General features: G+C 60.3%; 54 protein-coding genes and 1 pseudogene (2 of these 55 cut by a window edge). 28 read left to right on the forward strand and 27 right to left on the reverse strand.

The window, feature by feature from the left end; genetic code table 11:
- On the reverse strand, positions 1–523 hold the beginning of the coding sequence (locus LOY52_RS06105) for a penicillin acylase family protein (RefSeq protein ID WP_258678686.1). 1,925 nt of this gene lie to the left of the window's left edge; only the first 523 of its 2,448 coding nucleotides appear in the window; its start codon is at positions 521–523; the stop codon falls past the left edge of the window.
- Between the two features lie 234 nt (positions 524–757).
- Between LOY52_RS06105 and LOY52_RS06110 the strand changes: the two genes are divergently transcribed.
- The 3 genes from LOY52_RS06110 (at position 758) to LOY52_RS06120 (ending at position 2,607) form a co-directional block, all read left to right on the forward strand.
- Positions 758–1,054, forward strand: a complete 297-nt coding sequence (locus LOY52_RS06110; RefSeq protein ID WP_258675765.1) for a transposase — start codon at positions 758–760, stop codon at positions 1,052–1,054.
- 20 nt (positions 1,055–1,074) lie between these two features.
- Positions 1,075–1,884: an IS3 family transposase gene (locus LOY52_RS06115; RefSeq protein WP_256588498.1), complete on the forward strand. Its 810-nt coding sequence runs from the start codon at positions 1,075–1,077 to the stop codon at positions 1,882–1,884.
- 165 nt (positions 1,885–2,049) lie between these two features.
- A complete protein-coding gene (locus LOY52_RS06120) occupies positions 2,050–2,607 on the forward strand; it encodes a cysteine hydrolase family protein (RefSeq protein WP_258678688.1) in 558 nt (185 codons plus the stop codon).
- Positions 2,608–2,799: 192 nt separating this feature from the next.
- Here the strand turns inward: LOY52_RS06120 and LOY52_RS06125 are convergent, their stop codons facing one another.
- The 4 genes from LOY52_RS06125 to LOY52_RS06140 form a co-directional block, all read right to left on the reverse strand.
- Positions 2,800–3,003 (reverse strand): SEC-C metal-binding domain-containing protein, encoded by a 204-nt coding sequence (locus tag LOY52_RS06125; RefSeq protein ID WP_003198420.1) that lies wholly within the window; start codon positions 3,001–3,003, stop codon positions 2,800–2,802.
- Complete coding sequence (locus LOY52_RS06130; RefSeq protein WP_258678689.1) at positions 3,000–3,494, reverse strand: LEA type 2 family protein; 495 nt, start codon at positions 3,492–3,494, stop codon at positions 3,000–3,002. The genes LOY52_RS06125 and LOY52_RS06130 overlap by 4 nt, the downstream gene beginning before the upstream one ends.
- 111 nt (positions 3,495–3,605) lie before the next feature.
- Positions 3,606–4,082: a YchJ family protein gene (locus tag LOY52_RS06135; protein ID WP_258678691.1), complete on the reverse strand. Its 477-nt coding sequence runs from the start codon at positions 4,080–4,082 to the stop codon at positions 3,606–3,608.
- Positions 4,083–4,086: 4 nt separating this feature from the next.
- The gene (locus tag LOY52_RS06140) at positions 4,087–4,584 is read right to left on the reverse strand and encodes a DUF6231 family protein (protein ID WP_258678693.1); all 498 of its coding nucleotides are present in this window, start codon (positions 4,582–4,584) and stop codon (positions 4,087–4,089) included.
- Positions 4,585–4,781: 197 nt separating this feature from the next.
- On the opposite strand from LOY52_RS06140, the gene LOY52_RS06145 reads away from it, so the two are divergent.
- From LOY52_RS06145 to LOY52_RS06160, 4 genes are all read left to right on the forward strand, one after another.
- A complete protein-coding gene (locus tag LOY52_RS06145; protein ID WP_041070618.1) occupies positions 4,782–5,477 on the forward strand; it encodes an OmpA family protein in 696 nt (231 codons plus the stop codon).
- A 90-nt stretch (positions 5,478–5,567) separates the two neighbouring features.
- Positions 5,568–6,290, forward strand: coding sequence for an OmpA family protein (locus LOY52_RS06150; RefSeq protein ID WP_108590261.1), 723 nt, complete (start codon positions 5,568–5,570; stop codon positions 6,288–6,290).
- 162 nt (positions 6,291–6,452) lie between these two features.
- Positions 6,453–6,728 carry a DUF1145 domain-containing protein gene (locus LOY52_RS06155; protein ID WP_258678695.1) on the forward strand — a complete coding sequence of 92 codons (276 nt, stop codon included), beginning with the start codon at positions 6,453–6,455 and terminating at the stop codon, positions 6,726–6,728.
- On the forward strand, positions 6,721–7,479 hold the full coding sequence (locus LOY52_RS06160) for a collagen-like protein (RefSeq protein ID WP_258678697.1): 759 nt from the start codon (positions 6,721–6,723) through the stop codon (positions 7,477–7,479). Before LOY52_RS06155 ends, LOY52_RS06160 begins: the two co-directional genes overlap by 8 nt.
- Before the next feature lie 80 nt (positions 7,480–7,559).
- On the opposite strand, the gene LOY52_RS06165 is transcribed toward LOY52_RS06160, so the two are convergent.
- Positions 7,560–8,024, reverse strand: a complete 465-nt coding sequence (locus tag LOY52_RS06165) for a CopD family protein (RefSeq protein ID WP_258678699.1) — start codon at positions 8,022–8,024, stop codon at positions 7,560–7,562.
- 98 nt (positions 8,025–8,122) lie between these two features.
- Here LOY52_RS06165 and dinG point away from each other — a divergent pair, with 98 nt between their 5' ends.
- From dinG to pdxH, 5 genes are all read left to right on the forward strand, one after another.
- Positions 8,123–10,267 carry an ATP-dependent DNA helicase DinG gene (gene dinG / locus LOY52_RS06170; RefSeq protein ID WP_007968875.1) on the forward strand — a complete coding sequence of 715 codons (2,145 nt, stop codon included), beginning with the start codon at positions 8,123–8,125 and terminating at the stop codon, positions 10,265–10,267.
- A gap of 94 nt (positions 10,268–10,361) precedes the next feature.
- Positions 10,362–12,698: a beta-galactosidase gene (locus LOY52_RS06175; RefSeq protein ID WP_258678701.1), complete on the forward strand. Its 2,337-nt coding sequence runs from the start codon at positions 10,362–10,364 to the stop codon at positions 12,696–12,698.
- A gap of 190 nt (positions 12,699–12,888) precedes the next feature.
- A complete protein-coding gene (locus tag LOY52_RS06180; RefSeq protein ID WP_258678702.1) occupies positions 12,889–14,034 on the forward strand; it encodes a serine hydrolase domain-containing protein in 1,146 nt (381 codons plus the stop codon).
- Positions 14,035–14,147: 113 nt separating this feature from the next.
- Positions 14,148–15,284, forward strand: coding sequence for an OmpA family protein (locus LOY52_RS06185; RefSeq protein WP_258678705.1), 1,137 nt, complete (start codon positions 14,148–14,150; stop codon positions 15,282–15,284).
- Positions 15,285–15,308: 24 nt separating this feature from the next.
- Entirely contained in the window at positions 15,309–15,956 is a 648-nt protein-coding gene (gene pdxH / locus LOY52_RS06190; RefSeq protein ID WP_258678707.1) for a pyridoxamine 5'-phosphate oxidase, read from the forward strand.
- 5 nt (positions 15,957–15,961) lie between these two features.
- Here pdxH and LOY52_RS06195 read toward each other — a convergent pair whose 3' ends face one another.
- Complete coding sequence (locus LOY52_RS06195) at positions 15,962–16,198, reverse strand: hypothetical protein (protein WP_258678709.1); 237 nt, start codon at positions 16,196–16,198, stop codon at positions 15,962–15,964.
- Positions 16,199–16,365: 167 nt separating this feature from the next.
- Here LOY52_RS06195 and LOY52_RS06200 point away from each other — a divergent pair, with 167 nt between their 5' ends.
- The gene (locus LOY52_RS06200) at positions 16,366–16,830 is read left to right on the forward strand and encodes a glycine zipper 2TM domain-containing protein (RefSeq protein ID WP_007969461.1); all 465 of its coding nucleotides are present in this window, start codon (positions 16,366–16,368) and stop codon (positions 16,828–16,830) included.
- Positions 16,831–16,909: 79 nt separating this feature from the next.
- Here LOY52_RS06200 and LOY52_RS06205 read toward each other — a convergent pair whose 3' ends face one another.
- Complete coding sequence (locus tag LOY52_RS06205; protein WP_258678712.1) at positions 16,910–17,149, reverse strand: pyocin S6 family toxin immunity protein; 240 nt, start codon at positions 17,147–17,149, stop codon at positions 16,910–16,912.
- A 13-nt stretch (positions 17,150–17,162) separates the two neighbouring features.
- Positions 17,163–17,797 (reverse strand): annotated as a pseudogene (locus LOY52_RS06210) (colicin E3/pyocin S6 family cytotoxin).
- A gap of 335 nt (positions 17,798–18,132) precedes the next feature.
- Between LOY52_RS06210 and LOY52_RS06215 the strand changes: the two are divergent.
- Positions 18,133–19,227 (forward strand): PLP-dependent cysteine synthase family protein, encoded by a 1,095-nt coding sequence (locus LOY52_RS06215; protein ID WP_408980422.1) that lies wholly within the window; start codon positions 18,133–18,135, stop codon positions 19,225–19,227.
- Between the two features lie 138 nt (positions 19,228–19,365).
- Here the strand turns inward: LOY52_RS06215 and LOY52_RS06220 are convergent, their stop codons facing one another.
- The 3 genes from LOY52_RS06220 to LOY52_RS06230 form a co-directional block, all read right to left on the reverse strand.
- The gene (locus LOY52_RS06220) at positions 19,366–20,979 is read right to left on the reverse strand and encodes an NAD(P)/FAD-dependent oxidoreductase (RefSeq protein ID WP_258678715.1); all 1,614 of its coding nucleotides are present in this window, start codon (positions 20,977–20,979) and stop codon (positions 19,366–19,368) included.
- A 97-nt stretch (positions 20,980–21,076) separates the two neighbouring features.
- Positions 21,077–21,730: a COG3650 family protein gene (locus LOY52_RS06225; RefSeq protein ID WP_258678717.1), complete on the reverse strand. Its 654-nt coding sequence runs from the start codon at positions 21,728–21,730 to the stop codon at positions 21,077–21,079.
- Positions 21,731–21,866: 136 nt separating this feature from the next.
- The gene (locus LOY52_RS06230) at positions 21,867–22,466 is read right to left on the reverse strand and encodes a short chain dehydrogenase (protein ID WP_258678718.1); all 600 of its coding nucleotides are present in this window, start codon (positions 22,464–22,466) and stop codon (positions 21,867–21,869) included.
- Positions 22,467–22,570: 104 nt separating this feature from the next.
- Between LOY52_RS06230 and LOY52_RS06235 the strand changes: the two genes are divergently transcribed.
- The gene (locus LOY52_RS06235) at positions 22,571–23,485 is read left to right on the forward strand and encodes a LysR family transcriptional regulator (protein ID WP_258678719.1); all 915 of its coding nucleotides are present in this window, start codon (positions 22,571–22,573) and stop codon (positions 23,483–23,485) included.
- Positions 23,486–23,729: 244 nt separating this feature from the next.
- On the opposite strand, the gene LOY52_RS06240 is transcribed toward LOY52_RS06235, so the two are convergent.
- Genes LOY52_RS06240 through LOY52_RS06255 form a run of 4 tightly spaced genes read right to left on the reverse strand, consistent with a single transcriptional unit; the run spans position 23,730 to position 26,182 of the window.
- Complete coding sequence (locus tag LOY52_RS06240) at positions 23,730–24,206, reverse strand: DoxX family protein (RefSeq protein WP_258678721.1); 477 nt, start codon at positions 24,204–24,206, stop codon at positions 23,730–23,732.
- On the reverse strand, positions 24,203–24,964 hold the full coding sequence (locus LOY52_RS06245) for a DUF2063 domain-containing protein (protein WP_258678723.1): 762 nt from the start codon (positions 24,962–24,964) through the stop codon (positions 24,203–24,205). Before LOY52_RS06245 ends, LOY52_RS06240 begins: the two co-directional genes overlap by 4 nt.
- Positions 24,961–25,848: a DUF692 domain-containing protein gene (locus tag LOY52_RS06250; RefSeq protein ID WP_258678724.1), complete on the reverse strand. Its 888-nt coding sequence runs from the start codon at positions 25,846–25,848 to the stop codon at positions 24,961–24,963. Before LOY52_RS06250 ends, LOY52_RS06245 begins: the two co-directional genes overlap by 4 nt.
- Before the next feature lie 25 nt (positions 25,849–25,873).
- Positions 25,874–26,182 carry a DUF2282 domain-containing protein gene (locus LOY52_RS06255; protein WP_258678729.1) on the reverse strand — a complete coding sequence of 103 codons (309 nt, stop codon included), beginning with the start codon at positions 26,180–26,182 and terminating at the stop codon, positions 25,874–25,876.
- Between the two features lie 289 nt (positions 26,183–26,471).
- On the opposite strand from LOY52_RS06255, the gene LOY52_RS06260 reads away from it, so the two are divergent.
- Entirely contained in the window at positions 26,472–27,845 is a 1,374-nt protein-coding gene (locus tag LOY52_RS06260; RefSeq protein ID WP_258678731.1) for a DUF2599 domain-containing protein, read from the forward strand.
- A 34-nt stretch (positions 27,846–27,879) separates the two neighbouring features.
- Positions 27,880–29,118, forward strand: a complete 1,239-nt coding sequence (locus LOY52_RS06265; RefSeq protein ID WP_258678733.1) for a DUF2599 domain-containing protein — start codon at positions 27,880–27,882, stop codon at positions 29,116–29,118.
- A gap of 158 nt (positions 29,119–29,276) precedes the next feature.
- On the opposite strand, the gene LOY52_RS06270 is transcribed toward LOY52_RS06265, so the two are convergent.
- The 5 genes from LOY52_RS06270 to LOY52_RS06290 all read right to left on the reverse strand — a co-directional run bounded on the left by LOY52_RS06270 (position 29,277) and on the right by LOY52_RS06290 (position 34,277).
- On the reverse strand, positions 29,277–29,978 hold the full coding sequence (locus tag LOY52_RS06270) for an ABC transporter ATP-binding protein (protein ID WP_003222380.1): 702 nt from the start codon (positions 29,976–29,978) through the stop codon (positions 29,277–29,279).
- Positions 29,979–30,746: a high-affinity branched-chain amino acid ABC transporter ATP-binding protein LivG gene (livG, locus tag LOY52_RS06275; protein WP_258678736.1), complete on the reverse strand. Its 768-nt coding sequence runs from the start codon at positions 30,744–30,746 to the stop codon at positions 29,979–29,981.
- Positions 30,743–31,999 (reverse strand): high-affinity branched-chain amino acid ABC transporter permease LivM, encoded by a 1,257-nt coding sequence (locus LOY52_RS06280; protein ID WP_096797533.1) that lies wholly within the window; start codon positions 31,997–31,999, stop codon positions 30,743–30,745. The genes livG and LOY52_RS06280 overlap by 4 nt, the downstream gene beginning before the upstream one ends.
- Positions 31,996–32,919 carry a high-affinity branched-chain amino acid ABC transporter permease LivH gene (livH, locus tag LOY52_RS06285; RefSeq protein ID WP_027614381.1) on the reverse strand — a complete coding sequence of 308 codons (924 nt, stop codon included), beginning with the start codon at positions 32,917–32,919 and terminating at the stop codon, positions 31,996–31,998. The genes LOY52_RS06280 and livH overlap by 4 nt, the downstream gene beginning before the upstream one ends.
- A gap of 230 nt (positions 32,920–33,149) precedes the next feature.
- Positions 33,150–34,277 (reverse strand): branched-chain amino acid ABC transporter substrate-binding protein, encoded by a 1,128-nt coding sequence (locus LOY52_RS06290; RefSeq protein ID WP_047292128.1) that lies wholly within the window; start codon positions 34,275–34,277, stop codon positions 33,150–33,152.
- Between the two features lie 351 nt (positions 34,278–34,628).
- Here LOY52_RS06290 and LOY52_RS06295 point away from each other — a divergent pair, with 351 nt between their 5' ends.
- Positions 34,629–34,934 (forward strand): DUF2288 domain-containing protein, encoded by a 306-nt coding sequence (locus LOY52_RS06295; RefSeq protein ID WP_258678741.1) that lies wholly within the window; start codon positions 34,629–34,631, stop codon positions 34,932–34,934.
- Between the two features lie 295 nt (positions 34,935–35,229).
- On the opposite strand, the gene LOY52_RS06300 is transcribed toward LOY52_RS06295, so the two are convergent.
- Positions 35,230–37,428, reverse strand: a complete 2,199-nt coding sequence (locus LOY52_RS06300) for a hypothetical protein (RefSeq protein WP_258678742.1) — start codon at positions 37,426–37,428, stop codon at positions 35,230–35,232.
- Positions 37,429–37,624: 196 nt separating this feature from the next.
- Here LOY52_RS06300 and LOY52_RS06305 point away from each other — a divergent pair, with 196 nt between their 5' ends.
- On the forward strand, positions 37,625–38,521 hold the full coding sequence (locus LOY52_RS06305; protein ID WP_258678743.1) for an NAD(P)-dependent oxidoreductase: 897 nt from the start codon (positions 37,625–37,627) through the stop codon (positions 38,519–38,521).
- On the opposite strand, the gene LOY52_RS06310 is transcribed toward LOY52_RS06305, so the two are convergent.
- Together LOY52_RS06310 and LOY52_RS06315 are read right to left on the reverse strand one after the other, a co-directional pair.
- Positions 38,412–40,694 (reverse strand): bifunctional diguanylate cyclase/phosphodiesterase, encoded by a 2,283-nt coding sequence (locus LOY52_RS06310; protein ID WP_258678744.1) that lies wholly within the window; start codon positions 40,692–40,694, stop codon positions 38,412–38,414. The genes LOY52_RS06305 and LOY52_RS06310 overlap by 110 nt on opposite strands.
- Positions 40,695–40,841: 147 nt before the next feature.
- Entirely contained in the window at positions 40,842–41,210 is a 369-nt protein-coding gene (locus tag LOY52_RS06315; RefSeq protein WP_258678746.1) for a YkgJ family cysteine cluster protein, read from the reverse strand.
- A 301-nt stretch (positions 41,211–41,511) separates the two neighbouring features.
- On the opposite strand from LOY52_RS06315, the gene LOY52_RS06320 reads away from it, so the two are divergent.
- The gene (locus LOY52_RS06320) at positions 41,512–42,861 is read left to right on the forward strand and encodes an MFS transporter (RefSeq protein ID WP_258678749.1); all 1,350 of its coding nucleotides are present in this window, start codon (positions 41,512–41,514) and stop codon (positions 42,859–42,861) included.
- A gap of 151 nt (positions 42,862–43,012) precedes the next feature.
- On the opposite strand, the gene rapA is transcribed toward LOY52_RS06320, so the two are convergent.
- A complete protein-coding gene (gene rapA, locus LOY52_RS06325) occupies positions 43,013–45,859 on the reverse strand; it encodes an RNA polymerase-associated protein RapA (RefSeq protein ID WP_258678752.1) in 2,847 nt (948 codons plus the stop codon).
- 252 nt (positions 45,860–46,111) lie between these two features.
- On the opposite strand from rapA, the gene LOY52_RS06330 reads away from it, so the two are divergent.
- The 3 genes from LOY52_RS06330 to ccoM all read left to right on the forward strand — a co-directional run bounded on the left by LOY52_RS06330 (position 46,112) and on the right by ccoM (position 46,989).
- Positions 46,112–46,453, forward strand: a complete 342-nt coding sequence (locus LOY52_RS06330; protein WP_003222394.1) for a hypothetical protein — start codon at positions 46,112–46,114, stop codon at positions 46,451–46,453.
- Positions 46,454–46,565: 112 nt separating this feature from the next.
- The gene (locus LOY52_RS06335; protein WP_258678753.1) at positions 46,566–46,727 is read left to right on the forward strand and encodes a hypothetical protein; all 162 of its coding nucleotides are present in this window, start codon (positions 46,566–46,568) and stop codon (positions 46,725–46,727) included.
- Positions 46,728–46,875: 148 nt separating this feature from the next.
- The gene (gene ccoM, locus LOY52_RS27295) at positions 46,876–46,989 is read left to right on the forward strand and encodes a cytochrome c oxidase subunit CcoM (RefSeq protein ID WP_003222396.1); all 114 of its coding nucleotides are present in this window, start codon (positions 46,876–46,878) and stop codon (positions 46,987–46,989) included.
- A 1,034-nt stretch (positions 46,990–48,023) separates the two neighbouring features.
- On the opposite strand, the gene LOY52_RS06340 is transcribed toward ccoM, so the two are convergent.
- Together LOY52_RS06340 and LOY52_RS06345 are read right to left on the reverse strand one after the other, a co-directional pair.
- Positions 48,024–49,499, reverse strand: a complete 1,476-nt coding sequence (locus LOY52_RS06340) for an inorganic phosphate transporter (RefSeq protein ID WP_003222397.1) — start codon at positions 49,497–49,499, stop codon at positions 48,024–48,026.
- Positions 49,500–49,875: 376 nt separating this feature from the next.
- Positions 49,876–50,076: a hypothetical protein gene (locus LOY52_RS06345; protein ID WP_003222398.1), complete on the reverse strand. Its 201-nt coding sequence runs from the start codon at positions 50,074–50,076 to the stop codon at positions 49,876–49,878.
- A 654-nt stretch (positions 50,077–50,730) separates the two neighbouring features.
- Here LOY52_RS06345 and pcaR point away from each other — a divergent pair.
- From pcaR to pcaF, 5 genes are all read left to right on the forward strand, one after another.
- Entirely contained in the window at positions 50,731–51,573 is an 843-nt protein-coding gene (pcaR, locus tag LOY52_RS06350; RefSeq protein WP_007963153.1) for a pca regulon transcriptional regulator PcaR, read from the forward strand.
- Between the two features lie 294 nt (positions 51,574–51,867).
- Positions 51,868–53,214, forward strand: a complete 1,347-nt coding sequence (locus LOY52_RS06355; RefSeq protein WP_258678755.1) for an MFS transporter — start codon at positions 51,868–51,870, stop codon at positions 53,212–53,214.
- A 262-nt stretch (positions 53,215–53,476) separates the two neighbouring features.
- Positions 53,477–54,334 (forward strand): CoA transferase subunit A, encoded by an 858-nt coding sequence (locus LOY52_RS06360; protein WP_003222404.1) that lies wholly within the window; start codon positions 53,477–53,479, stop codon positions 54,332–54,334.
- Entirely contained in the window at positions 54,334–55,113 is a 780-nt protein-coding gene (locus tag LOY52_RS06365) for a CoA-transferase subunit beta (protein ID WP_258678756.1), read from the forward strand. Before LOY52_RS06360 ends, LOY52_RS06365 begins: the two co-directional genes overlap by 1 nt.
- On the forward strand, positions 55,110–55,177 hold the 5' end (the start) of the coding sequence (gene pcaF / locus LOY52_RS06370; RefSeq protein ID WP_258678757.1) for a 3-oxoadipyl-CoA thiolase. The gene runs 1,138 nt beyond the window's last position; the window shows 68 of its 1,206 coding nt (coding positions 1–68); it begins with the start codon at positions 55,110–55,112; its stop codon lies off the right edge, out of view. Before LOY52_RS06365 ends, pcaF begins: the two co-directional genes overlap by 4 nt.

Consider the following 55,177-nt stretch of genomic DNA (forward strand, 5'->3'; position numbering starts at 1 on the left):
CTTCCGGTTTCCAGTATTCCGGCTTGTAGCCGCTGGACGCGAGGTCACCCGGCAGTTTGTCGGCGTAGCGGAACAGGTAGGCGTTGACGCCCCGTGCATAGACTTCGAAGAAGCGCTTGAGGCGTGGCGACGAGGCCTTGTACAGCTCGTCGGCGCTTTTCTTCAGGTTGACCGCGCGCATGTAGCGGTCGGCGTCGAGCATCGAGGCACCGGACATTTCCGCCAGACGGCCCTGGGCCAACAGGCGCAGGGTGACCATCTGGTTGATGCGGTCGCTGGCGTGCACGTAACCGAGGGTGAACAGGGCGTCGTGGAAGCTGTTGCTTTCGATCAACGGCATGCCCATGGCATTGCGCCGTACCGATACGTTCTGCGCCAGGCCCTTGAGCGGTTGCACGCCGGAGGTCGGCGGAAGAGTGTCCTGCGCGTCCCAGGTCTGGCAACCGGACAGGCTCAAGACACCGGTCACTGCTGCGGCAACGCCGAACCGGGGAAGAAAATGTGTAAGGGCTGGCGAGGCCATGGCAAAGCTCCTGCGGGGGTGTAGAGGCTGGGGGCGCAATAAAGCCGCTACGTTAGTGAGCAGGAGGTGGCCGCGCAAGCGGGCGTGGGGGTTATTTGTGTATTTCTGTCGAATGGAAAAGATCGCAGCCTGCGGCAGCTCCTACATTGAATTGAGTACACCCTGTAGGAGCTGCTGTGTTGTGGTCGAATTTTTTTAGACCATGATGTAGGAGCGTCGATTTAAGGAAGCATCATGGGATATCGGGTTGTCACGTCAGAGGAAAAAGCAGAAGCCATTCGCTTGGTCGTGGAGATGAATTACTCCATCCCTAAAGCCTGTGAAGCTACTAATGTGGGCCCTACGGCCCTGCGTCGCTGGGTTTCGCGCTGGCGTCGAGAGCAGGAAGGCATGTCGCAGCCACCGCGATTGCAGGATCAGGAACTGATCGAATCGCTCCAGGCAAAGCTGGCACTGCTTGAAGCCGAGAACCAAGTGCTAAAAAAGCAATTGCCCTCTCATCTAAAGGTTCTGTTCGGTCGAACCAAGTGATTGATGGCGTTCGAGGTGCAATGTCGATTCGGCGCATGTGCTCAGTGCTTGGTGTTGCCCGAAGCAGCTATTACACCAAGCGTAAACCCAAGCGCCTGAAGCCTGAACTGCGCTTGCTGAGGCGTAAACTTCGTGCGATGCATAAAGAACATCGTGAGGCGTTAGGTACTCGTGGGTTTTCCAGAGAGCTAAGAAAAGAGGGGATTTTTATTGGGCGCTGTCGAATGCGCACGCTGATCAACACCTTTGGCCTACACCGACGCAGACCGTGTTATGCCCACTATCGACGCGCTACGAAACCAGCGATTGTTGCACCGAACATACTTGATCGGCGTTTTAATCCGACCCAGCCAGACACCCTTTGGGCCGGCGACATTACCTACATCCGAGTCGGAAATAGCTGGCTTTATCTGGCGGTGGTGATGGATCTGTTTTCACGCAGAATTGTGGGGTGGGCCTGTTCCCGAACTGCCGATGCTGAGCTGTCTGCAAGGGCGCTAAGGTTAGCAGTGTCACTACGCCGTCCGATGCCTGCGTTGCTATTTCACTCAGACCAAGGCTGCCAGTACACCGCTGATCGATTTGTTGGCTGCTTGGCAGAAAACCGGATCGTTCAGAGCATGAGTCGTCGAGGGAACTGCTGGGATAACGCAGTTGTTGAGCGCTATTTCAGGACGTTGAAACACGATTGGATGCCGGAAAACGGCTACCAAAACCATTTCGAAGCGGAGAAGGATGTGATGGATTTTGTTCATCACTACAACCATCGTCGTTGCCACTCTGCCTCGAACCAATTGCCGCCTGCGCTATTTGAGCAGCAGGCGGCCTAATACTCCTACGGAGTGGTTTAATAAAACTGAACCACTACACTGAAGGCTGCGATCTTTTGATCTTCAATCAGGCTTTCGGCGGGTTGATCTTATGCACTTGCCTGATACGTGGAGGTGATGCTGAAGTGCGGGAAATTCACTGACCCCGCATGAGAAAAAAACGCCATGGAGCTCAAGGCCAACGCGGCACTGATCATCATCGACCAGCAACAAGGCATTCTGCAGCCACGCCTTGGCAGGCGGAATAATCCACAGGCCGAAGAACGCATGCTCGATTTACTGAGGGAGTGGCGCAGCAGCGGGCGGCCGGTGATTCATGTGCAGCATCTGTCGCGTGAAGTGGATTCGGTGTTCTGGCCCGGGCAGTCAGGGGTGGAATTTCAGCAGCGATTCATGCCGCAGGACGGTGAATGGCTGATCCAGAAACAGGTACCGGATGCGTTTTGTGCCACAGGGCTGGAAGCGCAGTTGCGGGAGGCCGGGATCGGGCAATTGATCATTGTTGGTGTAGCGACCAACAACTCGGTGGAATCCACGGCGCGCACGGCCGGCAATCTGGGATTTGACGCCTGGGTGGTGGAGGATGCGTGTTTTACCTTCGACAAGGCCGATTACTTCGGCACACCGCGTTCAGCCGAAGACGTGCACGGGATGTCGCTGGGGAATTTACACGGGGAGTATGCAACGGTGGTCAGTGCTGCGCAGATTCTGGCAGTCGCCTGAGAAACCTGTGGGAGCTGGCTTGCCAGCGATAGCGGAGTGTCAGGCTACATCAATACGGATATGCCGACCCTTTCGCGAGCAAGCTCGCTCCCACAGTCGACTGCGTTCAGGCAGCAGGAATGCGGTCAACTGTGGGAGCGAGCTTGCTCGCGAAGGCAATGTGTCAGGCGAAGAGTATCTTCACCCGAAACATCAAGCGCCGTGGCACTTCTTGAATTTCTTGCCGTTGCCGCATGGGCAAGGGTCGTTGCGGCCGACGTCTTTCAGGGCGTTGCGCACCGGTTCCTGGTGGGCGTGGCCGCAGTTCGGGCCGTGGACATGACCATGGTCGTGATCGTGATGATGGTCATGATCGTGGTTGCAGTCAGGGCCATGGACATGAGGTTGCTGAGTCATCGGTTGTGCTCCGGAATTAAATCGGCGGGGATTATCACGCCATTGCGCTCCAGGTGCACGTAGTGGGCGATGAATAAACCGGTTTCCATCTCGCCCTGCAATCGATAGGGGATCTGCTGGTTGGGATTTTTCAGCATTTTCACCACGTCTTTTACCCGCGGCCACAGGTTGGTGCGGATCGGTATCCGGTAGAACCCGCTGCTTTTCGGCGCCACGGTAATCCAGTGTTCATGCTCGCCTTCGGCCAGCAGCATATCCGCCAGATGAATGCGATATTCCATGCCGCGCACGGTCAGGTCGCTGCCGTTGGGGTTGTCGATGCGAAAGTGCAGGATGAATTTCTGCTCTAGCAGCTTGGCCCGCACCACCTCGACTTTCACCAGGTGCACGGCGGGGTCGACGCTGTCGTCGCTGGACCATGAGGCGCAACCGCCGAGGTTCAGTAACAGCAGCAGGGGAAGAATGTTGAATGTGCGCCATAGTCCGAGCATGAGTTAACTCCCTTTGCTGGCAGTCTAGACGCTAAAAGATCGCAGCCTGCGGCAGCTCCTACATGCGTTGCGTCCCCTGTAGGAACTGCCGCAGGCTACGATCTTTTGATCCTAAGCGCCGAAATACCCCGCACAGCACTTCTTGAACTTCTGCCCGCTGGCACACGGACACGCATCGTTGCGCCCCAGCTTCAACTGCACGGTCGGGTCGATGAAGTACCAGCGGCCGCTGTTCTGCACGAACGAGGAGCGCTCGCGGTGGCTGTGTTCGCCCTGGCTGTCGTGCCAGCGCGCGGTGAAGGTGACGAAGGCGTGCTCGGGTTGGCCGCCGAACACTTCCGAGCTTTCGACCTCAAGGCCGAGCCAGGTGCTCTGCGCGCTCCAGTCACTGATCGCCTGGCGATCCAGACCCGCCTGCTGGGCGGGCAGGGTGGTGGCCACCAGATAATCGATCAGCCCCAGCACGTAGGCGCTGTAGCGCGAGCGCATCAGCGCTTCGGCGCACGGCGCCGGGTGGCCTTCGTGATAGTGGCCGCAGCAGGCCTCCAGCAGGTTGCCGCTGCCGCACGGGCAAATGGCTGTACTCATTGCATTACCACCAGTATTTGCCGAAGTTTTCCGGATTGGCCCAGAACCGCGAGTTGAGCCAGTCGGGGACTTGTTTGTAGTCAAGCAGATCGTAGGTGAACAGGGTCAGTACCTGCTCGTCACGCTGAAAGCGTTCACTGGCCTGCAGCGCCAGCGAGTAGAAGTCGGTTTCCTGCCAGCCGCTGGCCGGCAGATCCGCCAGCACTGCAATGCGACTGGCGTTGAGGTTGCGAATCCCGCCCAGCAGATTCAGGCCGTCGCGCTTGGGCAAATGCTCCAGGCAATCGACCACCAGCGCCAGGTCGAAGCGCCGCGCCGCGAGTTCGGCGGGCAGCGCACCGGGTGCGGCGTGGGCCACGCAGGTGTCCGGATGTGCCTGCTTGAAAGCGGCGAGCGCCGGAAATTCGCTGGCGCCGATCAGCAGCAGACGCGCCGGGGCATAGCGATCCAGTAATGCGGCCAGCGCCTGTTGCGGCGTGCGCGGAGAAATGGCGACGTTCATCGAAGCTCCTCAATCAGATCGCCAAGACTAGCGCGCCAGACGGATCCGGCCTAGAGCCCGATTTGTCGCGCCTGGTAAAAGTGCCAAATCCCTGTGAACACGCTCCCAAATGCCAGTGGCCTATTGCTGGCGGAGATTAAAACTCCGGTCTTTACTCCGTGAATCGGTTCTAAGCCGATCCCTCAGGAGAAAACCAGATGAGCATAGTTCGGACAGCATTACCTTTGATTCTGCTAACCAGTGTGTTGACTGGTTGCGCAGGTTTGCAGAAAACCGATTGGCCGACCTGTGCGGCGGTCGGCGGTGTGGTCGGTGCGGGCCTCGGTGCGACGGAGAGTTCGGCGTGGGCCGGCTACGGCGCCCTGTTGGTCGGCGGTACGGCAGCAGCCTATTGCTGGGTGCACGGCGATGGCGACGAAGACGGCGATGGTGTGCCGGACAGTCGCGACAAGTGCCCGCACACCCCTAAAGGCGTGCAGGTCGATGCTGACGGCTGCCCACCACCTGCCCCTGCGCCAGTGGTAGAGGAGGCGGTTGTGGTCAAGGAAGAAACCATCGTCATTCGCGATGTGCACTTCCAGTTCGACAAAGCCACCCTGACCGGCTCCGACAAACAGGTGCTGGATAAAGTCGCCACGCGCCTGAAACAAGAGTCGTCCACGGCGCAACTGACCGTGACCGGCCACACCGACAGCGTCGGCAGCGATGCCTACAACAAGAAACTGTCGGATCGCCGTGCGCACTCGGTGGTGGAATATCTGATCCAGCAGGGTGTGCCGCGTGCCAGCTTCGTGTCGGTCTCGGGCATGGGTGAAAGCCAGCCAGTGGCGGATAACAAAACCGCTGACGGTCGCGCACAGAACCGTCGTACCGAAATCAAAATCGTCCGCTAGCCCCTCTCGCATCTGCGGCTTGTGCAGTCGCGGATGCGGGTCTTTACTCCTGTGTAACCGGTATGGGCCGGTGACACAGGAGCTTTCACAATGACTGTTTTCTCAAGGTCCGTCTTGCCGGTGCTGCTGCTGGGCAGCCTGCTTACCGGTTGCGCCACTCATAGCGATGGCGATGCACCCCTCAATCAACGTACGTGGCCGATCTGCAGCCTGATCGGCGGGCTGGTCGGTGGCGGTCTTGGCGCCATTGAAAGTGGCGGCTGGGCCGGCGGTGGTGCGGCGCTGGGGATTCTGACTGGCGGGCTGATCTGTTATGCCCAGGATGGCGATGAAGACGGCGATGGCGTGTTCGACCGCCGCGACCGTTGCCCTGACACCCCGGCCAATACCCCGGTCGATCATCGTGGCTGTCCGCTGCCGCAATACCCGGTCACTGCAAAAGCCCCCGAGCCTGCGCCGCAAACGGAAGTCATCACCCTCAGCGATGCCGGCAATGTGCTGTTCGATTTTGACAAGTCGGACCTGACCCCGGCCGCCAAGGCCCAGCTCGATACGCTGATGGACAAATTGCGCAATGCCGACGTGGTCAGCATCAAGGTCATTGGCCATACCGACAGCAAAGGTTCGGACGCCTATAACCAGGCACTGTCGGAACGACGCGCCAGCAGCGTGGCGGCGTACCTGCTGAGTCAGGGCCTGGCGCCGGACAAACTGACCAGTGAAGGGCGTGGCGAGAGCGAGCCGGTGGCCGATAACGCAACGGACGAGGGACGGGCGAAAAACCGTCGGGTGGAGTTGCATATCAATCGCTAGGACTTGTCTGTAGTCCGCAGGCTAGAGCTGCCGGTCGACGATCGTCGTCGAACCGGCAGCGATCCGACGACTGACAAATGTTTTTTCTTTTGCCCCTCTGGCTTATCCCCCGCGTAAGCCGTTACTGTGCGCCCAAAGAATAATTCCGACACGGGGGAGCGTATGAAGGTTTTCTGGGGGCTGGGGCGTTTGCTGACCCTGCTGTTCTGGTGCGTGGTGGTGGTCAATCTGCTGATGCCGTTTGTGCATCCGCTGCATCTGCTGGTCAATCTGGCCGGCGGCTTGTTGCTGGCACTGCATGTACTCGAATTGCTGTTCTCTCGCCTCAAGGGGCGTACCAACCCGTGGCGCGATCGTCTGCGCATCCTGCTGTTCGGCGTTTTTCACCTGCAAACCATCCCGGCCCCGGCCGCTCCGGAGGCTTCTTCCCATGCGTAAACTTTGCCTGCTCGCTGCATTCATCAGTCCTCTGGCCAGCGCCCAGGTGGTCAGCGTCGAAACCAACTCCCTGATGCGTTTGCCCAACACCGCCAGCACCCTGCAGCTGGAACGCCTGGACGTGGCGGACTACGGCACCTTGCTGATTCCTGCCAATGTGACCGAGCTGACCGTCGGCGAATTGCGCCTGGGCCATGAAGCACGCATCGCGATTGTTCCGAGCGAACAAGCGCTGGACATGAAGGTCATTCGTGCCGAACTGGGCGAAGGCAGCCTGATTACCGCACGTGGTGCGCCGGGCACTTATGAAAAAGCTGCCCGTGCCGGGCGTAATCTGAATTTGCAGTTCAAGGCACTGAACGCGCCAAAACTGTTTGTCGATGCCCGTGGCGGTACCGGCGCACCGGGTTTCGTCGGCCTGGATGGCGGCAACGGTGAAGATCCGGGCTGCACCTGGGGCGCAGCTGGTCATGGTTTTGATGGCAGCAATGGCAGCGACGGCCAGCCGGGCGCACCGGGGGCGTTGGTGCGTCTTGAAGTACCACGCGAGTTCCCGGCCGAGCTGATCAAGGTCAACGTTGCTGGCGGCGCCGGTGGTCCAGCGGGTGTTGGCGGCAAGGCGGGCAAGGGGGGCCAGTCCAAGGGCTGCCTGGTGTATCGCGCCGATGGCGGCAAGAACGGCAAGGCCGGGGCGGATGGTCAGCCTGGGCCGACGGGTGCGGCGGGGGCTGTGACCGTGCAGCGCCTCTGAATAACAGCACTGTTCACAATTGAGGTGAGGGGATAAATCCCCTCACCTCAAATAGTGCTGTAGTGCTTGCCGTCAGCGGGTCAGAACATCGGCCGCGCCGCCGCAATCGCCACCAGCACCAACCCGACAATCAGGTTGATCCCCACCACTCGGCGAATCCGCCCCAATACCGCCGCACCCGCCGGCCAGTCCTTGGCTTCCACCGCTTTACGCAATTCCGGCAGCATCAAGCCCTGAATCCGGATAAACAGCGCCGTCATTACCACATACAGCCCGATCATCACCTGTACGTACTTCGGCGCGGTCTCGAAACCGACCTGCTGCAAGTGCAGCGTGCCCACGCCGCTGATCGGCAGCAGGATCACCGCGACCCAGACCCAACGAAAAAAACCTTGAAACACTTCCACCCACAAGGTCAGGCGGGCGGGGCCGTCGAGAGCCTTGACCGCCGCCGGACGCAGGACCATCCAGGCGAAAAACATGCCGCCGACCCAGACCAGGGCGGACAGGACATGCAGTGGATAAACGAGGCTAAAAGGTGTCATTGGGGTACTCCGTTCTGCGCGGGACTGATTAGCGGGGTATGATAGCGGCCGATCCGAACTACTGAAAATTTATCCAGCGTTTTTACGCCCGACATTCAATGATCAGCACTGAACTCAAAACCACGATCCAGGGCGCCTATTCGCGTTTTCTTGAAGCCAAGAGCCTCAAACCGCGATACGGCCAGCGCCTGATGATCGCCGAAGTTGCCAAAGTCCTCGGGGATATCGACACCGACGACGAAGGCCGGCGCAGTGGCGACCCCGCGATTGTCGCGGTGGAAGCCGGCACCGGTACCGGCAAGACCGTGGCCTACAGCCTGGCCGCGATCCCGACGGCGAAGCTGGCTGGCAAACGCCTGGTGATTGCCACCGCCACCGTGGCCCTGCAAGAGCAGATCGTCTACAAGGATTTGCCCGACCTGATGCGCAACAGCGGGCTGAACTTCAGTTTTGCGCTGGCCAAGGGCCGTGGCCGCTACATGTGCCTGTCCAAGCTCGACATGCTGCTGCAGGAAGGCCACGCGCAAACCGCCACCGCGCAGCTGTTCGAAGAAGAAGGCTTCAAGATCGAGGTCGACGAGGCCAGTCAGAAACTGTTCACCAGCATGATCGAGAAACTCGCCGGCAATAAATGGGACGGCGACCGTGACAGCTGGCCCAACGCGCTGGAAGACGCCGACTGGGCGCGCCTGACCACCGATCACAGCCAGTGCACCAACCGTCATTGCCCCAACTTCGGCCAGTGCGCCTTCTACAAGGCGCGCGAAGGCATGGGCAAGGTCGACGTGATCGTCACCAACCACGACATGGTGCTGGCTGACCTCGCTTTGGGCGGTGGCGCGGTGCTGCCGGATCCGCGCGACACCATTTACGTGTTCGACGAAGGCCATCACCTCCCGGACAAGGCCATCGGCCACTTCGCCCACTACACGCGTCTGCGTTCCACTGCCGACTGGCTGGAAACCACCGCGAAGAACCTCACCAAATTGTTGGCCCAGCATCCGCTGCCGGGGGATCTCGGCAAGCTGATCGAGCAGGTGCCGGAGCTGGCGCGGGAGATCAAGACCCAGCAGCAGTTCATGTTTACCGCGTGCGAGCAGATTGCCGATTTCAAACCCGGCGAAGACGTCGAAGGTCGCGAGCGGCCACGCCATCGTTTCGTCGGCGGGGTGATTCCCGAGCACATGCGCGAAATGGGCATCGAGCTGAAAAAGGGTTATTCGCGGCTCAACGATCTGTTCACCCGTCTGACCGACCTGCTCAAGGAAGGCATGGACGGCGAGGTCAACATCGGCATTGCCAGCAATCAGGCCGAGGAGTGGTATCCGCTGTTCGGCAGCCTGTTGTCGCGGGCGTCGGGCAACTGGGAGTTGTGGACCGCGTTCACCGCCGAAGACCCGGAAGACAGCCCGCCGATGGCGCGCTGGCTGACGCTGGCGGAGAGCGGTTCGCTGTTCGACATCGAGGTCAACGCCAGCCCGATTCTCGCGGCGGAAACCCTGCGTCGCAGCTTGTGGAACGTGGCCTACGGCTGTCTGGTGACGTCGGCAACGCTGACCGCGCTGGGCACTTTCGACCGTTTCCGCATGCGCGCCGGCCTGCCGAAAAAAGCCGTCACCGCCGTGGTGCCGAGCCCGTTCCATCACGCCGACGCCGGTGTGCTGCGGGTCCCGGACCTGAAGGCCGACCCACGCGACGCTGCTGCTCACACCGCAGCGATCATCCGCGAGTTGCCGGATCTGGTCGAAGGCTCGCGCGGCACGCTGGTGCTGTTCTCTTCGCGCAAACAGATGCAGGACGTGTTCGACGGTCTCGACCGTGACTGGCGCAAGCAAGTGTTCATTCAAGGCAACCTGTCGAAACAGGAAACCCTGAACAAGCACAAGGCGCGGGTCGATGGCGGCGATTCCAGCGTGCTGTTCGGTCTTGCCAGTTTCGCCGAAGGGGTGGACTTGCCGGGGGCGTACTGCGAGCACGTGGTGATCGCCAAGATCCCGTTCTCAGTGCCGGACGACCCGGTCGAGGCGGCGCTGTCGGAGTGGATCGAGGCCCGGGGCGGCAATCCGTTCATGGAAATCTCGGTGCCCGATGCGTCCTTGAAACTGGTCCAGGCTTGTGGGCGTCTGCTGCGTACCGAAGAAGACCGCGGCACCATCACCTTGCTCGATCGGCGCCTGGTCACCCAGCGCTACGGCAAGGCGATCCTCAATGCGTTGCCTCCTTTCCGTCGTGAAATATCCTGAGACAACGGTGGGCAGTTTTGCCCGCCGCGCTGTCTATCTCTCTGCCATGCTTTTCCATTGGCCTTAGTTGGTCGTTAGGGAGAACTCCGTTCTTATGATTCGCCGTTCGTTGCCTGCCGTATTCGCCTTGATTTTCGCTGCCCCGTTACTGGCGGCGCCTGCGGGTCAGCAGACCCTGTTCAACTTCGTCCGTCCTGCCGACGTGGTGAAAGTCGTCACCGAAAACACTGACCTGCCACAAGCCAACGCCGAGCAAACCCCCGAAGGAGAAGTGCTGCGCCGGGTGACGTTTAACCCCGTGGCTCGCCCGACCCTGCGCCTGACCCCGCAAACCGGCGCCTGGGACTGGTCGCAGTCGGGCATGATGAGCCTGCGTCTGCAAAGCGCAATGAACTGGGCCGTGACGGTTTATGTGCAAATCCAGAGCAACAACGGTCAGACGCTGACCAGCCGCGTCGATCTGCCGGCCGGTCCCGCGCAAACCCTGCTGGTGCCGCTGGTGGCGACTTCGCCGCTGAGCCAGGGCATGAAGGCCGGGCCGCCGATGCCGATGACTGTCGATGGCCAGCGGATTCTGCTGGCCAGCAGCAGCGGTGAACTCGATCGCAGCCAAGTGGTGTCGGTGAGCCTGTGGATGGATCAGCCGAAAGCCGCGCAGAGCCTGCTGCTCGAACGTTTCGGCGTGCAGGACGGCGATGCGGTGACCCAGGCCGTCTACGGCAATCTGGTGGACGCCTACGGTCAATCGACCCGCAGCAAATGGCCGGAAAAAATCAGCAACGACGAACAACTGAAATCCGCCGCCGCCAAGGAACAGCAACAGCTGAAAACCTGGCTGGCCGAGCGCGAAAAGTCCTCGCTGGACAAGTTCGGTGGCTGGAACAAAGGCCCGGCGTTCAAGGCCAGCGGCTTTTTCCGCACCGAGAAACGCGACGGTCGCTGGTATCTGGTGACCCCTGAAGGGCATCCGTTCTATTCGCTGGGGGTCAACACTGTCAGCCCGCAGGTCAACCAGACCTACGTGGCCGGGCGTGAGTGGATGTTCGAATCCCTGCCCAAGCCTGACGAACCACTGGCCAGTCATTTCGGCGAAGGCGACAACCGTGGCGGCAACGGCGCCGATCAGGGCCGCGGCTATGGCAACGGGCGCTGGTACGATTTCTATGGTGCCAACCTGCAACGTCTGTACGGCGAACCTTGCGCAGCACAGGCGCAAGCCGAACCGGCAGCTGCGCCGTGCAAGGCCACGGTCGATCAGCAGAAGTGGGCCACGCATACCCTCGACCGCCTGCAGGCCTGGGGTTTCAACACCGTCGGCAACTGGAGTGCCGACTCGCTCGCCGACGCCGAGCGGGTGCCGTACACCTTGCCGCTGTCGATCGTCGGCGACTACACCAGCATCAGCACCGGCAGCGACTGGTGGGGCGGCATGCCTGACCCGTTCGACCCGCGTTTCGCCATGGCCACCGAGCGTGCCGTGGCCATCGCCGCCCGCGATCATCGTGATGATCCGTGGCTGATCGGTTACTACGCCGACAACGAACTGGCCTGGGCCGGTCCGGGCGACGATCCGCAGTCGCGCTACGCCCTGGCCTACGGCACATTGAAAATGACCACCGACGTACCGGCCAAGCGCGCATTCCTCAAGCAACTGCGCGACAAGTACCGCAACCAGGCGGGCCTGTCGAAAGCGTGGGGCATTGATCTGCCGGCGTGGGAATTGATGGAAGACCCGGGTTTCGTCCCACCGATGCCGAATCCGCAGCACCCGGAAATCGAAAACGACTTCAAATACTTCCAGAAAATGTTCGCCGACACCTACTTCAAAACCATCTCCGATTCGCTGAAATGGCACGCGCCGAATCAGTTGCTGCTCGGTGGCCGTTTCGCCACCAGCACCCCGGAAGCGGTGGCGTCCTGCGCACAGTATTGCGACGTGTTGAGTTTCAATATGTACACGCTGAAACCGCAGGACGGCTATGACTTCGCCGCCTTGCGTGCCCTCGACAAACCGGTGCTGATCACCGAATTCAACTTCGGCTCCGCTGATCGTGGCCCGTTCTGGGGTGGCGTGACGCAACTGGCCAAGGAAGAAGACCGTGGCCCGGCTTACGCCAACTTCCTCAAACAGGCGTTGAGCGAACCGTCGATTGTCGGCGTGCACTGGTTCCAGTATCTGGATCAACCGGTGACCGGGCGTCTGCTCGATGGCGAGAACGGGCACTTTGGTCTGGTGGGGATTACCGATCTGCCGTATCAGGGTTTCGTTGAAGCGGTGCGCAAGAGCAATTTGCAGGCGATCGATCAGTTGGGCAAGGAGGCTGAGAAAGCGGCCGCCGCCGGTCATGAAGCCGAAGGCGGGCGCAAGGCTGAAGCCGGCAAAGGCCCCGGGGGCGGGCATGCCGGTGGGCATTCGGGGAATGGTCACTGAGGCTTGAGGCCTTAAAGATCGCAGCCTTCGGCAGCTCCTACAAAGTTACATTCCCTGTAGGAGCTGCCGCAGGCTGCGATCTTTTGATTTTGCTTTGAAATGACCACCCGGCCCGCAGCTGTTCCCAAATCCCTCAAGGGCTGGAACAATGCGGGCCACTTTGTAGAGCGTTTTCGCGGGGGAGTTGCGGGTGCAGATTCAGGGACATTACGAGCTTCAATTCGAAGCGGTGCACGAGGCTTTCGCGGCACTGTTCGACGATCCCCAGGAACGCGGCGCAGCCCTGTGCATCAAGGTCGGCGGAGAAACCGTCCTCGACCTCTGGTCCGGTACTGCCGACAAGGACGGCGCCGAGGCCTGGCACAGCGACACCATCGCCAACCTGTTTTCCTGCACCAAGACCTTCGCCGCGGTCACCGCGCTGCAATTGGTCGCCGAAGGCAAACTGCAACTGGATGCACCGGTTGCCCGCTACTGGCCGGAATTCGCTGCCGCCGGTAAAGAATCCGTCACCCTGCGCCAATTGCTCTGCCATCAGGCCGGTCTGCCGGCGCTGCGCGAGTTGCTGGCGCCCGCCGCCCTCTACGAATGGCAGACCATGGTCGACGCCCTTGCGGCCGAAGCGCCGTGGTGGACGCCGGGCACCGGCCACGGCTATGCCGCCATCACCTATGGCTGGCTGGTCGGGGAATTGCTGCGCCGCGCTGACGGTCGCGGGCCGGGCGAGTCGATCGTCGCCCGTGTCGCCAAGCCGCTGGGGCTGGATTTCCACGTCGGCCTGGCGGACGAAGAATTCCACCGCGTGGCGCATATTGCTCGCGGCAAGGGCAACGTTGGTGACGCTGCTGCCCAGCGCCTGTTGCAAGTGACCATGCGCGAACCGACCGCCATGACTACCCGGGCCTTCACCAATCCGCCGTCGGTGCTGACCAGCACCAACAAACCGGAATGGCGGCGCATGCAGCAACCGGCCGCCAACGGTCACGGCAACGCGCGCAGCCTGGCCGGTTTCTACGCCGGTTTGCTCGACGGCAGCCTGCTCGAAAGCGAAATGCTTGAAGAGCTGACCCGCGAACACAGCTACGGCGAGGACAAGACCCTGCTGACCCGTACCCGTTTCGGCCTGGGCTGCATGCTCGACCAACCGGACATGGCGAACGCCACCTACGGCCTCGGCCCGCGGGCGTTCGGTCATCCGGGGGCGGGCGGTTCGGTGGGTTTTGCTGATCCCGAGCACGATGTCGCGTTCGGTTTTGTGACAAATACCCTTGGGCCGTACGTCTTGATGGATCCGCGCGCGCAGCAACTGGCGCGGGTACTTGCCACTTGTCTGTAAAGCTTTACATGAGGTTCCAGGGTTGGAACCAGATCCGGTTTTTCGATTCAAAGCGTCAGTTTATCCGGGCAAAAGAGCTCTGATTTTTCATTACTTCACTTTGTGGATTTTCAATGTCATCCAAAAAAACTCTCGCCCTGGCCCTGTGTGTTGCGATTACCGGTTGTGCACAGACTCCTAAAAACGATGCGGACGGCGGTAGCTGGTGGCCGTTCGGTTCCTCCGACAAAGTGGCGGCCAAAGAGCCGGCCCCAGCCCCGGCTCCTGTCGCAGCCCCGGCGCCGCTCAAACCTGCCGCTGCGGCACCTGTGGCCAAGACTGAAAGCAGCAGCCACTGGTACTGGCCGTTCGGCGGTTCCGATGATGCGGCGGCCAAGGCCGATGTAAAACCCGAGGTAAAACCCGAAGCCAAACCGGCGGTAGTGGCCAAGGCCGATGCCGACACCGGCACAAAGTGGTGGTGGCCGTTCGGCGGCAAGGATCAATCGACTGCCAAAGTGGTGCCGATGCCTGACCCGAAAGTCACCCAGGCCTGGCTGGATGACTACGAGCCACGCCTGCGTGCGGCGATCAAGGACAGCAATCTGCAACTCGAGCGCCGTGACAACGTGCTGGTGGTGATCGCGCCGGTTGAAGGCTCGTTCAACCCGAAACGTCCAGCGATGCTGCTGCCGGTGACCCTCAGCCCGTTCACCAACGTCGCGAAAATCCTCGAAGCTGACCCGAAAACCGCAGTCCTGGTACTCGGTCACAGCGACAACACCGGTGCCGCGCCGGCCAACGTCAAACTCAGCCAGGAGCGCGCCCAGTCCGTAGCGGCAATCTTCCGCCTGAGCGGCTTGCAGCGCGATCGTCTGATGCTGCGCGGCATGGGGGGCGATGCCCCGCGTGCGGCCAACGACAGCGCCGAAGGCCGTGCCCTGAACCGTCGCGTCGAACTGCTGGTGACCCCGCAGAACACCATGGTTGCGCTGCTGAGCAAGTACAACATGCCAGCGCCGGCACCGACCACGATGATCGCGGCACAGGACGTCAAGCCAGCAGCCAAACCGGTAACCCCGGCACCTGCTGCTTCGAAGGCCGCCGTACCTGCGACTAAAAAGGCTCCAGCGAAGAAAGCCGCCGCCAAGGCGCCTGCGAAAAAAGCGGCGACCAAGGCACCGGCAAAAACGCCGGCCAAGAAAACCGCTCCGGCCAAAGCCGCGGCGACTGACAAGAAAGTTGCCGCAAGCGATACTTCCAAGCAGTGATCCGCTAACGAAAAGGAATGCGCCATGACCCAGGCTCTGGCAGATATGCGTCGTGATTACACCCGGGACGGACTGACCGAAGCACAAGCCCCGGGCGAGCCGTTTGCGCTGTTCCACCAATGGTTTGCCGACGCGGTGAAAACCGAACAGGCGCCGGTGGAGGCCAACGCCATGACCCTGGCCACGGTGGACTCGGACGGGCGGCCGCATTGCCGCATTCTGCTGCTCAAGGGCCTGGACGCGCAGGGCTTTACCTTTTTCACCAACTACGACAGCGCCAAGGGCCAGCATCTGGCGGCGAATCCTTTCGCGGCCATGACGTTTTTCTGGCCAACCCTGGAACGCCAGGTGCGCATCGAAGGGCGGGTGGTGAAGGTCACGGCGCAAGAGTCCGACGCGTATTATCAGGTGCGACCGCTGGGCAGCCGGCTCGGCGCCTGGGCCTCACCGCAGAGCCGGGTGATCAACGGGCGCGGCGAGCTGGAAGATCTGCTCAAGGCCACCGAGCAGCGCTTCAGCGATACTCAGCCGGAATGCCCGGAACACTGGGGCGGTTATCGTTTGCTGCCCGAGCGCATCGAGTTCTGGCAGGGCCGTCCAAGTCGTCTGCACGATCGCCTGAACTACCGTCAGCAGGGTGCCAACTGGATTCTTGAACGTCTGGCGCCCTGAGCAGTCTACCGAGCGGGATAGCCTGCCGCAGCGGCCTCAAGCCACTGCGGCAGGTCCCGACGCTTGATCCTCCGCACGCGGGCATCGGCCAGTCGTTCCAGCATGAAGGCGCGTTTGTCTTCATCCCTGCCCGCCAGCGACAGGGCCAGATCACGATCCATCCAGCGTTTGATCCGCACGTACAGCCACCAATGGAAGTACAGACCGGCGACGGTGGTGACGAAAATGATCAGGTAATCCATGAAAATCCTTGGGTCGGTAGGGCGGATTGGACGATTTGGCGCTACTGTTGGGTGGGTCTGCAGGTGCCTGTACCGGGCCTGAATAAAATCAAGTTTATCCGGGCTGCGTCGTGACAGGCGTCAAGCAGCGGGGTTTAATGAACACCTGTTCTTTTGGAGTTGATGCTATGCGTAAGTCTGTTCTGCTGGTTGCTTCCTTTTCCACGATGGCGATGTTGCTGACCGGCTGCCAGTCGAGCCTGACCGGTGACTCCTACTCCCGTGACGAAGCGCGTCGTGTGCAGACGATTCGCATGGGCACCATCGAATCCCTGCGTCCGGTGAAAATCGAAGGCACCAAGACTCCGATCGGCGGCGCAGCAGGCGCAGTGGTCGGCGGTGTCGGCGGCAGCGCCATCGGTGGCGGCAAGGGCAGCATCGTCGCGGCGGTCATCGGCGCCGTGGCCGGTGGCCTGATCGGTTCGGCCACCGAAGAAGGCCTGACCCGCACCCAGGGCGTGGAAATCACCGTGCGCGAAGACGACGGCAGCATGCGCGCCTACGTGCAACAGGTTCAGGAAAACGAAGTGTTCCGTGTCGGTGAGCGCGTGCGCATCTCCACCGTCGGTGGCACCAGCCGCGTTTCGCACTAAGCGGAAACGAGCGGTAGAAGAAAACCCCGATCAGGTGACTGGTCGGGGTTTTTTGTTTTTGGATTTCTCGGTGCGATGCTTACATCTCAATACCAATAAACAATTCCAGGTTGGTTGGAATGAACTCATCAGTCAGCATCGCAATCTGTTGCGCCTGCTCTGCAGTCAACAGCCATTCTCCTTCTGCCATGGCGTTGAGGCTCTTGTGGCCCAGGAGCTTCACGATCCGGTCGTTAAAAGCAGGATCAACGACCAGTTCATACTTGAGTGAGCTATCGTCGAAAATGTCGGGTAAGAACCCTGTGATGCACAAGTACATAAGCGCCTCTTGATTACTTGGGAGTGGTTCGCCCGGGTTTGGCAGGTTTTGTCTGTTCGCCAGTTTGAGGATTGAACTCTCCAAGGTGTTTCCCCTGTTTGTCGTACATTTCTACCGTTCCGTGTTGGCTATCCCACTCAAAAATGCGTCCTTTAAGATCTTTCCAGCGCTTACGACGAGCGCCGCCACCTTGTACGCTGCTTTTTGGTTTGTCTTTCACAGCTTCAGGAAATGCTGTCAGACCTTCAGGGGCTTTATGGTAGTTGTGGTCGCCTGTGCTTAGAACAATGTAAACCGGCCGAACCCCCGAATTCGCTGGAAACACCAGAATGAAATCCCGATACTCCGGCGGATAAACCGGATTCACCAGAATCCCGTCCGCCGCTTTCGATTCGAGTAATCGATGATCGCGTCCGGCAACTTGCAGGACTTGGCGAACACGCACCCGGCGCGTACGGGATCAGGCTTTTTCGCCGCAACCTCTCGACTGCGCTCGAAGGCCTCCTGCCGCGCCAGCATGGCGTCGTACGCATTTTGTCGGGCTTCGCGCTCAGCCAGTTCAGTGGCCGTCATGTAGCGCCAGGTGACGTGATGACCGTCGCCCGCCGGCGGGTTGGGGACCCGGGGAATGTCCTTGTTGCGAGCCACTGAGCGTCCTTTCGTTCATCCATCGACAGACCCTCGAAAGGGCTGTGCGACGTTAACGAAGTGGACAAATGCTGGCTGTAGGACGGGTCGTTGATTAAGTGCGGATTGTTCGCTATTTGTCAGGCAGGGGGCGAGCAGGCCACGCCAGCCCAAAGAACGAGGGGAAGGGTTCTGCGCAGTAACTGCAAAAGCCTGATACCCATTTGCACAGAGCCTGGCAGTTGGTGGAGGAATTGAGCCTCAGCTGTATCTGTGAGCCTTGCAGGTTTTTTCCTATGCTTGATGGCTGAGCCTGTGACGAGGCAATTCCTGCCCGACTCAACGAGAACATGACCATGAGCGACAACCGCCAGTGGGCCCGCGAAGCCATCCGCATCATCGAAGCGGATTTCCAGCGCAGCGCCGACACCCATCTGATCCCCTTGCCGCTGCCGGGGTTTGCAGGCATCGAGTTGTATTTCAAGGACGAGTCGAGCCATCCCACCGGCAGCCTCAAGCATCGCCTGGCGCGGTCGTTGTTCCTGTATGCGTTGTGTAACGGCTGGCTCAAGCCGGGCGCGCCGGTGATCGAGGCGTCCAGCGGCTCGACGGCGATTTCCGAGGCGTATTTCGCGCGCATGCTCGGTTTGCCATTCATTGCGGTGATGCCGGCAACCACCTCGAAAGAGAAGATCGCGCAGATCGCTTTCTACGGTGGCCAGAGCCATCTGGTAAAGGATCCGACGCAGATTTACGCCGAGTCCGAGCGCTTGGCTCGCGAGCATGGCGGCCACTTCATCGACCAGTTCACCTATGCCGAGCGGGCTACCGACTGGCGGGCGAACAACAACATCGCGGAGTCGATCTTCCAGCAGATGCGTTTCGAGAAACACCCGGAACCGAGCTGGCTGATTTCCAGCCCCGGCACCGGCGGCACCACCGCGACCCTCGGCCGCTACGTGCGTTATCGCCAGCATTGCACCCGCGTGTTGTGCGCCGATGCCGAGCGCTCGGTGTTCTTCGATTTCTACCAGACCGGCGACGCCAGTCTGCGTCTGGACTGCGGTTCACGGATCGAAGGCATCGGCCGGCCACGGGTCGAGGCCTCGTTCCTGCCGAAGGTGATTGATGCGATGGTCAAGGTGCCCGACGCCTTGTCGCTGGCGGCCATGCATTATCTGGCGCAGCGTCTGGGACGGCATGTCGGCGGGTCGAGCGGCACCAACCTGATCGGCGCGCTGATGGCGGCGCAACAGATGAAAGCGGCGGGGGAGTCGGGGTCGATCGTGGCGATTCTCTGCGATGGCGGCGAGCGCTATGCCGACACCTATTACGATCAGGCCTGGCTGAAGGCGCAGGGCTATGAGCTGGAGGGATTGATTGCGGCGGTGGCGGCGAGTGCCGAGAAAGGTGAGGCGCTGCCTGACTCAGTCCAGCGCGCGAATATCTAAAGCCGAATACAGAGACCAATGTGGGAGCGAGCCTGCTCGCGAAGGCGTCATCTCATTCAACATCATTGTTGTCTGAAATACCGCTTTCGCGAGCAGGCTCGCTCCCACAGGGTTTTATGTTGAGTCAGCTCATGCTGATCAGTCTTCCAGACCAAGAATGTCGCGCGCAACGGCCTCGGCAATTCGAATCCCGTCGACACCCGCCGACAGAATCCCGCCGGCATAACCCGCACCTTCACCCGCCGGGAACAGGCCTTTGACGTTCATGCTTTGCAGCGACTCATTACGCGTGATGCGCAGCGGCGACGAGGTGCGGGTTTCGATCCCGGTCAACACCGCGTCGTGCAGCGAGTAGCCGCGAATCTGCTTTTCGAACGCCGGCAACGCTTCACGAATCGCTTCGATGGCAAAGTCCGGCAGCGCCAGGGCCAGGTCGCCCAGGGCCACGCCCGGTTTGTACGATGGCTCGACTTCGCCCAGCTCGGTGGACGGGGTGCCGTTGATGAAGTCGCCGACCAGTTGCGCCGGGGCTTTGTAATCGCTGCCGCCGAGGATGAAAGCGTGGGATTCCAGACGCTCCTGCAACTCGATACCGGCCAGCGGGCCGCCCGGGTAATCGACTTCCGGGGTGATGCCGACGACGATCCCGGAGTTGGCGTTGCGCTCGTTACGCGAGTACTGGCTCATGCCGTTGGTGACCACGCGATTCGGCTCGGAAGTCGCCGCCACCACGGTGCCGCCCGGGCACATGCAGAAGCTGTAGACCGAACGGCCGTTCTTGGCGTGGTGCACCAATTTGTAGTCGGCGGCACCGAGTTTCGGGTGGCCGGCGTACTTGCCCAGGCGCGCGCGGTCGATCAGCGATTGAGGGTGTTCGATGCGGAAGCCCACCGAGAACGGCTTGGCTTCCATGAACACGCCACGGCTGTGAAGCATGCGGAAGGTGTCGCGGGCACTGTGGCCGAGGGCCAGGACCACGTGTTTCGAATGCAGGGTTTCACCGCTCGCCAGTTCGACGCCGACCAGTTGGCCGTCTTCGATGAGCACGTCGGTGACGCGCTCCTGGAAACGCACTTCGCCGCCCAGGGCGCGGATCTCTTCACGCATGGTCTCGACCATGCCGGTCAGCCGGAACGTACCGATGTGCGGTTTGCTGACGTAGAGGATTTCTTCCGGCGCGCCGGCCTTGACGAATTCGTGCAGGACTTTACGGCCGAGAAACTTCGGATCCTTGATCTGGCTGTACAGCTTGCCGTCGGAGAACGTGCCCGCGCCGCCTTCGCCGAACTGCACGTTGGACTCGGGGTTGAGCACGCTTTTACGCCACAGGCCCCAGGTGTCTTTGGTGCGCTGACGAACTTCGGTGCCGCGTTCAAGGATGATCGGTTTGAAGCCCATCTGCGCCAGCAACAGACCGGCGAAGATCCCGCACGGGCCGAAACCGACCACGATCGGGCGCTGGCTCAGGTCGCTCGGCGCCTGACCGACGAATTTGTAGCTGACATCCGGCGCCACGTTGACGTTACGGTCGTCGGCGAACTTGCCCAGCACCTTGGCCTCGTCGCGCACGTTGAGGTCGATGGTGTAGATGAAGCACAGCTCGGAGGACTTTTTGCGCGCGTCGTAGCTGCGCTTGAACAAGGTGAAATCGAGCAAATCATCGCTGGCGATGCCCAGACGCTGCACGATGGCGGTACGCAGGTCTTCTTCGGGATGGTCGATTGGCAGCTTGAGTTCGGTGATTCGTAACATGGCGAGGATCCGGATTCGCGGGGCGCACAACTGCGCCAGGGCGTTTGAAGGCCGCGATTATAAGCCGCAAAGGCCGGATCCGGTGAGGCTAAAACGCTCAGTCGTTGCGCGATCCGCCGAAATACCCGCAACCACGCTCGACCTTGCCGTCGATGCGCAGCTCGGCGTTCATGTGCTGCACGCTGCCGGTGCTGCTGTCGATGCAGCGTTGCGGCGCGACCCACAACTCGATGTGCTGGTTGTTGGCTTCGCTGCTGAGGTTGAAGCGGCCGTCGCCCAATTGCTCTTCGACATAAGGCACCGCCAGCGCCGGCTGGCCTTCGCGGTCGATGACCATGCCCTTGCCGCTGACTTTGACGTTCCACTCGGGCCCGTGGCCGGCGGCACGCAGGATCAACAGTTTGAAGTTCGGGTCATCGCACGCGGTGCCGGAGCGCTCGACGCGATACAACTGGCCGAGGTCGAGGCGGTCGCCGGCGATCTTCCCGCGCACATCGGCAAACAGCTTGCCCTGCTGATCGGCGAGGGTCGCGGCTTCTTGCAGCACGCTGGTGCCGCCGATGTCGTTGACCACGTACTGACGCTGTTCGCCACACGGCTGGAACACCAGTTTGCCGTCGGCTGCCGTCAACTGCCCCTGCATTCGGGTTTGTCCGATGTGGGACGCGCTTTCACGCGAGCCATCGAGCAATTGGCAGGCGGCGAACAATGGCAGCAGGGCAACAACGATCAACGAACGGGCAACACGCATCTTCGGCTCTCCAGACAAGTGCCGCCACGTTACGCAGGCTGACCATCAAATGCAAAAGATCGCAGCCTGCGGCAGCTCCTACATGCAGACGCACGCTCCTGTGTAGGAGCTGCCGCAGGCTGCGATCTTTTTGCTTTTAACCGACGTGAAAAGTCTGACCGGTTTGCAGCCCTTCGACACTTTTCGCGTAGGCCAATGCCACATCGGCTGCCGGAACCGGCTTGTAGCCACGGAAGTACGGGGCGTAGCTGCCCATCGCTTCCAGCAGCACGGTCGGGCTGATCGAGTTGATGCGCAGGCCACGCGGCAATTCGATGGCGGCGGCTTTGACGAAGCTGTCCAGCGCGCCGTTGACCAGTGCCGCCGAGGCGCCGGAGCGGATCGGGTCGTGGCTGAGCACGCCGGTGGTGAAGGTGAACGAGGCGCCGTCGTTGGCGTATTCGCGGCCGATCAGCAGCAGGTTGACCTGGCCCATCAGTTTGTCTTTCAGGCCCAGGGCGAAGCTGTCAGCGTTCATCTCGCCGAGTGGGGCGAAGGTCACGTTGCCGGCGGCGCAGACCAGCGCGTCGAACTTGCCGGTTTGCTCGAACAGTTTGCGAATCGACGCGCTGTCGCTGATGTCGACCTGGAAGTCGCCGCTGCTGCGACCGATGCGAATCACTTCGTGACGCTGGCTCAGCTCTTTATCCACGGCCGAACCGATGGTGCCGGCGGCACCGATCAACAGAATCTTCATGGGACTGTTCCTCAATGGGTTGAACGAGGTTTCAGTCTAGAGTGGTTTTTTCTGCGGATAAGCGCACTAATAGGCAACCTTTGGTTTTCAAATGGAAACAATCCATGAGCGAAATGGATGATCTGGCGGCGTTCGCGGTGTTGATCGAGGCCGGCAGCTTTACTCTGGCGGCGCAGCAACTGGGTTGCAGCAAGGGTCAGTTGTCCAAGCGCATCAGTCAGCTGGAGGCGCAGTTTTCCGTGGTGTTGCTGCAACGTACGACGCGCCGTCTGAGCCTGACTGCCGCCGGCGCCGCTTTGCTGCCCCAGGCGCAAGCGCTGGTCGTCCAGGTGGAGCGCGCGCGGCAGGCATTGGCGCGTTTGAAGGACGACATGGCCGGCCCGGTGCGGATGACCGTTCCGGTGTCGCTGGGAGAGACGTTTTTCGACGGCTTGCTGCTGGAGTTCTCGCAGCAATACCCCGAGGTACAGATCGAGCTGGAGCTGAACAACCACTATCGCGACCTGTCGCGGGATGGCTTCGATCTGGCGATTCGCACCGAGGTGGCCAATGACGAACGGCTGGTGGCCAAACCATTGCTGGCGTGGCAGGAAATGACCTGCGCCAGCCCGGCGTATCTAGAGCAGTTCGGCGAACCGCTGACCCCGCAGGAGCTGGCCGAACACCGCTGCCTGCTCAACAGCCACTACAGTGGCCGCGAGGAATGGCTGTATCACCAGCAGCACGAATTGCTGCGGGTGCGGGTGTCGGGGCCGTTCGCCAGCAACCATTACAACCTGCTGAAGAAAGCCGCACTGGCCGGTGCCGGTATCGCGCGGTTACCGTCGTATCTGCTGCAAACGGAGTTGGCTGATGGCCGGTTGCGCTGGCTGCTGCGCGATTTTCAGACGCGGCGGATGCCGATGTATCTGGTGCATCCGTACCAGGGTGGTTTGCCCAAGCGCACGCAGGTGCTGGCGGATTATCTGATTGGCTGGTTCAAACGCAGCGGCGAGGCGTTGGATCGCCTGGCGCATTGACAACGATGCCTGTGATATCCCTGATGTCCGTGATGTCCGTGATGTCCGTGATGTCCGTGATGTCCGTGAAACCTGTGATACCTGTGATACCCGTGTAGGAGCTGCCGAAGGCTGCGATCTTTTGATCTTGAAAATCAAAAGATCGCAGCCTTCGGCAGCTCCTACAGAGATATCAGAGACGTCAGAGACATCAGGGACATCAGGGACATCAGAGACATCAGAGACATCAGAGACATCAGAGACATCAGCGTTTGTAGTACCTGGCGATCAGGTGATCAATCGACAATTTCCCCGGCCCGGTCGCCATCAGGTACAGCAACACCGCCGCCCAGGTGCCATGGGTCGGGTAGGCATCGGGATAGACGAACACCTCGATCACCAGCGTCATGCCCAGCAGCGCCAGCGCCGAAAATCTCGTGGCGAAGCCGATCAATATCAGCACCGGAAAGAAGTGTTCGGCAAACGCCGCCATGTGCGCGGCGATTTCCGGTGACAACAGCGGCACGTGGTATTCGCTCTGGAACAACGGAATCGTCGAGTCCGCCAAGCGTGGCCAGCCGAGTTGAACAGTGCCGTCGATCAAGTCGATGGCCAGCCCCTCGACCTTGGTCTGCCCGGACTTCCAGAACACTGCGGCAATCGAGAACCGCGCGATGAAGGCGATCAGGCTGTGAGGGATTTTTTCCATGAGTCCGATGGCGCGAGTGATGAGGTTGTTCATGGTGATACCTTGGTGTTCAGGTCGGTGATGGCGTTGTGGCCGATCAGCAGGGCGAGGGTCTGCGGCAGATCGAAAGGAGGACTGTCTTGCGCCGCGTCCAGCAGCGCTCGATGATTGAGCAGATGGCGGATGAACACGCTGGCGCCGTGATCAGGGAGAGCAAAGACCTCGACCTCCAGGCCGTTGCGCAGCACCAGTGCGTGTTGGCCTTGATGAATATCGATGCCCTCCAGCGTCGTGTCTCCTTGATGCGCCGCCCAGATCGAAACCACCGCACAGGCCGAATCGAGCAGGTGCAGCGAGGGATGCAGGGTGATGTTCAGTTCGGCGAGTGTTTGTGGATCGGCCAGTGCAGCGCTGATCTGTTGCGCACTGACCGTCGCGGCATCGGCGGCGTGATAAGCGCGGGTGCGCAAGCGTTCGAGCCGTGCGACATCGGCCAGATACGGCACCTCGGCCGCCGGTTCGAATGCGTCAATGAAGTCCGCCAGACCGTCGCCGTAACGGCTCATCAACGGACTGTGCGGTGGCTGTTGCTGGATGAAAATGCTTGCCATGGCGCGAAAGAATTCCTCGCCGACCAACTGCTGCACCACCGGATAACTGTCGGCCAGCGCGTTGATCAACGAACCTTGCACGTTATTGCGATACACCGCAAAACGGCTGGCAGGATCGGCGCCGTTGGCGCTGCACAGGCCGGCGGGGCAGGGCAGGCGAGTGTCGAGCAGGGCGGCGCTGAAGTCGGCTTGCGTGCTCATGGCCGACTCCCAGCGTGCAGCAACAACGCTTCGGCCTGCTGCGCCTCGGCCAGCAGCACATTGAACGCCGGGACCTGATTGTCCCGCTCGATCAAGGTTGCCACCGGGCCAACGCGTTCAAGCGCCTGTCGGTACAGCGCCCAGACCGCGTCATCAATCGGCGCGCCGTGATCATCGATCAGCAAGCGGTCGCCGAGGCTGTCGGCATCCTCGGCGAACCCGGCCAGATGAATCTCGCCAACCGCGTGCAACGGCAGCGCGTCGAGGTAGGTCAGTGGATCGCGTTGATGATTGATGCACGAGACGTAGACGTTGTTGACGTCGAGCAGCAGACCGCAGCCGCTGCGGCGGATCACCTCGGCGATGAACTGCGGCTCATCGATGGTCGAGCGTTGGAACGCCAGATAAGTGGCGGGATTTTCCAGCAGCATCGGCCGCTTGAGGCTGTTCTGCACTTGGTCGATATGGTCGCAGACCCGGTTCAGGGTCGACGTGTCATACGCCAGCGGCAGCAGGTCGTTGAGGAACACCGGGCCGTGGCTCGACCAGGCCAGGTGTTCGGAAAAGGCTTGCGGTTGATAGCGCTCGATCAGTGTTTGCAGGCGTTGCAGGTGCTGAACGTCCAGTGGCCCTTCGGCCCCGATCGACAACCCGACGCCGTGCAGCGACAGCGGATACTGCTCGCGGATCAACCCGAGAAAATGATGAAACGGACCGCCGTCGACCATGTAGTTTTCGGCGTGGACTTCGAGGAAACCGATGTCCGGTCGGGTGCCGAGCACTTCACGCAAGTGCCCGGTCTTGAGCCCCAGCCCCGCGCGGGGCGGGAGCCCGCAGAGGGCTGCCCGAGTGCGCGGTGGGACAGGTTCGTTGGTGGTGAACATGAGCGTCACTCGGGCAGGCAATGGATCAGGACTTGGCTTTATAGGCTTCCATCTGACCGAAACCGGTCGGTGAGGTCTCGCTCTCGGTGGTGGTGCAGGTGCCTTTTGGCACGAATTTCCACGAGTTGGCCTGGTAGTCCATCTTCGCTGTGCCGGCACAGGTAGTGCCCGCGCCCGCGGCGCAATCGTTGTGACCTTTCATGGCCACACCGAAGCATTTTTCCATGTTGCTGTTATCGGCGGCATTGGCGCTGGAAACGGCAGTCATGCTCAGGGCAGAACCAAGAGCCAGAACCAGTGCAGCGGCGGACAGGGTGCGAGTGGTAGCAGTCATGATGTTTCTCCAGATTTGAGCTTGGGTTTTACAAGCGAAGTGCGCTTGCTTACCCCACTAGAGAAAGCTCATGGCGATGCGTTACAGCGCCCCCGAAATTTTTCAGAAAAAAATGCAAATCCCTGTAGGAGCTGCCGCAGGCTGCGATCTTTTGACTTTGATTTTAAATTCAAAGGCCAGATCAAAAGATCGCAGCCTGCGGCAGCTCCTACAGGGATTTCTTCGGTTCCGCGTCTATAGTCATTTGCAACGGCCTCTGTCACAGGCCGATTTACCAGGACGGTATCTCATGACGAAGGATCGCTCAGTCCGCGCTGCGCTATTGCGCAGGACTTCCTCTTTTGCGCTCGCCTGCACGCTGCCCTTGCTGTTCGGCACGGCTTACGCGCAGACGCAGGTTGATCCGCTGGACACGCTCAAGCGCATCAACAGCAACTACAACACCCTCAAGGACGCTTGCCAGGAACCCGATACCGGTGCTGCGCGCGGGCTGTATTACTGCAGCGGCGTGACCTTGCGCATGGTCAATGACGGGCCGTTCAATCCGTGGGATTACAGCCCCTACGCAATCAAGATCGGCGCCACTTCCTATTCGTGGATTCGCAAGGATCTGAGCACGCGGATTCTGATTCATCCGGCCGGTTTCATCTTGCGCACACCCACCGATGCGGCGGCGTTGAAGCTGCCGGTCAAAGAGCAGGGTTTCACCTGCATCTATGCGTTTGATGGCGGCACCGGGCCGGAGCGTAAATGGTATGGCTGTGGATTCTTCGATAGTCGCGAACCGCCGCGCGCGGCGCAAGGCACGCTGAACAATCGCAATGCCGCGCTGGCTTATGGCACCTGTGCCGAGGCCGGGGTGACCACCGCCGAGCAGTGGACGCAGAAATACACCGGGCTGATGAAGGGGCCGATCCAGTACAGCCAATGTTCGTGGAACGCGGAAAAAACCAGCGACTGGCACGCGATGATCCGTGTGCACGAGTCGCGGCCGAACACCACCAACAAGGATCCTTTTGCCTTCAGTGCCCAGGTCAACGAGTTCATGTTGAAGAACGCCACCGCGACCAACGATGGCAGCGAAAACATGAAGTACATCGATGCCTTCATCTACAACGTCAACAGCACGCAGAATTTTGCGACCCGCGGTGATCAGGCGCCGCCGAAACCGGAGAACGGTTTGAACAGCGCGCGCAATTTCCAGAAAAAACTCCAGGCCCAGGGCTACAGCGTGCCGATCCTGCGTCTGGACTTCACCAAGCCAGCCGAACAGCGTTTCAGCTATGTCGCTGCCGATCAGGCGATCGCCGAAATGGTGGTGGGTGGCGCCCCTGTACCGCAATACATCGCCTCCGCCGACTGGATCAAACGTTACGACCCCGGCACCCGCAAGGATGAATGGAGCCTGAGCATCGTGCCCACCGCGGCGGGACGCGCCTTGCCCGGTGAGCAGGTCGGCGCTCTGTACGATCAGTTGTTCGCCCTCAAGGGGCCGGACAGCAACTGGCGCGACAACGAAAAGTCCGCTGGCAGCATGCGTCAGCAACTGCGCTGCGTGCTGGTCAATTACCGCAACAAGACGCCATGGAATCTGGAACCGTTCAGGCCGGCGTTGTCGGACAGCGAGACTCGCGCCGCCGGTTGCAACCCGGTTCCGCGTTAAGTGTGTGTGTTGGCTAATCAAGGAGATGCAAGCCATGAACAAACGTCTGAACAGGATCGCCCCGTTGCTCGTATTGCCGCTGTTGGTGCATGCGGCATGGGCCAGCGCCGAGTCATGTGACGAGACGCTGAGGAAGGTTGAAAAGCTCTACAACAACACCGTCGACAGTTGCGGTCAGGACCCAGCGTCTGACTGCTCAGGGCTGCTGGTGCGCGGCACGCACCGGGCCGATCCGGCCAAGGGGCAAAAGTGGGACGTCTGGAACCCCAGCCCGAAAGCCGTGGAGCTGGGCACGTTTGCCGCCTCGTTCATGCGGGCTGACGGCATCAGTTATGAAGACCCTGGCATGAGCACGCAGAACGGCTATCTGATTACGCCACGGGATCTGGTGAAAGACCCCGAGACGCCGGTGCATGTCTATTGCGCGTTTCCCAACGATGCCTGGACCGATTTTCGTAACGACCGTGGCTGTGGCGACAACAAGAACACCGCCCCGACCGAGGCGGTCTGCCAGGCCATGAAACCACCTATTGCGACGCCGAATGCTTGGGTCGCGCACTTCACCCAGTACAACAACAATCGCCAGCAGGACCAGTTGCAGTGCGGTTTCAACATGCGCAATCCGATGAGCAGCAAGGAGCGGGTCGACGCCTTCCGCAATTTCATGGGCGCGCGCAAAGTCATCAACAGCCGTGAGTTTCAGACTCAGACCGAGCTGCGCCTGGGCAATCCGAAAACCGATGAACTGCCGATTCTGGCGTTTTTCTACAGCGATCAGCGCGGTCTGAACGACGCGTTGGCCAATCAGAAGGATTACAAGGCCAAGACCGGCAAGGATCGCAACATCATCAAGATCGACTTCCCGAAAACCCCGGTGGCCAAGGCCTCTTTCTCGTGCATCCAGACCTCGACGCCGACAGAACCGAAATTCTGCGACGAGTACATCGAGTCCAGCACTTGGGTACAACGTCCCGATCCGAAACTGGGGCCGAAGACCTGGTCGCTCTCGGTCGTACCGACTGCGTGTGGTCGGGCGATCAAGGACGACCAGACCGACCGGATGTTTGCCGAGCTGTACAACAAGCACAAGGACGATGCGCAATGGCGTGAGTACAGCGTCAATGGCGGGTCGTTGCGGCGGCAGATGGTCTGCCATCTGGCGGCAACCTACGAGGGCAAGCCTGTGAGGAACAAGCCTGAGTGGAACCTTGAACCGGCGCGTCCGTATGTCGATCAGGCCACCGCTGTAGCCCAACACTGCAATCCGTACTGACGGCACTGTCCTTGTAGGAGCTGCCGCAGGCTGCGATCTTTTGACTTTGCCTTTTAAAAGCTAGATCAAAAGATCGCAGCCTGCGGCAGCTCCTACAGGGGGGATGTGTGAGTTATAAAAAAACGGCCCGAAGGCCGTTTTTTATTGGGCGAAATGACTCAACCGCCGAGGTACGCCTCGCGCACTTTCGGGTCGGTCAGCAGTGCTTCACCGGTGCCTTGCATGACCACGCGGCCGTTCTCCAGAACGTACGCACGGTCAGCGATTTTCAGCGCCTGGTTGGCGTTCTGCTCGACCAGGAACACCGTTACACCATCCTTGCGCAGCTGTTCGATGATGTCGAAGATCTGCTGGATGATGATCGGTGCCAGGCCCAGTGACGGCTCGTCGAGCAGCAGCAGTTTCGGCTTGCTCATCAGCGCCCGGCCGATGGCGAGCATCTGCTGTTCGCCGCCGGACATGGTGCCGCCGCGCTGGTTGAAGCGTTCTTTCAGGCGCGGGAACAGGCCGAGGACCTTGTCCATCTGCTCCTGATAGTCGCCCTTGTCGGTGAAGAAGCCGCCCATGGACAGGTTTTCTTCGACGGTCAGCCGGGCGAATACCCGACGACCTTCCGGCACTACGGCGATGCTCTTGCGCATGATCTGCGACGAGTCCTGGCCGACCAGTTCCTCACCCATGTAGCGGATGCTGCCGCTGTGCGCCTGCGGTGAACCGCAAAGCGTCATCAGCAGCGTGGACTTGCCGGCACCGTTGGCACCGATCAGGGTCACGATCTCGCCTTGGCGGACTTCGACGTTGACGCTGTGCAGGGCCTGGATCTTGCCGTAGAAGGTGGAAACGTTTTCGAACTGCAGCATTTACGCTTCCCCCAGGTAGGCTTTGATCACTTCAGGATTGTCGCGGATCTGTTCCGGCGTACCGTCAGCCAGAGGTGTGCCCTGGTTGATCACGACGATGTGGTCGGAAATGCTCATGACCAGTTTCATGTCGTGTTCGATCAGCAGCACGGTGACGTTGTGCTCTTCACGCAGCACGCTGATCAGCGCCTTGAGGTCTTCGGTTTCCTTCGGGTTCAGACCGGCGGCCGGTTCGTCGAGCATGAGGATCCGCGGACGGGTCATCATGCAGCGGGCGATTTCCAGACGTCGTTGCTGACCGTAGGCCAGGGTGCCGGCGGTACGGTTGGCGAACTCTTTCAGATTGACCTTTTCCAGCCAGTATTCGGCATATTCCATGGCCTCGCGTTCGCTCTTGCGGAACGCCGGGGTCTTGAACAGGCCGGACAGGAAGTTGGTGTTCAGGTGACGGTGCTGGGCGATCAACAGGTTCTCGACCGCCGTCATTTCCTTGAACAACCGCACGTTCTGGAAGGTGCGCACCACGCCCTTGAGGGCAATCTTGTGCCCCGGCAGGCCCTGGATCGGCTCGCCGTCCAGCAGGATGCTGCCGCCCGATGGCTGGTAGAAACCGGTCAGGCAGTTGAACACGGTGGTCTTGCCCGCGCCGTTCGGCCCGATCAGCGCCACCACTTGTTTTTCCTTGACGGTCAGGGCCACGCCATTGACCGCGAGCAAGCCGCCGAAGCGCATGCTCAGGTTTTCGACCTTAAGAATCTCGCGGCTCATTTTCGCAACTCCATGTGTGGGCGTTGCATCGGCAGCAGACCTTGTGGACGCCAGATCATCATCAACACCATCAGCGCACCGAACATCAACATCCGGTATTCGCTGAACTCACGCATCATTTCCGGCAACAGGATCATCACCACGGCCGCGAGAATCACGCCCAGTTGCGAGCCCATGCCACCCAGCACGACGATGGCGAGGATGATCGCCGACTCGATGAAGGTGAACGACTCCGGCGTCACCAGACCCTGACGGGCAGCGAAGAAGCTGCCGGCGAAACCAGCGAAGCTCGCGCCCAGGGTGAACGCCGACAGCTTGATGATCGTCGGATTCAGACCCAGTGCACGGCAGGCGATTTCGTCTTCACGCAGCGCTTCCCACGCACGGCCGATCGGCATGCGCAGCAGGCGGTTGATGATGAACAGCGCTGCCAGCGCCAGCAACAGGGCAACCAGGTAGAGAAAGATCACCTTGTTGATCGAGTTGTATTCGAGGCCGAAATACTCGTGGAAGGTTTGCATGCCTTCCGCCGCTTTACGTTCGAAGGTCAGGCCGAAGAACGTCGGTTTCTCGATGTTGCTGATGCCGTTCGGGCCACCGGTGATGTCGGTCAGGTTACGCAGGAACAGTCGGATGATCTCACCGAAACCGAGGGTCACGATCGCCAGATAGTCACCGCGCAGACGCAACACCGGGAAACCCAGCAGGAAGCCGAACGTCGCCGCCATCAGGCCGGCAATCGGCAGGCAGATCCAGAAGCTCAGGCCGTAGTAGTGCGACAGCAGCGCGTAGCTGTAGGCGCCGACGGCGTAGAAACCGACGTAACCCAGGTCAAGCAGACCGGCCAGACCGACGACGATGTTCAGGCCAAGGCCGAGCATCACGTAGATCAGGATCAGCGTGGCGATGTCCACCGCACCCCGGGAGCCGAAGAACGGCCACACCAGTGCACCGAGGATCAGCGCAATGATGATGTAGCGTTGCGTGGTCGGCAGGGTCAGGAAGTTGCTGGCCTTGGCCGGGATCAACGGCAGCCCCGGCGAGGATTTCCACGCCTTGCTGATCTGCTGGTTGAACAGCACCCGCAGGAACATCAGCACCGAGCACACGGCGATGGTCGCCAGAATGGCCGGGCTGGTGCCGTGCACTTCAAGGTTGATGCCGACGATGGTCAGTTTCAGACCGAGTACCGGATACGCAACCGCCCAAACCAAGAGCGCACTGAAGAGTGCTTGCTTAAGATTTTTAGTCATACCTTCTCAACCTCCGGACGGCCCAGAATGCCGGTCGGACGGAACAACAGCACCAGAACCAACAAGCCGAAAGCCACGACGTCCTTGTACTGGTCGCCGAAGATATCGGCGCCAAAGGCTTCCGCCACCCCGAGCACCAGCCCGCCGAGCATGGCGCCGGGGATGCTGCCGATTCCGCCGAGTACCGCAGCGGTGAAGGCCTTGAGGCCGACGAGGAAACCGGCGTTCGGGTTGATCACGCCGTACTGCATGCTCAGCAGCACAGCGGCGACGGCTGCCAGCGCAGCACCGATGACGAAGGTCAGGGCGATGATGTTGTTGGTGTTGATGCCCAGCAGGTTGGCCATCTTGATGTCTTCGGCGCAGGCGCGGCAGGCGCGACCCAGGCGAGAGCGGGAGATGAACAGCGTCAGGCCGAGCATGGCGACCAGGGTCACCACGAACACCACGATTTGCATGTAGGAAATCAGCACTTCATGTGCGCCACCTGGCCCGATGGAGAAATTGCCGGGGATCAGGTTGGGGATGGATTTGTCCTTGGAGTCTTGCGCGAGCAGAACCGTGTTCTGCAGGAAGATCGACATACCGATCGCGGAAATCAGCGGAATCAGACGGTTGCTGCCGCGCAGGGGGCGGTAGGCGATCCGTTCGATGCTGTAACCGTAGGAACTGGTGACGACGATGCTCGCGATGAACGCGGCGGTCATCAACAGCGGGACGTTGTCGATTCCCATCATGGCCAGCCCGGCGATGGCGATGAACGCCACGTACGAACCGATCATGTACACCTCGCCGTGGGCGAAGTTGATCATTCCAATGATGCCGTAAACCATCGTATAGCCGATGGCGATCAGGGCATACGTGCTGCCAATGGTCAGGCCATTAACCAGCTGTTGGAAGAAGTGATAGATGTCAGGCATTACAACGCTCCTAAAAACCTGATACGCATTTCACTGGTGGAGTCATTTTCCCGCCCGGCCCCGTGGATCTATATCCACTTCGAATCCGGGTTTTGCCAGCGAACCGCTGATGACGGTTTTGAGATTTTCAGGTGGGGAGACTGGCGGATCACGCCAGCGCGGCCCATACATTCGTAAAACAAAGCCCACGGCACGCCGTGGGCTTTATTGGCAGTCAGTCAGGGCGCGCCTTACTGAGGCGAAACTTCAGTTTTAGGTTTGCCGAAGTGCCACTCGTAAACCACGAATTTGAAGTCCTTCAGGTCGCCCTTGGCGTCGAAGCTCAGGTCGCCGGTAGGGGTCTTGAAGGTGCCGGCGTGGATGGCTTCGGCCACTTTGGCCGCGTCTTCGGACTTGGCTGCCTTGATGCCTTCGGCAATCACTTCAACCGCCGAGTAGGAAGGGAACACGAACGGGCCGCTCGGATCTTCTTTCTTCGCCTTGAAGGCATCAGCCAGGGCAACGTTGGCCGGATCCTGGTCGAAGGATTTCGGCAGGGTCACCAGCAGGCCTTCGGAGGACTCTTTGGCGATCTGCGAAATGGAGTCGTTACCCACGCCTTCCGGACCCATGAACTTGGCTTTCAGGCCTTTTTCCTGGGATTGACGCAGGATCAGACCCAGCTCCGGGTGGTAGCCGCCGTAGTAGACGAAGTCGACGTTAGCTTGCTTGAGCTTGGCGATCATCGAGGAGAAGTCCTTGTCGCCGGCGTTGACGCCTTCGAACACGGCGACTTTCACGCCTTTCTTCTCCAGGGTCGCTTTGACTGCAGTGGCGATGCCTTCACCGTATTGCTGCTTGTCGTGCAGTACGGCAACGATTTTCGGCTTCACGTGGTCGGCGATGTAGTTACCGGCGGCAGGGCCCTGGGCGCTGTCCAGACCGATGGTACGGAAGACCATTTTGTAACCACGGGCGGTGATGTCCGGGCTGGTGGCAGCCGGAGTGATCATCACGACGCCTTCGTCTTCGTAGATGTCCGAAGCAGGCTGGGTGGAGCTGGAGCACAGGTGACCGACCACGAACTTGACGCCGTCGTTGACGACCTTGTTCGCGACCGCTACCGCTTGTTTCGGATCGCAAGCGTCATCGTATTCAACGGCTTCGAGTTTCTTGCCATCGACGCCGCCCTTGGCGTTGATCTGCTCGATGGCCATTTTCGCGCCACTGAACTGCATGTCGCCGTATTGGGCTACCGGGCCGGTTTTAGGGCCGGCAATACCGATCTTGATGGTGTCAGCGGCGAACGAATGGCTGGCAACCCCGGCCAGAACCATAGCGGCAAACAGTTTGGAAATCTGCTTAGTAGCCTTAGTCATAGTGCTCCACTCTTACTGTTGTAATTTTTTTGAGTTCTGGCGCCGTAGCAGCAGAACCGGGTCAGATATCTTTGCGATACCCTCCGGAAATGCCCCCGGCAACTGTACCGGTACAGTGTAGAGCGCCGGTTGTTGGCCTGGGAAGCAGGCGCCGAGGGACAAAACTTGGGGGTGTCGCATTTTTGAATGAAAAAGACAGAATTGCGGCGGGGCTTTCGTGGGCATATATCCCAAACACCAGCATTCCTTGGCGTTCCTGCTCTTTTCGTTCGGTGAAGCCATTTGCAACCGGGTTTTTCTGCCGGACCACCGACGTTATCATTCGCGTCGATTTCTTTTCCGGACAGTCCCATGAATCAAGAACCTAGCACCCTCTATGCCAAGCTGCTTGGTGAAACCGCATCTATTACCTGGAAAGAGCTGGAGCCGTTCTTCGCCAAGGGTGCCCTATTGTGGGTCGACCCTGCGCTTGATTTGATCGCCGCCGCCGAGGCCGTGGCCGCGGATGATGGCGAGAAAGTCGCCGCCTGGCTGGCCGAAGACAAGGTCGCCAAGCTGTCTGAAACGCGGGCGCTGGATATTTTCGAGCGTGATCCACAGCTGTGGGCGGTGGTGGTGAGTCCGTGGATTCTGATCCAGGAAAGGGCGGCCGTCTGAGACTGCGCACCTTTGTGGTGCGCTTGGTCATCAGCGAAAAGTGTGTAGCCGAGTAGCGTGATGGCACGTTGCCGTAGAGAAAGGCCACAAGCATGGGTGGCCTCACGGTGACGTAAACGTAACGGGAACAGTTTATTGAGCAGCCTGAGGGCTGCTTAATTGTTTCTGGATATTGGAATGACTGAAGGTTTTCAGTGCATTTGAAGGCCTCTTCGCGAGCAGGCTCGCTCCCACAGGGGAATGCATTCCAATGTGGGAGCGAGCCTGCTCGCGAATGGGGCGACTCGGTCTCCGATCAGACCGAGTAAGTCTTCCCGGTATGGTTATTCAGCGAAATAACCTTGGTCTTGCCGATCCGGTGACGGTAGATCTCGCGCAGGTACTTGATCGACTTCTTCACGCAATCGCGCGACAGGCGAATGTCGTTGATCGAGACGAACTTGTCCTTGTCGTTGATCAGTTCGCGGTACTTCTTCTCGTACATCGGCTTGATCGCGTACCAGTTGGTGTCGAGGATCTTCGCCGGGTTCTCGAACTCGTTGAGCAGATCGTCGATGCGGTCTTCGTCGAACTCTTCATTAATGATGAAGTCGAGGATCGAGTTATCCAGAGTCTCGTCAAAACGGTACGGGGTCTTGGCGAAGCAGCGCTTGATGAACGCCACGATCAACGTCAGGAAGTCGTCCGACAGGCACGGGCTCTTGGCGATCAGGGTGGTCAGCGACAGGTTGGCCGACGCGCCGATCACCAACGCATAGCGCTTGAGCGTGGTGTTGGGGAACAGGCTGTTGAGGTGAGTCTTCAACCGGTTCAGGTCCATGTACGACAGCTTGTAGTCTTTGGGCAGCGAAACAATCGAGACTACCGACGAGCAGTTCTTGAAGAAGTGCAGGTCGTGCAGCGCCGCGGCGTCGTAGCCGGAGTTCTTGTACTGCTCAAGCGAGGCGCGATAGCGCTTGGATTCGATCGGCAGCAGGCTGATGCCTTCGATGGCCTGGGTGACCTTGTTGAAGTGCGGCAGGTCGATCGAACGGAAGAACAGGTCGTCGATGTTCAGGCGCTGTGGCTCTTTGTCGAACACCTTGAACTTGTCGCTGCTCGGCGGCGGGGTTTCCGGCACTACCGATTCGGCGTAGGCAATCGCCACCGGGCCGGCCAGACTCATGAACAAGTCGTTGGCATCCAGGCGAATGGTTTCACCAATGTCGATGCCGGCGCGACGGAAGTAGTTCTGGTCGTAGTCGGTGGTCACCGCCTGCGCCGTCAGAATGTTGAAGATCTGCTGCGAGATGTACTGGTTGGCGTGCTTCTCCATCGCATTGACATCAATGTTCTGGATGTTGCCGTCATCGCTCTCTTCGGCGTAACGCATGATGTCGTTGGAGATCAGCATCATCGCGTTCCATGGGCGGATACGGCCCATGACGCTGGCTTCGCTGCTGTCTTCATTGGCGAAGTTGTAGGAGAAATCCCATTCTTCCGAAAGGTATTTGCACAGCAGGCGTCCGGCGTTGATGTGCAGCGCCTCGGACATTTCACTGCGGTGATCGGAAATGTTCGGCAGCACGCAGATACCGCTGGTGAAGATCGGCTCAAACACGAACGAATGCCCGCTCTTGCCGTCATGCTCGTCCATCGGCTTGGTGTCGAACGTCTTGTTCATGTACGAGTGCTGCTGGGCCAGACCGAATTCCGAGGCCATGCCCGAACCGGTACCGCCGCCGGCACTGAAAATCGAGAAGTACAGGCGCGACTGGTTGGCCTTGATGCCGCAGCTGTCGATCAGGTACGAGTGGATCATTTTCCAGTCAGGGCTGGAGAAGCGTTGGGTGTCCTTGTTGAGGATGATCTTCGCCAGATACTGGCCGAGGATCGGCGCGTTACCGGCGCCACCGGCGTGGACTTCGGACAAGTCCATGATCTTCATTTTGCTGTAGTCGCGCAGGAAGCCGCTTTTCTCGCCCTTGCGCGAGAAACGGATGCGCCCGGCGATGTCCTTGTCGAGGTCGCCCAGCATCACCAGCGGCTCGACGAGGAACACCGGTTTGCTCGACTTGTTCGGGCCGATCCGCAGATTCTGCTTGATCCACTGCGCCGGGCTGTAGCCCTTGTCGGCCAGACGCCGATCCGCCGCGCGGTCTTCATTGTTGAATTCGTTGAGGTAGAACTTGCGCGCGTTGTACACCAGCTCCGCGACGTCGAGGGCGATGTTCGAGCCGCAGCGACCGAGGCCGATCAGGCACACCGAGGGGAATTCCTGATCGTTGTGCTGTTCGTTGTCGCCTTCCAGGTGCGGTGGGCGCGGGAACACCAGATCACGCAGACCGTCGAGGTTGTCGAGGATGCGATCGGTGTTGGTTTCGGTGTAGTACAGATATTGCTGAGTGCCCAGCGGGCGCGAGGGAGGCAATGGCTTCGAAGGTGACGGGCTGTTTGCGGCAGGGCTCAGGGTCAGATCGGATACCGCAGTGGCGGGATTGTTTTTAGAAGTCATTGTGCGCCATATACCTGGACTGGTTGGTCCGCTGACCAGTGTCAACGAGCCTCACGGAATAAGATCTCGCGTCTTTTAATTGCGCGTATTTGGCCCGGGCGTCAGGGGCTTGGCCTGATCGTCGCGCGGGGGAATCCTTTCCTGATCGTTCATGAATCGGCCATTATTCAGTGATCTTTAATCGAAAAGAGGCAAAATGATGTCAACGCTACCTTCGTTGGGCTTTGCCGGAATCGGCCTGATGGGCCTGCCGATGTGCCGTCGTCTGCTGGCGGCGGGTTATCCGCTGACCGTGTGGAACCGCAACCCGGCCAAATGCGCGCCGCTGGTCGAAGCCGGCGCCCGGCAGGTGGCGAGTCCCGCTGAGCTGTGTGAACACGCGGAGGTGGTGATGCTCTGCCTGGCCGATACGGCGGTGGTGCGCGAGGTGGTGTTTGGCGCCGGAGGCATTGCTGAAAGTGCGAAAAACGGCCAGTTGCTGGTGGACTTTTCCAGCCTCGAACCGACCGCTACCCGCGAGATGGCAACCGAATTGGCCGACAAGACCGGGATGAGCTGGCTCGACTCACCGGTGTCTGGTGGAGTGGTCGGTGCCGAGGCCGGCAGTCTGGCAATCATGGTCGGCGGTGCAGCAGCGGATCTGGATCGGGTGCGCCCGGTGCTGCTCACCCTCGGTCAACGGGTCACGCACATGGGCGGTGTCGGCGCCGGGCAAGTGACCAAGGCCTGCAACCAGATGATCGTCGCCTGCAATGCGCTGGTGATCGCCGAAGTAGTGGCGTTGGCCGAACAGGCCGGAGTCGATGCGAGCCTGATTGCCGAGGCGCTGGCCGGTGGGTTTGCCGATTCGAAACCGTTGCAGATCCTCGCCCCGCAAATGGCCGAGAGCCGTTTCGAACCGGTGAAATGGCACGTGCGCACGCTGCTCAAGGATCTCGACACGGCGGTGAAATTCTCTCGCGAACAAGGCTCGGCCACGCCGATCAGCGGATTGGCCGCACAATTGATGCGCCTGCATGGGGCGCAGGGCTTTTTGCAGAAGGATCCAGCGACACTGGTACAAATGTACCGCGCGCCAGACTCAACGGATTGACCGCATGCGAGTGTTTACGCTGATTGATTTCTTCCAGCACCGGGCGTAACTCGTCCAGCGGCACCGGGCGGCTCAGCAGGTAGCCCTGAATGAAATCGCAGCCCGAGCGCTCAAGGAATTCGTATTGCTCCAGGCTTTCCACGCCTTCGGTCACCACCTGCAGATGCAGGGTGTGGGCCATGACGATGATCGCCTGGACGATCTCCATGTCGGCGGTCGCCTTGGGGATGTCGAGGATGAAGGAACGGTCGATCTTCAATGTGTTGAGCGGCAGGCGCTTGAGGTAGGCCAGCGATGAATAGCCGGTGCCGAAGTCATCGATCGACAGCGACACCCCGAGGGCGCGGATCTGCCGCAGCAACACCAAAGTATTGGCGATGTTGCCCATCAGCGCGTTTTCGGTGACTTCCAGTTCCAGGCGTTCCGGCGCGACGCCTGCGGTGCGCAGCGCACTTTCGATTTCATCGGCCAGCTCTTCACGGGCAAGGTTGAGCGGCGAGCAGTTCCAGGCGATTTTCAGTTCGTCGCAGCCATGGCGCGTCAGTTCGCCGAGGTCGGTGCAGGCCCGGCGCAACACCCAGTTATCCAGCTCGGCGATCAAGCCGTTGGTTTCGGCAATCGCAATGAAACGATCCGGGGCCAGCAAGCCATGTACCGGATGCTGCCAGCGAATCAGTGCTTCGAGTTTGGTCACCCGCCCGGTTTTCAGTTCGAAGATCGGCTGGTAGTAGAGCATCAGCCCGTTTTCTTCGCGCAGGGCGTGGCGCAGTTCTTCTTCCAGTTGCAGTTCGAGGCTGGCGCGGGTCTTCATGTTGGCGCTGAAAAAATGCAGGCCGTTGCGCCCCGCACCCTTGGACTGATACAGCGCCAGATCCGCGTGCTTGAGCAGTTCTTCGCAGGTGGTGCCGTCGTCGGGGAACAGGCTGATGCCAATGCTGGTGGTCATCACCATGCGGCGGCCGGCCAGTTCGATCGGCTCCTTCATTTTCAGCATGATCCGCTGCGCCATGTTGCGTGCTTCCTCTCGTTCACGCAGGCTGATCAGGATGCAGAACTCGTCACCGCCGAAGCGGGCGACCACGTCTTCATGGCTGCGCACCGAGCCTTTGATGTGATTGGCGATGACTTTGAGCAGGGCGTCGCCGGCGTCATGGCCGAGGCTGTCGTTGATCCGCTTGAAGTGGTCGATGTCGAGAAACATCACCGCGAGCATGCCGCCTTCGCTGGTTTTCTGACTAAGTTTCTCGGCGAAAAGCTGGTTGAAACCGCGGCGGTTGATCAGGTTGGTCAGCGCGTCGTAATTGGCCACTTGCTGCAATGACATCCGCGCCTGATCGAGCTGACCGAGCAGGGCGTTGACCCGGCGCAGATCGTGCTCCTTGTTCTGCAGTTTCTTGTCGGCGAGTGCCGCGCTGATCGCGCTGCCGAGAATCAGCAGGATGATCAATGCGACTGTCAGGCCCAGTTGCAGGTAATTGGTTTCGCCGCTCAGGGTCGGCGCTGCGCCCTCGGGCACCACCAGATGCAACGCGGCCATGCCGGTGAAGTGCATGCTGATGATGCCGGCGCCGAGGATCACTGCGGCGGTGTATTTGAGCAACTGATGAAAACGGCCGCTGCCTTCACGCAGATAACCGGCGACCCACAGTGCGGCGAAGCTGGCGCCGATGGCAATCACTATCGACAGGCAGAACAGCAGCGGCTGGTAATACGCGGTGGCCACCGAGTGCATCGCCGCCATGCCGACGTAATGCATGCCGGCAATGCCCAGGCCAATGACGATGGCGGTTTTCAGGTATTGCATCAGCGAGGGATGAGGCACGCTCAAGGTGTGCATCGCCAGCCACGAGGCGAGCAGGGCGATCACCAGGGAAAACAGGGTGGTGGCCAGTTCGTAATGGATTTCCAGCGGCGCCTGAAATGCCAGCATGGCGATGAAGTGCATGGCCCATATGCCGCCAGCCAGGCAGGTGGCGCCGATCCAGCGCCACACCCGTTGCGAGCCCGGATCTTCGGCGTGGCCAACCCGCTCGGCCATGTCGAGGGTGGCAAAACTCGCGGCGCAGGCGACCAGATAGGCCACCAGCACCAGCAAGGGATTGTGTGTGCAATCGAGAATGACCTGCCCGCTCTCCGGCAGCTCGGTAACAAACTGCAAACCAAGCCACTCCATAGCATCCCCGTCTCTGAAGTCGTCCCTGCTGCGTCAGCAACGCAGGCGAATGAGAGGAGTATAGAGGCGGTTTTTGCCATGCAAGCGGTAGTGGCACATTGGCGCCAACGATTTCGGCATGAGCGTTATAGCGATTGGCGCTAAACCTCAGGCGCTCTGCTCGTAAGGGATCTGATTCCATTCCGGTTCGAGAGGCGGCAAGCCGAAGCGGGCGCGCGCCTTGTCGCAATCGACATTCTGTTCGCCGTTTTCCCAGGATGACTCGAATTCGCGGCAGGGGCTGGAGCGTTGCTCGTAAATCGAGCATTGCACGTTACTGCCCACCTCACCGACCAACGCCGTACACCGCGGCGATTTGCAATCGGTGCCGTTCATCGCCACCCGACTGGGGCTGATCTGGGTGACCAGTTCATCGGGCACCGTTCCGCCGGAGGAGGCGCATTCACCCCAGAAAAAAGACACGCGAAAATGGGAACAGCAGGCACCGCAATTCAGACACGGACTGACTTCGGACATTAGGAGGGCATCAAAGGGGTTGATCGGCGAATCCGGACGGATCCGGCGGCTATTCTAGGCTTCGCCAAGAACTTGGGAAGGGGGGCATGAAAGTATTTTTTTGTGGCGGGATTTTGCTGCAAAACCCCCGGTTTATGGGGGATTGCTGCGTTATCAAGGGCTTACGTTTCTTTACAGTGCCATGGCTCATTATCAGGCTGACGAATGATCACAGACAGCCCCGGTCCGCCTGTCTAGATTGCAGGTTCCGGGCTCGGATGCGTCGGCAGTGAAGCCCTCATAACAATAAAGAGACGGACCCATGCAGAACTCGACCCAAGCGGCGAATGCCTGGCGCATTCTGTTCCTGTTGTTCCTTGCCAACCTGTTCAATTTCTTCGACCGCACCATTCCGGCGATCATCATCGAACCGATCCGCATGGAATGGCACCTCAGCGACTTTCAACTGGGGATCGTCGGTACCGCGTTCACCCTGGTTTATGCGATTGCGGGCCTGCCGTTGGGGCGGATGGCCGATACCGGTTCGCGCAGCAAGCTGATGGGCTGGGGCCTGGCGACCTGGAGCGCGCTGACGGCGGTCAACGGTCTGGTCGGCAGCTTCTGGAGTTTTCTGCTGGTGCGCATGGGCATCGGCATTGGCGAGGCCAGTTATGCACCGGCGGCCAACTCGCTGATCGGTGATTTGTTCCCGGCGCACCGTCGGGCGCGGGCCATGGGCATCTTCATGCTCGGCCTGCCGTTGGGCCTGCTGTTGGCGTTCTTCACCATCGGCGCGATGGTCAAGGCGTTCGACAGTTGGCGGGCACCGTTCTTTATTGCCGCAGTGCCGGGGCTGATCCTCGCGGTGTTCATGTTCTTCATCAAGGAACCCAAACGCGGCGCGGCAGAAACCGTCCAGGTCTCGCAGGACAGAGTCGACAAGCCGATCCGTCGGGTGCTCGCGGTGCCGACGTTCCTCTGGCTGGTGATGGCGGGCCTGTGTTTCAACTTCGCCACCTATGCCTGCAACTCGTTTCTGGTGCCGATGCTGCAGCGCTACTTCCTGATGCCGTTGCAGGACGCTGCGGTGGCGACCGGGGTGATTGTCGGTATCACCGGGTTGATCGGCCTGACCCTCGGCGGCTGGATCGCCGACAAGATTCATCAGCGGATCGCCAATGGCAGGCTGCTGTTTGCCGGGTTCAGTCTGATCATCTCGACCCTGTGCACGGCCTGGGCGCTGCATGCCGGCCGGGTCGAGATCGGCGTTTTCGTCGCGGTGTTCAGCGTCGGCTGGCTGTTTGCCTATAACTTCTATACCTGCGTGTACACGGCGATTCAGGACGTGGTCGAACCACGCCTGCGGGCCACGGCGATGGCGCTGTTCTTTGCCGGGTTGTACCTGCTCGGCGGCGGCTTGGGGCCGGTGGTGGTGGGAGCCTTGTCCGATCACTTTGCCAAATCGGCGATGATTTCGGCAGGCGCCGAACAGATGACCGAGGCGTTCAAGGCTGTGGGGCTGCATGATGCGATGTATCTGATACCGGTGGCGCTGTTCTTCACCATGGTGTTTCTGTTTCTGGCGGCGCGGTGTTTTGTGCGCGATGCGCAGCGGATGAGGGAGGGGTTGGTGGCGGTGACTGAACCAGATGGTGCGGTGGCGACTGCGTAAATCAAAAGATCGCAGCCTTCGGCAGCTCCTACATTGGAATGCGCTTCCCTGTAGGAGCTGCCGAAGGCTGCGATCTTTGTTTTTGCCCCTGAACAAAAAAAGGCCCGCATCGCTGCGGGCCTTCTTGTTTTCAGCACTGAAGCAGGGCGCTTTAACCCGCCACCAACACCCGGATCGCTTCCAGACGCAGTGCCGCTTTATCCAGCATCGCCAGACCCAGTTCACGCTGCTTGCGCAGCGCATCCAGTTCGCTGTCGCGTACGGTCGGGTTGACCGCTTGCAACGCGGTCAGGCGAGCCAGTTCTTCGTCGGTATCGGCGGCCAGACGACGACGGGCCTCGGCCACGCGCTCGGCGTGACGCGGGGTGATCTTGTCTTCACCGGCGTTGATCCGTGGCGTCAGCTGATCGCGCTGGGCCTGGATGAACTTGTTGGCGCTGGCGCGTGGCACGCTTTCCAGTTGATCGTTCAAGGTTTCGAACGAGACGCGGGCCGACAGATCGTTGCCGTTGGCGTCGAGCAGGCAGCGCAGGGCGGCCGGCGGCAGGTAGCGGCCCAGTTGCAGCGAACGCGGGGCCACCACTTCGCTGACGTAGAGCAGTTCCAGCAACACGGTGCCCGGTTTCAGTGCCTTGTTCTTGATCAGTGCGACGGCGGTGTTGCCCATCGAACCGGACAGCACCAGGTCCATGCCGCCCTGCACCATCGGGTGTTCCCAGGTGATGAACTGCATGTCTTCGCGCGACAGCGCCTGGTTGCGGTCGTAGGTGATGGTCACGCCTTCGTCGTCGCCCAGCGGGAAACTGGCGTCGAGCATCTTCTCGCTCGGCTTGAGGATCAGGGCGTTTTCCGAATGGTCTTCGCTGTCGATGCCGAACGCGTCGAACAGGGTTTCCATGTAGATCGGCAGGGCGAACTGATCGTCTTGCTCAAGGATGTCTTCGACCAACTGATCGCCTTCGCCCGAACCGCCGGAGTTGAGTTCCAGCAGACGGTCGCGGCCGGTGTGCAGCTCGGCTTCCAGACGCTCACGCTCGGTGCGCGCTTCGTCGATCAGCGCTTGCCATTCGCCGTCATCGGCTTCTTCGAGCAGCGGCAGCAGGCGCGGGCCGAACTGATGCTGCAAGGCGTTGCCGGTCGGGCAGGTGTTGAGGAACGCGTTCAGCGCTTCGTGGTACCACTGGAACAGACGCTCTTGCGGGCTGGTTTCCAGGTACGGCACGTGCAGTTCGATGATGTGCTTCTGACCGATCCGGTCGAGACGCCCGATACGCTGTTCGAGCAGGTCCGGGTGCGACGGCAGATCGAACAGCACCAGATGGTGGGCGAACTGGAAGTTGCGACCTTCACTGCCGATTTCCGAGCAGATCAGCACCTGTGCGCCAAATTCTTCGTCGGCGAAGTAGGCGGCAGCGCGGTCACGCTCGAGGATGTTCATGCCTTCATGAAACACCGTGGCCGGGATGCCGGAACGCACGCGCAGCGCGTCTTCCAGGTCCATCGCGGTTTCGGCGTGGGCACAGATCACCAGCACTTTGGTGCGCTTGAGCATTTTCAGCTGATCGATCAGCCACTCGACGCGCGGGTCGAATTTCCACCAGCGCTCTTCTTCGCTGGCGTCCGGCTGGGCCTGGAAGCTGACTTCCGGGTACAGCTCGGCGTGATCGCCCAGCGGCAGTTCGAGGTATTCGTCCGGGCATGGCAGCGGGTACGGGTGCAGTTTGCGCTCCGGGAAACCCTGCACCGCGGCGCGGGTGTTACGGAACAGCACGCGGCCGGTGCCGTGGCGGTCGAGCAACTCGCGCACCAGACGGGCGCTGGCTTCGGTATCGCCATCGTTGACCGCGGTCAACAGGGCTTCGCCTTCGTTGCCGAGGAAACCGTGGATGGTCTTGTGTGCTTCCGGCGACAGGCGTCCCTTGTCGAGCAGCTCCTGAACGGCTTCAGCCACCGGGCGATAGTTCTCGCTCTCGGCGCGGAACGCGGCCAGGTCATGAAAACGGTTCGGGTCGAGCAGGCGCAGACGGGCGAAGTGGCTGTCCTGACCGAGCTGTTCCGGGGTCGCGGTGAGCAGCAGCACGCCGGGAATCACTTCAGCCAGTTGTTCGACCAGCGAATACTCGGGGCTGGCCTTGTCTTCGTGCCACACCAGGTGGTGGGCTTCGTCGACCACCATCAGGTCCCAGCCGGCGGCGAACAAGGCGTCCTGCGCCTTCTCGTCTTCGACCAGCCACTCCAGGGCAACCAATGCCAGCTGGGTGTCTTCGAACGGGTTGGTGGCATCGCTTTCGATGAAGCGTTCTTCGTCGAACAGCGCCACCTGCAGGTTGAAACGGCGGCGCATTTCCACCAGCCACTGGTGCTGCAGGTTTTCCGGCACCAGGATCAGCACACGGTTGGCGCGGCCCGAGAGCAGTTGGCGATGGATCACCAGACCGGCTTCGATGGTTTTACCCAGACCCACTTCGTCCGCCAGCAGAACCCGTGGCGCGATACGGTCGGCGACTTCACGGGCGATGTGCAACTGGTGCGCGATCGGTTGCGCACGCACGCCGCCCAGACCCCAGAGCGAGGACTGCAACTGGCGGCTGGTGTGTTCCAGAGTGTTGTAGCGCAGGGAGAACCACGACAGCGGGTCGATCTGCCCGGCGAACAGACGGTCGCTGGCCAGACGGAACTGAATGAAGTTCGACAGCTGGGTTTCCGGCAGGGTAACGGCTTCGTTCTGCCCGTTGAGACCGTGATAGACCATCAGTCCGTCGACGTCGTCGACTTCGCGCACGGTCATCTTCCAGCCTTCGAAGTGAGTAATGGTGTCACCCGGCGAGAACCGCACGCGGGTGAGGGGCGCATTCCGTAGCGCGTACTGGCGGGTTTCGCCAGTGGCCGGGTAAAGCACGGTCAACAAGCGGCCGTCCTGTGCCAGAACGGTGCCTAAACCAAGCTCTGCTTCGCTGTCACTGATCCAGCGTTGCCCCGGTTGATACTGCTGCGCCATGCTGCCTGACTCCCACCTTGAAAAAGCGGGCTATCTTAACGGAATGCAGGCTTCAGGGCCAAAGATTACTGGGTAGGCGCTGCCGCAGGCTGCGATCTTTTGATCTTCGGGAACGCTTTGCGTTCTACGGCGTTCCATTAAAGATCGCAGCCTTCGGCAGCTCTTACAGTGCCAACCCGGTCACAAGTTTGCGACCAGTGGCTCAAGGCGCCTTTGCCGCAGCCGATAGCCTGCTGACAGGAGACCCTTCATATGCTGCCACCGATGCTCCCCCTGAGCGCTGTGCCGATCACTTCCCAGCAGGATCCGATTCGCCAGCGGCCGGACATTCCTCCGGTGGTGCCGGTGCAGGAAAGCTCCAACGAAAGCACGATCGACCTGCAAAAACGCGACCCGGAAGAGGATCGCCTGCTGGCGCGCGAAGAACAGCGCCGTCAGCAGGAACGTGATCGTCGCCGGCGCGAAGCCGACGAAGACCCGGAAGAACATCTGGCCGTGCCGGGCACCGAGCTGAATGCTGACAACACGGTGCCGGTGGTGCCGCTGATGGAAGATCAGCCGCGTCAGGGCTTGTGGGTCGATATCGAGATCTGAGTCTGCTTATTTACATCAATTGTTGTCGAGCTCTGGCGTCAGGCTGCATGATTGGCGCAGTCCTGCCTCTGATGCGGCAGTTGTGTTTTCTTCAAGTGATGCGCTGAACGTCATGAGCCAAGATGAAAAACTGATCGACCTCGGCACCGAGCGCGCCAAGCGTGTGCATGATCTCAACGAAAAGCGCCTGAACGAAGTGCGCAAGGCCTTCGAGCAGGCGATGCCGTTGGGAAAAGTTAAGAAAAAGTCGAAAAACAAGCCGAAAAAGCGTTGATCTCCCCCTGCATCCTTTGATGCAGGTCAGTTATTTTCCCGCGTTTACCTTCTGTGTTGACCGGACTTGATCCTGGTCAATTTCTGCGCCTGCGTGATTGGTTAACTTAGCTCCATCGCAGCAAAGCAGGGGCCAGGAGGCCACAGTCATGTTTTTCGATAACGTGGTGTTTGCCGGGGTTCTGACCGTAGGTCTCATGGTTCTGTTTTTTGCAGGGTTTGGATTTTTTATCTGGAAGGATGCGAATAAGCGCAAGAAGTAGTCTTTCCGGGTTTGATGAGCACGCAAGGCATTTTGGGCGACTTCGGTTGCCCTTTTTTTTGTGTTTTTGGCGGCCGCTGGGCCGACCATGTTCTTGGGGTTTTGGGTGTATATCCGTTGCTGCGGGTGTTGCTTATTACGGTTCCGCCCTTACGGCGGGTCACCTTTTCCAAACGCCGAAAAGGTAACCCAAAAGGCTTTACCCTGACGTTCGGCCCTCGCTTAGGCTCGGGTTCCTTCGCTGCGGGATTCATCCGGGGGCAGCGCCTACGGTTTGCTTCGCTGCACCTCCTCTCGCTGTGTTTGGCTGCGCCAAACGGTCGCTGCGCTCCCACCCCCGGATAAATCCCTCCACTCAGCCTGCCGACGGGCCCTCAGATCAAAAGCTTTACTCGAGCTAACGCTCATTGTGTTGAGTGGGGCGGCTTCGCCGCATGGGGTGCACGAAATCTGAACTGTACCTGCTGGCGATGGCGGCCTGCGAGCCGACCAGTCTCTAACTGACCACACCCCATCCCCCTGTGGGAGCGAGCTTGCTCGCGAAGGCGGCCTGATAGCCGACCAAATCCCAAACTGAATACACCCAATCCCCTGTAGGAACTGCCGAAGGCTGTGATCTTTTGATCTGCTTTGGCTCTGGCTCTGGCTCTGGCTCTGGCTCTGGCTTTGGCTCTTGATGTGGCTTTTGATTTTCAGCCCCTTCGGCAGGCCGAGCGTAGGTGTCCATCAGGGGGTGGGCGCGCAGCGCCATGCGGCGAAGCCGCATACATCGAGAGGAGGTGCAGCGAAGCAAACCGTAGGCGATGCCCCCTGATGGGCACCGTAGCGAGGGAACACTGAGCCTCAGCGAAGTGCCGTACGCCGGGGCAAAGCCTTTTGGGTTACCTTTTCGGCGTCTGGAAAAGGTGACTCGCTGTAAGAGCGAAACCGCCAGCGGCGGCACCCGTAGCAACGGATATGCCCCCAATCCAACCAAAGCAAAAAAGGCGCGATCCTTTCGAATCGCGCCTTTTCATCAAAGCTTGAAGCAGCCTATCAGCTACCCAACGCTTTGGACGCCAACCAGAACAACCCAGCCGACAGCGCCACCGTCGCCGGCAAGGTCAGAACCCACGCCAGCAGGATAGTGCGAACAGTCCCACCCTGCAGGCCGCTCTTGTTGGCGACCATGGTGCCCGCCACTCCCGAGGACAGAACGTGAGTGGTCGATACCGGCAGACTGAAGATGTTGGCCATACCGATCAAACTGGCAGTAGTGATCTGCGCCGACATGCCTTGGGAATAGGTCATGCCTTGCTTGCCGATCTTCTCGCCGATGGTCAGTACCACGCGTTTCCAGCCGACCATAGTACCCAGGCCAAGGGCCAGGGCCACCGCCAGAATCACCCAGAACGGGGCATATTCAGTGGTGGTGGTCAGGTCTTTGCGCAGTTTGTCCAGGTCAGCTTTTTCACGCGCTTCCAGGCCCGGAAGCTTGCCGACTTTCTTCGCGGTGTCGTCCAGGCACAGCAGGTAACGACGGACTTCGATGCGGCTTTCCGAGGACAGCGAATGGTAGTCCGCTACACCTTTAAGGGTGCCAAGCAGGGCGTTGATGGTCGGTTCGGTCTGCTGCGGGTTGCAGCGGAACTTCTCCGGCAGGTCGCCTTCAACGCTTTTGCCCAGGGCCAGGAATTCGCCCAGGGAATCGGCATTGCGCTTGTAGAACTGGCTCAGGTGCAGGGTCGCGTCGCGGGTGCGCTCGATCTGGTAAGTGGTGCTGCTCAGGTCGAGGACGAACTGCGCAGGCACGATACCGATCAATACCAGCATGATCAGGCCGATGCCTTTCTGGCCATCGTTGGAGCCGTGCACGAAGCTCACGGCCATGGCCGAGATCACCAGGACCAGGCGGTTCCAGAACGGCGGGTGCTTCTTGTCGTCGATCTTGCGGCGCTGTTCCGGGGTCTTGTGCATCTTCGACAGCGGGCGCCACCACTTCAGGCCGATCAGGATCAGCGCGGCGATCAGGAAACCGGCCATTGGCGAGAACACCAGCGAGGCGCCGATGTCGATCGCTTTCTGCCAGTTCACGCCGTCGGCCAACGGGATGTTGTTGATCAGGGCATTGGCCAGGCCGACGCCGAGGATCGAGCCGATCAGTGTGTGGGAACTGGAGGCCGGGATACCGAAGTACCAGGTGCCCAGGTTCCAGGTGATCGCCGCGGCGAGCAACGAGAACACCATCGCCAGGCCATGGCCGGTGTTCACATTGATCAGCAGTTCTACCGGCAGCAGGTGAACAATGGCATACGCCACGCCAACGCCGCCCAGCAACACGCCGAGGAAGTTGAACACACCGGAGAAGAACACCGCCAGGTGAGGCGGCATGGCTTTGGTGTAGATAACAGTGGCTACCGCGTTAGCGGTGTCATGAAATCCATTGATGAACTCGAAGGCGAGGACAAACGTCAGGGCGAGCAAGAGGCTCACAAGCACCCAAGCATCCAGTCCGCTGAATAAATCGATCATGAAGGTTTTCTGACCCGGTCATAAGGGGGCGCGATTATGCCAGAAAAGACTGGAAATCGATCCCCTACCTGCTCATCGGTAGCAATCAATGTCGAATTAAATTGTTGCAAGGTGCAAAGCCCTAGCCTGACGCAGGGTTTTTCAAGTCGTTGATTAGCTTGAAAAAAACTTAGGGCAGCAGGCAATTTGTCGAGCGCGCGAGGGCCTCAAACGCTTGTGTGAAATATCTCTGAAACGAGTCAGACACGCTCCTTTCCCGTGCAGGACAGGGGAGGTGGGCCGCTGCCCGCGGGTAGCGGGCGCGCAAGGCATGGTCGGGTCACCGTGCTTTTAGCCGGTGGCGACGCAGACTCTCGAAAATCTCAGGATCGCCCGTTCAGGGCTCTTCGGTTTTGAGTTCTTCTTCCATCTTTTTCAGTTCTTGCTGGAAAACCTGATCCTGAACGGTAGGGCGTTTACGCCATGCCTTGCGTTCCGGTTCGGGTTGAGCGGCGTAGGTGGTGACTTCCCCGCCGTAAACTTCCTTGTAACGTTGTTCCTGGCGCTCAAGTTCCGCGCGCAGTTCGTCTTTCGTCACAGTGCTACCTGTTTGAGTTGAGATAAATATCTGGTGAAACGCTCGGCAACGAGTCGATTGAACACGTCCACCAAAGGGCAATGCCGGTTCGGGCATTGGCGTTATCGGCAGGGCGATCAAGACTTCCATGTTGCAGGCGGCTACGGCACCAGATTAAAACTGACGCAGCATCAGTTTCCTGTTTCAGCAAGCGCGCTGGCGGTGCATGAATAATGAGCGTCAGGCGCTGGCCGGGCTGACGGCAATAGGCATCGGGTCAGCAGGCGGCACCCTCGGCCAGTGAAAACGTGGCGCCACTGAGGTGCATTATAGCGGTCGATTCAGGAATGACTATCTTTGCCAAGTTAAAAACGGTTCGGGATGTGTGATCGTTTTGTTACTGACAAGTTTTATCGCTAGTTGAAATTCGCCGAAACCTTTTAAGGACTCGCGTTCAGTTTCTGGCGCCATTAAGTCGAACAACTAAGGGGGGCAGCGAAGTTGGATGAACAGGCCAGGTGAACGAATCAAGAAGCCATGCACGACAGCCGGGGATGGATTGCGATAATCGGTCGGCGGTTCGATAATCGCCCGATGTTGGCGACTCGACTCTTGTGCATCCGTCGGCGAGCCGCTTGTATAGCCATTGATCCGTGCCGGAAACAAGGACAAGAAATGAACGATCAAATGCGCAACTCCTTCACCTCCGTGGCGCCGCCGATCGTCGCTTCGCCGGCCAAGCGTATCCAGGCGCTGACCGGCGATCCGGATTTCATGACCTCGCTGGCCCGTGGCCTGGCGGTGGTGCAGGCGTTTCAGGAGCGCAAGCGGCACCTGACCATTGCGCAGATCAGCCATCGCACGGAAATTCCCCGCGCCGCCGTGCGCCGTTGCCTCCACACACTGATCAAACTGGGTTACGCCACCACTGATGGCCGTACTTACTCGTTGCTGCCCAAAGTGCTGACCCTCGGCCACGCGTATCTGTCGTCGACGCCGCTGGCGGTGTCGGCCCAGCCGTATCTCGACCGCATGAGCGAGCAACTGCACGAAGCCTGCAACATGGCCACGCTCGAGGGTGACGACATTCTGTACATCGCCCGTTCGGCGACCACGCAGCGGTTGATCTCGGTGGACCTGTCGGTGGGCGGGCGTCTGCCGGCCTATTGCACCTCGATGGGCCGCATCCTGCTGGCGGCGCTGGACGACACTTCGCTGCGCGAATACCTCGACCATGCCGAACTGGTGGCCAAGACCAGCCGCACGCTGCATACCCCGGAAAGTCTGCTCGAATGCCTGCAGGAAGTACGGCAGCAGGGCTGGTGCATCGTCGATCAGGAACTCGAACAAGGCCTGCGTTCGATTGCCGTGCCGGTCTACGACGCGTCAGGCCAGGTGGTCGCGGCGCTCAACGTCAGTACCCACGCCGGTCGCGTCAGTCGCACTGAACTGGAACAACGCTTCCTGCCGGGCCTGCTCAGTGCCAGCCGCGACCTCAGCGCGCAGCTGTTCGCCTGATGAAGCTGTTCGATAAACGCACAGTGTTGCGTTTATCGAATTGACGCTAAAAGCTTCGGATCATTAATGTCGCGGCAGCGTCATCCGGCGCAGATTTGAATGAGCCTGCCGGATTGTCGACTCCCATAATAATGACAAGAGGCAACTCACCATGCGCATGCTCCCCGACTGTCTCAGCTCCATTCCCTGTTGCCGGATTCACCGCAACGCCTGATTTCGATCTTCTATTCTTGTGACCGTGCCGCTCTTTGGCCGGCCGCCGTTCGACTGCGTTTTTTGCGTGGAATAAAAATAATGAACCAGCCTCAGTCCGCTGTAGGTAACTGCCTCGACGTGCAGACCTTCATCAATGCCCAACCGATCTCGCGCTATCAGTGGCGCGTGGTGATCCTGTGTTTCCTGATTGTGTTTCTCGATGGCCTCGACACCGCGGCGATGGGTTTTATTGCGCCGGCGTTGTCCCAGGACTGGGGCATCGACCGCGCCAGCCTTGGCCCGGTGATGAGCGCCGCGTTGATCGGTATGGTGTTTGGCGCACTGGGGTCCGGCCCTCTGGCTGACCGTTTCGGGCGCAAAGTGGTACTGGTCGGCGCGGTGCTGCTGTTCGGCGCTTTCAGTCTGGCTTCGGCCTACAGCACCAACGTCGAACAATTGCTGGTGCTGCGTTTCCTCACCGGCCTCGGTCTGGGCGCCGGCATGCCCAACGCCACCACGCTGCTCTCGGAATACACCCCGGAGCGCAAGAAATCCTTGCTGGTGACCAGCATGTTCTGCGGCTTCAACCTCGGCATGGCCGGTGGCGGTTTCATTTCGGCGAAGCTGATCCCGGCGTTCGGCTGGCACAGCCTGCTGCTGATCGGCGGGATCCTGCCGCTGATCCTCGCGGTGGTGCTGCTGTTCTGGCTGCCGGAATCGGCGCGTTTTCTGGTGGTGCGCAATCGCGGCACCGACAAAGTACGCAAGACCTTGTCGCCGATCGATCCGGTCACCGTGGCGCAGGCGGCGAGTTTCAGTGTGCCGGAACAGAAAACCGTGAAGGCGCGCAACGTGTTCGCGGTGATTTTCTCCGGCACCTACAGCGCCGGCACGTTGTTGCTGTGGCTGACCTACTTCATGGGCCTGGTCATCGTTTACCTGCTGACCAGTTGGCTGCCGACCCTGATGCGTGACAGCGGCGCGAGCATGGAGCAGGCGGCGTTCATTGGCGCGTTGTTCCAGTTCGGCGGGGTGTTGAGTGCCGTCGCTGTGGGTTGGGCGATGGACCGCTTCAATCCGCACAAGGTCATCGGCACGTTCTATCTGTTGGCCGGGGTGTTTGCCTACGCGGTAGGGCAGAGCCTGGGCAACATCACGTTGCTGGCGACCTTGGTGTTGGTGGCGGGGATGTGCGTCAACGGTGCGCAATCGGCGATGCCTTCGCTGGCGGCGCGGTTTTATCCGACCCAGGGGCGGGCGACCGGGGTGTCGTGGATGCTCGGGATTGGCCGCTTTGGCGCGATTCTCGGGGCGTGGATGGGCGCGACGCTGCTGGGGTTGGGCTGGAATTTCGAGCAGGTGCTGACGGCGTTGGTGATTCCGGCGGGGCTGGCGACGACGGCGGTGGTGATCAAGGGCATGGTGAGTCATGCGGATGCGACCTGATATCGCGGTTTAAGCCGAAAAGATCGCAGCCTTCGGCAGCTCCTACATTGTAATGCGTACACCTGTAGGAGCTGCCGCAGGCTGCGATCTTTTGCCGACAACACAGAACGATAGGTTGATAACAATCCGTTCGATAAACGAACACTCAGTCGATTATCGGATTGTTTGGCGATTTTCAGCGGCTTAATCTGCAGTGACTCCGGCGCTGAACCTCGCGCCTTTTTATCACTGGCGATTCACTACAAAAACGGGAGCCTGCTCCATGGCTGAGATCCTTTCGCTGCACGACGCGGTGAAGCAATTCGTCAACGACGGCGACACCGTCGCGCTCGAAGGCTTCACTCACCTGATCCCTACGGCAGCAGGTCATGAAATCATTCGTCAGGGCAAGAAAGATCTGACCCTGGTGCGGATGACGCCTGACCTGATCTACGACCAACTGATCGGTGCCGGTTGTGCACGCAAGCTGATCTTTTCCTGGGGCGGCAATCCGGGTGTGGGTTCGCTGCACCGTCTGCGCGATGCGGTCGAGAAACAATGGCCGCATGCGCTGGAAATCGAAGAGCACAGCCACGCCGACCTGGCCAATGCCTACGTCGCCGGCGCTTCCGGCCTACCGTTCGCCGTGCTGCGAGCCTACGCCGGTTCCGACCTGCCGAAGGTCAACCCGCTGATCAAATCCGTGACCTGCCCGTTCACCGGTGAAGTGTTGGCGGCCGTGCCGTCGGTGCGTCCGGACGTCACCGTGATCCACGCGCAGAAAGCCGACCGTCAGGGCAACGTGCTGCTGTGGGGCATTCTCGGGGTGCAGAAAGAAGCGGCACTGGCGGCCAAGCGCTGCATCGTCACCGTCGAGGAAATCGTCGACAACCTCAACGCACCGATGAACGCTTGCGTGCTGCCGACCTGGGCCTTGAGCGCGGTTTGCCACGTACCCGGCGGCGCGCATCCGTCCTACGCCCACGGTTACACCGAGCGTGACAATCGTTTCTATCAGGCGTGGGATCCGATCGCCCGTGACCGTGAGACGTTTACCGCGTGGATCAACGAATACATCCATGGCTGCGCTGACTTCAGCGAGTTCCAGGCCAAGTTGGCCGCTGCTTCGGAGGCCAAGTAATGACTTACAGCACCAATGAAATGATGACCGTCGCTGCGGCCCGTCGCCTGAAGAACGGCTCGGTGTGCTTCGTCGGCATCGGCCTGCCGTCGAAAGCGGCCAACCTCGCGCGCCTGACTTCGTCGCCGGACGTGGTGCTGATCTATGAATCGGGCCCGATTGGCGCCAAGCCGAGCGTGCTGCCGCTGTCGATCGGTGATGGTGAACTGGCGGAGACCGCCGACACCGTGGTACCGACCGGTGAGATTTTTCGCTATTGGCTGCAGGGTGGGCGCATCGACGTCGGTTTTCTCGGCGCCGCGCAGGTCGACCGTTTCGGCAACATCAATACCACCGTGGTCGGCGACTATCACGCGCCGAAAGTGCGCCTGCCGGGTGCCGGTGGCGCGCCGGAGATCGCCGGTTCGGCGAAAAGCGTGTTGATTATCCTCAAGCAGTCGGCGCGTTCGTTCGTCGACAAGCTCGACTTCATTACCTCGGTCGGTCACGGCGAGGGCGGCGATTCCCGCAAGCGTCTGGGCCTGCCGGGTGCCGGCCCGGTCGGGATCATCACCGACCTGTGCATCATGGAGCCGGAAGCGGGCACCCACGAATTCGTGGTCACCGCGCTGCACCCGGGCGTGACCCGCGAGCAAGTGGTCGCCGCCACCGGTTGGGCCATTCGTTTTGCCGACAACGTTGAAACCACGGCGGCACCGACCGAAGTCGAACTGACTGCACTGCGCGATCTCGAAGCGCGCACCGCCGCCGCCCACGGCCAGGCACCGGGAGAAGCATGATGCGTGACGTGTATATCTGCGATGCGATTCGTACCCCCATCGGCCGGTTCGGTGGTGGTCTGTC

The sequence above is a fragment of the Pseudomonas sp. B21-051 genome, from assembly GCF_024748795.1.
Lineage (GTDB): Bacteria > Pseudomonadota > Gammaproteobacteria > Pseudomonadales > Pseudomonadaceae > Aquipseudomonas > Aquipseudomonas putida_A.

What these genes read in the sequence shown, in the direction of transcription:
- LOY52_RS06110 (WP_258675765.1), top strand. Translation starts at nt 758, where the DNA reads ATGGGATATCGGGTTGTCACGTCAGAGGAAAAAGCAGAAGCCATTCGC.
- LOY52_RS06115 (WP_256588498.1), top strand. Translation starts at nt 1,075, where the DNA reads ATGTCGATTCGGCGCATGTGCTCAGTGCTTGGTGTTGCCCGAAGCAGC.
- LOY52_RS06120 (WP_258678688.1), top strand. Translation starts at nt 2,050, where the DNA reads ATGGAGCTCAAGGCCAACGCGGCACTGATCATCATCGACCAGCAACAA.
- LOY52_RS06125 (WP_003198420.1), bottom strand. Translation starts at nt 3,003, where the DNA reads ATGACTCAGCAACCTCATGTCCATGGCCCTGACTGCAACCACGATCAT.
- LOY52_RS06130 (WP_258678689.1), bottom strand. Translation starts at nt 3,494, where the DNA reads ATGCTCGGACTATGGCGCACATTCAACATTCTTCCCCTGCTGCTGTTA.
- LOY52_RS06135 (WP_258678691.1), bottom strand. Translation starts at nt 4,082, where the DNA reads ATGAGTACAGCCATTTGCCCGTGCGGCAGCGGCAACCTGCTGGAGGCC.
- LOY52_RS06140 (WP_258678693.1), bottom strand. Translation starts at nt 4,584, where the DNA reads ATGAACGTCGCCATTTCTCCGCGCACGCCGCAACAGGCGCTGGCCGCA.
- LOY52_RS06145 (WP_041070618.1), top strand. Translation starts at nt 4,782, where the DNA reads ATGAGCATAGTTCGGACAGCATTACCTTTGATTCTGCTAACCAGTGTG.
- LOY52_RS06150 (WP_108590261.1), top strand. Translation starts at nt 5,568, where the DNA reads ATGACTGTTTTCTCAAGGTCCGTCTTGCCGGTGCTGCTGCTGGGCAGC.
- LOY52_RS06155 (WP_258678695.1), top strand. Translation starts at nt 6,453, where the DNA reads ATGAAGGTTTTCTGGGGGCTGGGGCGTTTGCTGACCCTGCTGTTCTGG.
- LOY52_RS06160 (WP_258678697.1), top strand. Translation starts at nt 6,721, where the DNA reads ATGCGTAAACTTTGCCTGCTCGCTGCATTCATCAGTCCTCTGGCCAGC.
- LOY52_RS06165 (WP_258678699.1), bottom strand. Translation starts at nt 8,024, where the DNA reads ATGACACCTTTTAGCCTCGTTTATCCACTGCATGTCCTGTCCGCCCTG.
- dinG (WP_007968875.1), top strand. Translation starts at nt 8,123, where the DNA reads ATGATCAGCACTGAACTCAAAACCACGATCCAGGGCGCCTATTCGCGT.
- LOY52_RS06175 (WP_258678701.1), top strand. Translation starts at nt 10,362, where the DNA reads ATGATTCGCCGTTCGTTGCCTGCCGTATTCGCCTTGATTTTCGCTGCC.
- LOY52_RS06185 (WP_258678705.1), top strand. Translation starts at nt 14,148, where the DNA reads ATGTCATCCAAAAAAACTCTCGCCCTGGCCCTGTGTGTTGCGATTACC.
- pdxH (WP_258678707.1), top strand. Translation starts at nt 15,309, where the DNA reads ATGACCCAGGCTCTGGCAGATATGCGTCGTGATTACACCCGGGACGGA.
- LOY52_RS06195 (WP_258678709.1), bottom strand. Translation starts at nt 16,198, where the DNA reads ATGGATTACCTGATCATTTTCGTCACCACCGTCGCCGGTCTGTACTTC.
- LOY52_RS06200 (WP_007969461.1), top strand. Translation starts at nt 16,366, where the DNA reads ATGCGTAAGTCTGTTCTGCTGGTTGCTTCCTTTTCCACGATGGCGATG.
- LOY52_RS06205 (WP_258678712.1), bottom strand. Translation starts at nt 17,149, where the DNA reads ATGTACTTGTGCATCACAGGGTTCTTACCCGACATTTTCGACGATAGC.
- LOY52_RS06215 (WP_408980422.1), top strand. Translation starts at nt 18,133, where the DNA reads ATGAGCGACAACCGCCAGTGGGCCCGCGAAGCCATCCGCATCATCGAA.
- LOY52_RS06220 (WP_258678715.1), bottom strand. Translation starts at nt 20,979, where the DNA reads ATGTTACGAATCACCGAACTCAAGCTGCCAATCGACCATCCCGAAGAA.
- LOY52_RS06225 (WP_258678717.1), bottom strand. Translation starts at nt 21,730, where the DNA reads ATGCGTGTTGCCCGTTCGTTGATCGTTGTTGCCCTGCTGCCATTGTTC.
- LOY52_RS06230 (WP_258678718.1), bottom strand. Translation starts at nt 22,466, where the DNA reads ATGAAGATTCTGTTGATCGGTGCCGCCGGCACCATCGGTTCGGCCGTG.
- LOY52_RS06235 (WP_258678719.1), top strand. Translation starts at nt 22,571, where the DNA reads ATGAGCGAAATGGATGATCTGGCGGCGTTCGCGGTGTTGATCGAGGCC.
- LOY52_RS06240 (WP_258678721.1), bottom strand. Translation starts at nt 24,206, where the DNA reads ATGAACAACCTCATCACTCGCGCCATCGGACTCATGGAAAAAATCCCT.
- LOY52_RS06245 (WP_258678723.1), bottom strand. Translation starts at nt 24,964, where the DNA reads ATGAGCACGCAAGCCGACTTCAGCGCCGCCCTGCTCGACACTCGCCTG.
- LOY52_RS06250 (WP_258678724.1), bottom strand. Translation starts at nt 25,848, where the DNA reads ATGTTCACCACCAACGAACCTGTCCCACCGCGCACTCGGGCAGCCCTC.
- LOY52_RS06255 (WP_258678729.1), bottom strand. Translation starts at nt 26,182, where the DNA reads ATGACTGCTACCACTCGCACCCTGTCCGCCGCTGCACTGGTTCTGGCT.
- LOY52_RS06260 (WP_258678731.1), top strand. Translation starts at nt 26,472, where the DNA reads ATGACGAAGGATCGCTCAGTCCGCGCTGCGCTATTGCGCAGGACTTCC.
- LOY52_RS06265 (WP_258678733.1), top strand. Translation starts at nt 27,880, where the DNA reads ATGAACAAACGTCTGAACAGGATCGCCCCGTTGCTCGTATTGCCGCTG.
- LOY52_RS06270 (WP_003222380.1), bottom strand. Translation starts at nt 29,978, where the DNA reads ATGCTGCAGTTCGAAAACGTTTCCACCTTCTACGGCAAGATCCAGGCC.
- livG (WP_258678736.1), bottom strand. Translation starts at nt 30,746, where the DNA reads ATGAGCCGCGAGATTCTTAAGGTCGAAAACCTGAGCATGCGCTTCGGC.
- LOY52_RS06280 (WP_096797533.1), bottom strand. Translation starts at nt 31,999, where the DNA reads ATGACTAAAAATCTTAAGCAAGCACTCTTCAGTGCGCTCTTGGTTTGG.
- livH (WP_027614381.1), bottom strand. Translation starts at nt 32,919, where the DNA reads ATGCCTGACATCTATCACTTCTTCCAACAGCTGGTTAATGGCCTGACC.
- LOY52_RS06290 (WP_047292128.1), bottom strand. Translation starts at nt 34,277, where the DNA reads ATGACTAAGGCTACTAAGCAGATTTCCAAACTGTTTGCCGCTATGGTT.
- LOY52_RS06295 (WP_258678741.1), top strand. Translation starts at nt 34,629, where the DNA reads ATGAATCAAGAACCTAGCACCCTCTATGCCAAGCTGCTTGGTGAAACC.
- LOY52_RS06300 (WP_258678742.1), bottom strand. Translation starts at nt 37,428, where the DNA reads ATGACTTCTAAAAACAATCCCGCCACTGCGGTATCCGATCTGACCCTG.
- LOY52_RS06305 (WP_258678743.1), top strand. Translation starts at nt 37,625, where the DNA reads ATGATGTCAACGCTACCTTCGTTGGGCTTTGCCGGAATCGGCCTGATG.
- LOY52_RS06310 (WP_258678744.1), bottom strand. Translation starts at nt 40,694, where the DNA reads ATGGAGTGGCTTGGTTTGCAGTTTGTTACCGAGCTGCCGGAGAGCGGG.
- LOY52_RS06315 (WP_258678746.1), bottom strand. Translation starts at nt 41,210, where the DNA reads ATGTCCGAAGTCAGTCCGTGTCTGAATTGCGGTGCCTGCTGTTCCCAT.
- LOY52_RS06320 (WP_258678749.1), top strand. Translation starts at nt 41,512, where the DNA reads ATGCAGAACTCGACCCAAGCGGCGAATGCCTGGCGCATTCTGTTCCTG.
- rapA (WP_258678752.1), bottom strand. Translation starts at nt 45,859, where the DNA reads ATGGCGCAGCAGTATCAACCGGGGCAACGCTGGATCAGTGACAGCGAA.
- LOY52_RS06330 (WP_003222394.1), top strand. Translation starts at nt 46,112, where the DNA reads ATGCTGCCACCGATGCTCCCCCTGAGCGCTGTGCCGATCACTTCCCAG.
- LOY52_RS06335 (WP_258678753.1), top strand. Translation starts at nt 46,566, where the DNA reads ATGAGCCAAGATGAAAAACTGATCGACCTCGGCACCGAGCGCGCCAAG.
- ccoM (WP_003222396.1), top strand. Translation starts at nt 46,876, where the DNA reads ATGTTTTTCGATAACGTGGTGTTTGCCGGGGTTCTGACCGTAGGTCTC.
- LOY52_RS06340 (WP_003222397.1), bottom strand. Translation starts at nt 49,499, where the DNA reads ATGATCGATTTATTCAGCGGACTGGATGCTTGGGTGCTTGTGAGCCTC.
- pcaR (WP_007963153.1), top strand. Translation starts at nt 50,731, where the DNA reads ATGAACGATCAAATGCGCAACTCCTTCACCTCCGTGGCGCCGCCGATC.
- LOY52_RS06355 (WP_258678755.1), top strand. Translation starts at nt 51,868, where the DNA reads ATGAACCAGCCTCAGTCCGCTGTAGGTAACTGCCTCGACGTGCAGACC.
- LOY52_RS06360 (WP_003222404.1), top strand. Translation starts at nt 53,477, where the DNA reads ATGGCTGAGATCCTTTCGCTGCACGACGCGGTGAAGCAATTCGTCAAC.
- LOY52_RS06365 (WP_258678756.1), top strand. Translation starts at nt 54,334, where the DNA reads ATGACTTACAGCACCAATGAAATGATGACCGTCGCTGCGGCCCGTCGC.